The sequence below is a fragment of the Dysgonomonas termitidis genome (assembly GCF_042654545.1).
Taxonomy (GTDB): Bacteria; Bacteroidota; Bacteroidia; order Bacteroidales; family Dysgonomonadaceae; genus Dysgonomonas; species Dysgonomonas termitidis.
This window is the reverse complement of the sequence record NZ_JBHSGN010000084.1, coordinates 1-57,671: the sequence shown is the minus strand read 5'-3', so window position 1 is coordinate 57,671 and position 57,671 is coordinate 1. Positions and strand designations below refer to the sequence as shown.

General features: G+C 39.2%; 41 protein-coding genes, 1 tRNA gene and 1 pseudogene (1 of these 43 running past the window's edge). 29 read left to right on the top strand and 14 right to left on the bottom strand.

The window, feature by feature from the left end:
- The 4 genes from ACFO6W_RS14625 to ACFO6W_RS14610 all read right to left on the bottom strand — a co-directional run.
- A protein-coding gene (locus ACFO6W_RS14625; protein WP_379997675.1) for a glycoside hydrolase family 2 protein crosses the window boundary here: on the bottom strand, positions 1 to 1,151 show its 5' portion. 1,255 nt of this gene lie to the left of the window's left edge; only the first 1,151 of its 2,406 coding nucleotides appear in the window; the start codon lies at positions 1,149 to 1,151; its stop codon lies beyond the left edge, outside the window.
- A 13-nt stretch (positions 1,152 to 1,164) separates the two neighbouring features.
- Positions 1,165 to 2,847: a RagB/SusD family nutrient uptake outer membrane protein gene (locus ACFO6W_RS14620; protein ID WP_379997673.1), complete on the bottom strand. Its 1,683-nt coding sequence runs from the start codon at positions 2,845 to 2,847 to the stop codon at positions 1,165 to 1,167.
- 13 nt (positions 2,848 to 2,860) lie between these two features.
- Entirely contained in the window at positions 2,861 to 6,007 is a 3,147-nt protein-coding gene (locus ACFO6W_RS14615) for a SusC/RagA family TonB-linked outer membrane protein (protein WP_379997671.1), read from the bottom strand.
- 109 nt (positions 6,008 to 6,116) lie between these two features.
- Complete coding sequence (locus tag ACFO6W_RS14610) at positions 6,117 to 8,771, bottom strand: family 78 glycoside hydrolase catalytic domain (RefSeq protein ID WP_379997669.1); 2,655 nt, start codon at positions 8,769 to 8,771, stop codon at positions 6,117 to 6,119.
- A gap of 901 nt (positions 8,772 to 9,672) precedes the next feature.
- On the opposite strand from ACFO6W_RS14610, the gene ACFO6W_RS14605 reads away from it, so the two are divergent.
- The gene (locus tag ACFO6W_RS14605; RefSeq protein ID WP_379997667.1) at positions 9,673 to 10,695 is read left to right on the top strand and encodes a LacI family DNA-binding transcriptional regulator; all 1,023 of its coding nucleotides are present in this window, start codon (positions 9,673 to 9,675) and stop codon (positions 10,693 to 10,695) included.
- 156 nt (positions 10,696 to 10,851) lie between these two features.
- Here ACFO6W_RS14605 and ACFO6W_RS14600 read toward each other — a convergent pair whose 3' ends face one another.
- The 3 genes from ACFO6W_RS14600 to hisS all read right to left on the bottom strand — a co-directional run bounded on the left by ACFO6W_RS14600 (position 10,852) and on the right by hisS (position 14,798).
- Positions 10,852 to 11,982, bottom strand: a complete 1,131-nt coding sequence (locus tag ACFO6W_RS14600) for a fimbrial protein (RefSeq protein ID WP_379997665.1) — start codon at positions 11,980 to 11,982, stop codon at positions 10,852 to 10,854.
- A gap of 272 nt (positions 11,983 to 12,254) precedes the next feature.
- Positions 12,255 to 13,118 (bottom strand): helix-turn-helix domain-containing protein, encoded by an 864-nt coding sequence (locus ACFO6W_RS14595; protein ID WP_379997663.1) that lies wholly within the window; start codon positions 13,116 to 13,118, stop codon positions 12,255 to 12,257.
- 315 nt (positions 13,119 to 13,433) lie between these two features.
- Positions 13,434 to 14,798: a histidine--tRNA ligase gene (gene hisS / locus ACFO6W_RS14590; RefSeq protein ID WP_379997661.1), complete on the bottom strand. Its 1,365-nt coding sequence runs from the start codon at positions 14,796 to 14,798 to the stop codon at positions 13,434 to 13,436.
- A 483-nt stretch (positions 14,799 to 15,281) separates the two neighbouring features.
- On the opposite strand from hisS, the gene ACFO6W_RS14585 reads away from it, so the two are divergent.
- The 28 genes and pseudogenes from ACFO6W_RS14585 to ACFO6W_RS14450 all read left to right on the top strand — a co-directional run bounded on the left by ACFO6W_RS14585 (position 15,282) and on the right by ACFO6W_RS14450 (position 50,680).
- Complete coding sequence (locus tag ACFO6W_RS14585) at positions 15,282 to 18,356, top strand: glycoside hydrolase family 3 N-terminal domain-containing protein (RefSeq protein WP_379997659.1); 3,075 nt, start codon at positions 15,282 to 15,284, stop codon at positions 18,354 to 18,356.
- On the top strand, positions 18,328 to 19,182 hold the full coding sequence (locus ACFO6W_RS14580; RefSeq protein WP_379997657.1) for a hypothetical protein: 855 nt from the start codon (positions 18,328 to 18,330) through the stop codon (positions 19,180 to 19,182). Before ACFO6W_RS14585 ends, ACFO6W_RS14580 begins: the two co-directional genes overlap by 29 nt.
- Positions 19,172 to 19,849, top strand: coding sequence for a M15 family metallopeptidase (locus ACFO6W_RS14575; RefSeq protein WP_379997655.1), 678 nt, complete (start codon positions 19,172 to 19,174; stop codon positions 19,847 to 19,849). The genes ACFO6W_RS14580 and ACFO6W_RS14575 overlap by 11 nt, the downstream gene beginning before the upstream one ends.
- 5 nt (positions 19,850 to 19,854) lie before the next feature.
- The gene (locus ACFO6W_RS14570; RefSeq protein ID WP_379997653.1) at positions 19,855 to 20,571 is read left to right on the top strand and encodes a hypothetical protein; all 717 of its coding nucleotides are present in this window, start codon (positions 19,855 to 19,857) and stop codon (positions 20,569 to 20,571) included.
- Between the two features lie 157 nt (positions 20,572 to 20,728).
- On the top strand, positions 20,729 to 21,088 hold the full coding sequence (gene rplS / locus ACFO6W_RS14565) for a 50S ribosomal protein L19 (protein ID WP_379997651.1): 360 nt from the start codon (positions 20,729 to 20,731) through the stop codon (positions 21,086 to 21,088).
- Between the two features lie 272 nt (positions 21,089 to 21,360).
- Positions 21,361 to 22,587 carry a GTPase HflX gene (gene hflX / locus ACFO6W_RS14560; RefSeq protein ID WP_379997649.1) on the top strand — a complete coding sequence of 409 codons (1,227 nt, stop codon included), beginning with the start codon at positions 21,361 to 21,363 and terminating at the stop codon, positions 22,585 to 22,587.
- The gene (gene prmC, locus ACFO6W_RS14555) at positions 22,562 to 23,422 is read left to right on the top strand and encodes a peptide chain release factor N(5)-glutamine methyltransferase (protein ID WP_379997647.1); all 861 of its coding nucleotides are present in this window, start codon (positions 22,562 to 22,564) and stop codon (positions 23,420 to 23,422) included. Before hflX ends, prmC begins: the two co-directional genes overlap by 26 nt.
- A 69-nt stretch (positions 23,423 to 23,491) precedes the next feature.
- Positions 23,492 to 24,028, top strand: coding sequence for a regulatory protein RecX (locus ACFO6W_RS14550; RefSeq protein WP_379997645.1), 537 nt, complete (start codon positions 23,492 to 23,494; stop codon positions 24,026 to 24,028).
- Complete coding sequence (locus tag ACFO6W_RS14545) at positions 24,009 to 24,698, top strand: ComF family protein (protein WP_379997643.1); 690 nt, start codon at positions 24,009 to 24,011, stop codon at positions 24,696 to 24,698. The genes ACFO6W_RS14550 and ACFO6W_RS14545 overlap by 20 nt, the downstream gene beginning before the upstream one ends.
- A 225-nt stretch (positions 24,699 to 24,923) precedes the next feature.
- Positions 24,924 to 27,566: a glycoside hydrolase family 78 protein gene (locus ACFO6W_RS14540; protein ID WP_379997641.1), complete on the top strand. Its 2,643-nt coding sequence runs from the start codon at positions 24,924 to 24,926 to the stop codon at positions 27,564 to 27,566.
- Between the two features lie 288 nt (positions 27,567 to 27,854).
- On the top strand, positions 27,855 to 29,147 hold the full coding sequence (locus ACFO6W_RS14535) for a TolC family protein (RefSeq protein ID WP_379997639.1): 1,293 nt from the start codon (positions 27,855 to 27,857) through the stop codon (positions 29,145 to 29,147).
- 4 nt (positions 29,148 to 29,151) lie between these two features.
- The gene (locus ACFO6W_RS14530) at positions 29,152 to 30,240 is read left to right on the top strand and encodes an efflux RND transporter periplasmic adaptor subunit (protein ID WP_379997637.1); all 1,089 of its coding nucleotides are present in this window, start codon (positions 29,152 to 29,154) and stop codon (positions 30,238 to 30,240) included.
- A 3-nt stretch (positions 30,241 to 30,243) separates the two neighbouring features.
- Complete coding sequence (locus tag ACFO6W_RS14525; protein ID WP_379997635.1) at positions 30,244 to 33,339, top strand: efflux RND transporter permease subunit; 3,096 nt, start codon at positions 30,244 to 30,246, stop codon at positions 33,337 to 33,339.
- A gap of 416 nt (positions 33,340 to 33,755) precedes the next feature.
- The gene (locus ACFO6W_RS14520) at positions 33,756 to 35,447 is read left to right on the top strand and encodes an alpha-amylase family glycosyl hydrolase (protein ID WP_379997633.1); all 1,692 of its coding nucleotides are present in this window, start codon (positions 33,756 to 33,758) and stop codon (positions 35,445 to 35,447) included.
- Positions 35,448 to 35,576: 129 nt separating this feature from the next.
- Positions 35,577 to 36,515, top strand: coding sequence for a ribose-phosphate pyrophosphokinase (locus ACFO6W_RS14515; protein WP_379997631.1), 939 nt, complete (start codon positions 35,577 to 35,579; stop codon positions 36,513 to 36,515).
- A gap of 153 nt (positions 36,516 to 36,668) precedes the next feature.
- Positions 36,669 to 37,331 (top strand): phosphatidylserine decarboxylase family protein, encoded by a 663-nt coding sequence (locus tag ACFO6W_RS14510; protein WP_379997629.1) that lies wholly within the window; start codon positions 36,669 to 36,671, stop codon positions 37,329 to 37,331.
- Between the two features lie 8 nt (positions 37,332 to 37,339).
- Complete coding sequence (locus ACFO6W_RS14505) at positions 37,340 to 38,047, top strand: CDP-alcohol phosphatidyltransferase family protein (protein ID WP_379997627.1); 708 nt, start codon at positions 37,340 to 37,342, stop codon at positions 38,045 to 38,047.
- A gap of 115 nt (positions 38,048 to 38,162) precedes the next feature.
- A tRNA-Ile gene (locus ACFO6W_RS14500) sits at positions 38,163 to 38,236 on the top strand.
- Positions 38,237 to 38,671: 435 nt separating this feature from the next.
- Positions 38,672 to 39,388 carry a glycosyltransferase family 32 protein gene (locus ACFO6W_RS14495; protein ID WP_379997625.1) on the top strand — a complete coding sequence of 239 codons (717 nt, stop codon included), beginning with the start codon at positions 38,672 to 38,674 and terminating at the stop codon, positions 39,386 to 39,388.
- A gap of 292 nt (positions 39,389 to 39,680) precedes the next feature.
- Positions 39,681 to 41,249 (top strand): vitamin K epoxide reductase family protein, encoded by a 1,569-nt coding sequence (locus tag ACFO6W_RS14490; protein WP_379997623.1) that lies wholly within the window; start codon positions 39,681 to 39,683, stop codon positions 41,247 to 41,249.
- A gap of 101 nt (positions 41,250 to 41,350) precedes the next feature.
- A complete protein-coding gene (locus ACFO6W_RS14485; protein ID WP_379997621.1) occupies positions 41,351 to 41,539 on the top strand; it encodes a bacteriocin in 189 nt (62 codons plus the stop codon).
- A gap of 154 nt (positions 41,540 to 41,693) precedes the next feature.
- Complete coding sequence (locus tag ACFO6W_RS14480) at positions 41,694 to 42,869, top strand: redoxin family protein (protein WP_379997619.1); 1,176 nt, start codon at positions 41,694 to 41,696, stop codon at positions 42,867 to 42,869.
- A 46-nt stretch (positions 42,870 to 42,915) separates the two neighbouring features.
- On the top strand, positions 42,916 to 43,749 hold the full coding sequence (locus tag ACFO6W_RS14475; protein ID WP_379997617.1) for a DUF6625 family protein: 834 nt from the start codon (positions 42,916 to 42,918) through the stop codon (positions 43,747 to 43,749).
- Positions 43,749 to 45,980: a peptidase domain-containing ABC transporter gene (locus ACFO6W_RS14470; RefSeq protein ID WP_379997615.1), complete on the top strand. Its 2,232-nt coding sequence runs from the start codon at positions 43,749 to 43,751 to the stop codon at positions 45,978 to 45,980. The genes ACFO6W_RS14475 and ACFO6W_RS14470 overlap by 1 nt, the downstream gene beginning before the upstream one ends.
- Positions 45,981 to 45,986: 6 nt before the next feature.
- Positions 45,987 to 47,291, top strand: a complete 1,305-nt coding sequence (locus tag ACFO6W_RS14465) for an HlyD family secretion protein (RefSeq protein WP_379997613.1) — start codon at positions 45,987 to 45,989, stop codon at positions 47,289 to 47,291.
- Positions 47,292 to 47,463: 172 nt separating this feature from the next.
- On the top strand, positions 47,464 to 48,531 hold the full coding sequence (locus ACFO6W_RS14460; protein ID WP_379997611.1) for a lanthionine synthetase LanC family protein: 1,068 nt from the start codon (positions 47,464 to 47,466) through the stop codon (positions 48,529 to 48,531).
- Between the two features lies 1 nt (position 48,532).
- Positions 48,533 to 49,309 carry a galactosyltransferase-related protein gene (locus ACFO6W_RS14455; RefSeq protein ID WP_379997609.1) on the top strand — a complete coding sequence of 259 codons (777 nt, stop codon included), beginning with the start codon at positions 48,533 to 48,535 and terminating at the stop codon, positions 49,307 to 49,309.
- Between the two features lie 159 nt (positions 49,310 to 49,468).
- A pseudogene (locus ACFO6W_RS14450) lies at positions 49,469 to 50,680 on the top strand (IS256 family transposase).
- Between the two features lie 342 nt (positions 50,681 to 51,022).
- Here ACFO6W_RS14450 and ACFO6W_RS14445 read toward each other — a convergent pair.
- From ACFO6W_RS14445 to ACFO6W_RS14415, 7 genes are all read right to left on the bottom strand, one after another.
- Entirely contained in the window at positions 51,023 to 51,709 is a 687-nt protein-coding gene (locus tag ACFO6W_RS14445) for a hypothetical protein (protein WP_379997607.1), read from the bottom strand.
- 7 nt (positions 51,710 to 51,716) lie between these two features.
- Positions 51,717 to 52,667, bottom strand: coding sequence for a relaxase/mobilization nuclease domain-containing protein (locus ACFO6W_RS14440; RefSeq protein ID WP_379997605.1), 951 nt, complete (start codon positions 52,665 to 52,667; stop codon positions 51,717 to 51,719).
- Positions 52,633 to 53,013: a plasmid mobilization protein gene (locus ACFO6W_RS14435; RefSeq protein ID WP_379997603.1), complete on the bottom strand. Its 381-nt coding sequence runs from the start codon at positions 53,011 to 53,013 to the stop codon at positions 52,633 to 52,635. The genes ACFO6W_RS14440 and ACFO6W_RS14435 overlap by 35 nt, the downstream gene beginning before the upstream one ends.
- Positions 53,014 to 53,429: 416 nt before the next feature.
- Positions 53,430 to 53,768 (bottom strand): helix-turn-helix domain-containing protein, encoded by a 339-nt coding sequence (locus ACFO6W_RS14430; RefSeq protein WP_379997601.1) that lies wholly within the window; start codon positions 53,766 to 53,768, stop codon positions 53,430 to 53,432.
- Between the two features lie 311 nt (positions 53,769 to 54,079).
- On the bottom strand, positions 54,080 to 55,600 hold the full coding sequence (locus tag ACFO6W_RS14425; protein ID WP_379997599.1) for an RNA-binding domain-containing protein: 1,521 nt from the start codon (positions 55,598 to 55,600) through the stop codon (positions 54,080 to 54,082).
- A gap of 27 nt (positions 55,601 to 55,627) precedes the next feature.
- A complete protein-coding gene (locus ACFO6W_RS14420; RefSeq protein WP_379997597.1) occupies positions 55,628 to 56,431 on the bottom strand; it encodes a hypothetical protein in 804 nt (267 codons plus the stop codon).
- Positions 56,424 to 57,650, bottom strand: a complete 1,227-nt coding sequence (locus ACFO6W_RS14415; RefSeq protein ID WP_379997711.1) for a tyrosine-type recombinase/integrase — start codon at positions 57,648 to 57,650, stop codon at positions 56,424 to 56,426. Before ACFO6W_RS14415 ends, ACFO6W_RS14420 begins: the two co-directional genes overlap by 8 nt.
- Positions 57,651 to 57,671: the final 21 nt, after the last annotated feature.

Here is a 57,671-nt window from a genome sequence, read left to right as displayed (position 1 = left end):
ATCATATTCAAATGTAATTTGTCCCTGCTATGCAACGCGTCCATCGGTACCCAGTTGGTTCCGTGAATGAATATCGGTTCATTATTTACTATGAAACGGAATTGTCCGGGTTTACCGGGAAGATTGATATCGTCCATATCCAGTTTCACGGTGCGGATTCCGATTCTGCAATTATTAGTATCCAACTCTTTACCATCCGGACCGATCAACTGTACACTGGCATCGTAGAGGGCAGCTTCACCGTAACCTCTGGGCCACCAGAAATCGACATTATTCAGTTCGAATATGTGGCGGAAAGCCGGAGTACTTACTGTCTGCGAATTTTGATATACGACTTTCCCTTTACGGCGGAGAGTGAATTGAGCTTTGACTTTATCAAATTTGTCGAAGGGCATGATTAGTTGCACATCAGTGAAAATACGTGCAGTGTGGGCTACTGTATCTATGCTGATGGTCATCCAGTTCACATCTTTCAGGCGGGTAGGATTCAGTACCCGAAGCTCAACATCGCGCCACAATCCGGCACTGACCAGACGGGGCATAATATCCCATCCGTACATGTGCGGAGCCTTTCGGATATAAACAGCCTCCTCGGCAGGAAAATTGCCGATGCTGAATGTGCCTAGTGTATATTTCTGGGCTTCCATAACCGCCGACCTGATTATAACCTGCAGAGTGTTTTCTCCGCTTTTCAGATGGTCGGTTATATCGAATTTGTGTTCGATCAACATATTTGCAGCTTCTCCCACTTTTTCCCCGTTCAGCCATATATCGGCCAGACAGTCTATTCCTCCGAAGAACAGTTCGAGCCGTTGACCGTTTTGTATTGATGGCGCCCCGAATGTTTTTGTGTAACACCACTGATAGTTTTCATATTTTCGCAGGGCATTCACATTACTTCCTATCATCGGGTCGGGAATCAATCCGGCAGCCATCAGGTCCAGTTCTACATTTCCCGGAACAGTCGCTTCTATCGTTCCCACCTGCATATCATTGATAGTTTGCGGAGTAACAATTGCTTCGGCCGGCTGTTCCCAGTACGAAAGCTGCCATTTCCCATTCAAAGGAATGTTGCCTGAAGAGGCTGCCATATTTCCCAGATATAGGATTGCGGTTAATAGGGTTAATAATCTGTATTTAATTATAGTCATAATTATTTTTTTCTTATTCACCCGGCTGTAGCATGGCATCGTTGCTGTTCCACCCCGGTGTTTGAGTCAAGACTCCATTCGACAATGTTATTTCGGCTTCCGGAATGGGAAGGAATCCTCCTGTCTCCGGACGGAATTTTATTTTATATGTGGCATTCTGGCTATTATTTTTCAAGGTTATGCCATTCATATCGTTGACAATGGTTTCTACGTCTCCCCATCTCAATATGTCGAGCCAGCGTATGCCTTCGAATGCAAGTTCGTATTTACGTTCGTTTTTGATATTTTCCAATGTTGCCGGAACAGTTGGAAGGTCTACACGTCCACGCACACGGTCCATATATACCTGCGCTTTGGAACCACCGAGTTCCGCGCCCATTAACAGGAGATCGGCAAAACGGATTAGTACAATATCCTGAGTGCTGTTGAACTGCGGATCGTTTGGCATATTCCACAGGATAGAGCTGTAGGATACAATATTTCCTTTATCGTCGTATACATTGACCGGCATATATTTTTTTGACCAATAGCCCGTTTCATTCCATTGATATGCTTGTCCCCATTTATACTTAGTGGTGGAGCCTTCGCCTTCGTGTGTCGCGTCCGAAACATCCAGAACCGAGCCTCTTTTCCGCACATCGCCATTAGGCCATTCATTGTAGAATTTGCTGTTGACAGGCCCTTTACCCCAACCTGAGCCAAAAGGCAATAAATCTTGGTTCCCTCTGAATCCGAAGTGCAGATTTACAGTGTTCCGGCGGTCGTAATTATTGCCCTGAGCGGCGGTTGAGCATTTGATAGCAAAAATAGTTTCATAATTGTCTCCGTTCTCGCCTATCCACTTCAGGTTATTGTCCGCCGCATATTTGTAATCGGACCTTGTTTTACCGGACATTACTATCGAATATGGCCATAAGTTTCTGAAGTCGGGAAGCAGGTCATGCCCACTGTTGGCAATACAATCATCCACCCAGCCTATTACCTGATCTTTTGTTATATCTCCCATCCGGGGTTGTTTGTAGTAATTGGTGTAGAACAAGAAAATACGGGCCATCAGAGCCTGAGCGGCCCAGCGTGTGGCTAATCCGTTTTCGGTTTTAGGTATATCCTGAAATTTAGTGGCGGGTAATATCTCGATTGCACGTTTCAAATCAGCTCCCATCTGCGCATATATATCTTCAGCCGATGCCCTTGGAAAGTTCACAGGCTCGGGGCTTGTGACTAATTGTACCGGTCCGAACATGGAACACAGACGGAAGTAGGTGAAAGCACGTAAGAAGAGTACCTGACCCTCTATTTTGTTTCTGGATTCGGGAGTTGGCCATTCTATATTGTCCAGAGAACTGAGTAATAAATTTGCCCTGTAAACCGAACGCCATGTGCATTCCCAGAGGTCGGTGTACATTGTTCTGGATGTCAGTTTAAACAGGTCGATAGCATGGGCCGTAAGGTCGTCTTTTCCTCCTCCCCCCAGCATATCGTCGGCCATGAGGTTTAGAACAATGAAGGAATGCTCGGTCTCACCACCCCCCACACGGGACCCGAAAGCGTTGTAGACACCCATCAGCGCGGTATATGCCTCGTCCGGAGTTTGGGGATAGTTTGATGAGTCTTTCTGTGTTAATTGATCTGTGTCCAGGAAATCGGAACAGCTAACTATAAAAACAGAAATTAATATTATAATTATCTTTTTCATTTTGCCTTAGATTTTAAAATTTGAGATTAAGACCAAATAAGAATGTACGGGAGTTCGGGTAGAATCCATGATCTATACCGCTCATCCATCCTGTAGGGCCGGCGCCTATTTCCGGGTCGAGCCCTGTATATTTTGTCCATGTAAACAGGTTTTGCCCTGTAAGATAAAGCCGTACTTGAGAAAAGATATTTTGTTTCTTTAGTAAGGTTGCGAAATCATAACCAATGGTAAGGTCGTTCAACCGTATATAATCCCCATCGTATAAATGAAGGTCGGAAACGATATTGGTATATGCCGATTGTCCCAGTCTTGGCCATTTGTTGGAAGTGCCTTCACCATGCCAGCGGTCCAGCGGGTCATGCTGACCTCCGTATATCTGGTTACCGTACACTCCTGAAAATGATGCCCGGAAATCGAATCCCCTCCATGCACCGCCGAATGAGAAAGAGAATATCCCGTCGGGGTTAGGGTCACCGATCAATACACGGTCTTCTTCGTTGATTTCGCCATCGTCATTCTGATTCACATATCTGACGTCACCCGGTACGGCATTCGGCATAACTAACTCTCCTTTCGAATTGCGATAAGCGTCGATCTCATCCTGATTCTGGAATATACCATCGGTTTTCAGTCCCCAGAAGTAGCCGATAGGATAACCTACCTGTGCCCGATAGAATTCGGGGCTCCACGTGCCGACAGTCCGTGCACTGCCGTGAATGATTCCTTCCTCGTTAGCAATGCGGGTTACCCGGTTTTTGTTATACGCCCAGTTGACGTTTATATCATAGCTGAAATCACTGATCTGATCTCTCCATACTACAGCTAATTCTACTCCTGTATTTCTTATATCTCCACCGTTTATATCGGGCGCATTGGCTCCGTATGAACCAAGTACAGGCGCTGCTACCAGCCAGTCTTTTGTCGTCTTGCGATACCAATCGAAGTTGAATGATAATCTGTTTTTCAGTAATAAGGCATCAAAGCCGATATTTAGCTGTTCCGAGGTTTCCCATGTAATATCGGGGTTGGGCAGATTGATAGGGTATGAAGCAATCGTATAACTGTTTTTATCCACTCCCGGATAATAATAGCTGTACTCTACACTTGAATAGTCACCTGTGTTTTGTCCGCCTACCCGCATTTTTGCTACATATTGGAATGGGGAGATTGCTTGATTTCCGTTCTGCCCCCAACTTGCTCTGAGTTTGAACATATTAAGATGCTTCTTAAATGGTTCCATGAACTTCTCGTTGCTTATAACCCAGCCGGCTGAAACTGAAGGGAAAAATCCCCAGCGTTTTCCCGGAGCGAAGTTTGAAGAACCATCCGAACGTGCAATAAGGGACAGCATATAGGTCTCTTTGAAGTCGTAATTGATACGTCCGAAATATGAAAGTAATGCCGACCTACTCCAAGGCGAACCGCCCAGACGTGTCGAGGTTTCGCTTACTTTAGGTGTGTTTACAAGATAGGCATATTTGAATCCTTCGAAAATGGAGTTGGTATTAAATCCGGAAACACTTGTTCCCAACCCTCCTTTTTCTGCGCTCGTACCAGCTAATACATCGAAGTTATGTTTGTTTTCATCCAGTGAGAATTTATAGTTCAGGGTATTCTCGAACGTCATGCGGCTAAAACCCAGTGATATATCCTGACTTACTTTTGTTTCCTGGCTTGTATATTCGGGAGCCAGATTATATTGAGGTATATAAGACCGGCTTTCTTCACCATCCATCGTTAAACCGAAATTTGAGCGGAATACTAGATTCTTAATTGGTTCGATTGTTATAAATGCATTTGTATTTAACTGGTAATTCTTTTTGGTATTGTTACTGTTATAAACCAGATATGCAATCGGGTTAGGAGCATATGGGGCATATGCGATAGGTCCATGATAATTTCCATTGTCGTCATATATAGGCATAAAGGGGCTTCCTCCCATTATCATACCCAACGCGCCCAATCCTTCGGTAGATCTTCCGCTTAACGACCCGTCTTTGTTGGCATACACAAAATTGATTGTTTCTCCCATGCGTACGATGTCCCGTCCGTTTGCGGAAAAAAGAGTCTGGTCTGCATTCAGGCGAAAAGTATATCTATCCTGTTTTGTTTGTACAGGCTTGCCAAGAGTACCTTCCTGTGATGAATATGAGAAGCTGGTAAAATAGGACGATTTTTTACTTCCTCCCGATATTGTTATAGAGTGGTTTTGCGAGAATGCATTTTTGTTCTTTATCTCTTTGTACCAGTTGGTACCTTTCCATTCCCCCGATAGTATTTTGTCCCAGTGGGGAACCATCTGGGAAAAATTGATTCCGTACCCGTAAGTGTTTTTCGAATACTCATCATCCAGCATTGCCTGTGTGGTGGCATCGCTGTACCATTTATAGTCAGGAGCATTCGAAAAGCCCAGATATGTATCGTAAGCGATGCGCACTTTGTCTTCGCCTTCTCCGCGGTGTGTGGTTATCAGTACTACACCATTGGCTGCACGCGCTCCATAGATTGCAGCGGATGCCGCGTCTTTCAATACATCTATAGATTTGATATCCGCAGGATTTATATTTGATATATTTCCGGGTACACCATCTACGATGTAGAGCGGATCGGCGTTTCCGATTGTTCCCATCCCCCGGATATAAACTTTGTATGAAGATCCGGGTTCTCCGGATGTCTTGGTTATCTGCATACCCGGAGACATACTTTGCAAGGCTGTCAGTGGATTAGGCGTATGCAATTCTTTTATTCTGTTCCCGTCTACCTGTAATGTCGCACCTGTTACCAGTTTCTTCTTTTGGGTCGCATATCCGATAACAACGACTTCATCCAGCAGCGAGGTATTTTCTTCTAAAACTATTTGATATTCTTTTTCAGTTCCAATCCGTACTGTCTTGGAATTGAAACCTATATAAGATATAGTGAGCGTTTCACCTGGTTGTGCGGCAATAGTAAACAGTCCATCAAGGTCTGTAACGGTCCCTGCCTTTGTTATACTGTTTATTATTGTTGCACCAATAATAGGTTCCCCTTTTTTGTCAAAAACGGAACCTTTTATATTGCCATTTGTCGATATATTTTGAGCATGTACAATGTTTATAAACAAAAGGGACATAAACATTACCAAAAATACCTTTCGATAACAATTAAGCTTGTTTTTCATTGATGAAGATTATTTAATTTATTTTTTACTGATGTAAATTGCCTTTAATATTTTTGCATTCAGGTTACTTATACTTTCATATCCTTACCTCCTTTCATTTATTTATTTCTTAAAATTTGAACGTATGTTTGCCTCCTTCAACAGAAATCTTCTTATCCATGACTTCGATTGTGGCAGTAGTGTTGATAGGAATCTCTACTTCAAGCCGGACTTTACTTCCCTCCCGTTTCCATTCGGACCGGATAAGTCCTTTGACGGAATTATATTCTCCTTTCACCCAGTCCAACCCTTCGACAAAGTGAGGCCGGATAAGTATGTGTTTGAATCCGGGGCTGTCCGGGTCATAGTTTATGCCTGCCAATACATTGTACATCCAGGCATTAATATCTCCCAAAAACATATGGTTGATAGACGCGTCCCTGAATTCGGGGGACAGAGTCCATGTCTCGGGCATTGTATTGAATCCTTTTTTTATCCAGGCTCCCCATGATGGTTCATCTTCTTTAGAAGCCATTTGGCAGGCCATATCCGCATATCCGTATTTTGATAGCATTCTCAGTACGGTTTTGCTTCCTAATACACCGAAGTCGAGATATCCGTTGTTTTCTTTTACTATCCTGTACAAGTTGTCCGCTACGTTCTGTTCCAGTCCATCGGGTACTATTCCCAGATAAAGGGCTACAGCCAGCGACGTCTGTGATCCGTTGGCATAGATGTTTTTCTGCGAATCGAAGTATTTCTTGTTTATCAATTGTTTCAGCCTATCGGCTTTTTCTTTATAGGCCGACCCGTCACGTCCCAGTATATCAGCAAATCTGGACATATAAAGATTATCCAGGTAATAGTAACACGATGTCGTATATTCAGTCGGCGTTTGGGTTTTGTATGGTACCCAGTCTCCGATTCCATAAGTGACACAGCCGTCTTTGTCTTCACGGGCTGCCAGATATGCCAGATACTTCTGGCATGTGTCATATACTCTGCTTATACTTTGTTTGTCTCCGTAATAGTCGTATAGAGCCATTGGGACAATGAACATGGCCGCGTCCCACACCGGGCCGATCCAGTCGTCATATCCCCAACCTGAGCTTGGGATAATTCCGGAGATGCGTCCTTCCGGAGTCTGATTGTCTATTAAATCTTCGATCCATTTTTCATAAAAACGGATACCGTCGAAATTCAATAATCCGAGATCCATTGTGATATGGGCATCTGCTGTCCACCCGTTCTTCTCCCGTTGAGGACAATCTGTCGGGATACTCATTATATTTGATAAATACGACCTGTTTGCAGCTTCCCATATCCGGTTCAGTAAGTCGTTGGAGCAGCTGAAGTGTCCGGCTTTTTTCAGGTCGGAATGGAAGTTAAGCGCTGTTATATTCGTTTTATCGAGTTTTACCGGACGGTCTGAACGTACCTCCACATACTGAAATCCTTTGTATGAGAACTTAGGAGTGAAAACATGCTCCCTGCCATCAAGAATAAGGACATCTGTCTGGAAAGCCAGTCCCGGAAGCGGTTTGTAGTAGATGTCGAGATTCCGCATTTCTATACGCCCGTCAGGCTTCAGGAGTTCACCATATTGCAATTCAATTCTTGTATCTTTCTCCCCTTCTACTTTCAGTTGGCATACACCTGTCATATTCACTCCAAAATCATACACAAACACAGTGTCGCCAAAAGACTTTACCGATATTGGTTGTATATCCTTTACTTTTCTTATTACGGGTTCTGTTTCAGCAACCAGGCGCTCTGACGGAGCCTTCATTATTTTTGCCTGTGGCCACGCAGAGTCGTTGAATACAGGTTTGTCCCATCCGTCGATCTCTTTATTTGCGTCGTAGGTGTCTCCGCTATAAATATTGTTTTGCATATAAGGTCCTGACGGGGAAACTTTCCATGTGGAGTCAGATACTATGACATCTTTTGTATTGTCTGTATAAGTAATATGTAATTCACAGATCATGGAAGCGCGATTGCGCCAACGCGCTTGTTCGAAACTCCATGTTGCAACCGGGGCAAACGCATTGTAGAATCCATTGCCCAGAACGCATGTTATGGCGTTCTTGTCGGATTGTAGCAGTGAGGTTACATCATAAGTGTTGTACAGGTTGCGTTTGTTATAATGCGTGTACCCCGGTGCCAGAAATACGGATGTATCGACAGGCTTTCCATTGATCGATACGTCATAGTATCCTGCTGCACTAATATATAATCCGGCCTTTTCTATTTGTTTATTGATGTTTGCCTCAAAAGATTTCCGCAACATGGGCGCCCGCGGGTTATCTATAGCTTCGTTGTCCGATATCCATTTTGCCTGCCAGTCTGAAGACTGCATGAAGGCTGTTTCAAACTGAGCTATAGGTGATATTATTTCCTCTTTGTTTTCCTTGTCCCATGCTATAACTTTCCAGTAATAAGTGGTACTTGGTTCGAGCCTGCAACCGGAGTCTGTAGTGATAAAAGATTCTCCGGTACTGACTACTTCCGAACGCCATACGTTACCGGAAGCCTTGTCAGAAAGGGCATCCGGACTTTTAGAAACAAGGAGTCGTATGCTTCCCTGCTTGAAATCGTGGCCGGAAATTGTTTTGTAGTTCCATGTAAATCGAGGGGCAGCGGCGTCAATCCCTATAGGGTTGTACATATATTCACACCTTAAATTGTCTATTTCTACCTTTTTGCTTTGGCATGATTGTAGAGCAAGAATTAAAAGGAGACTTGCCGGCAATAAAACTGCTGCGGTTGATTTGGGTTTAAACATAGTCATTGTTATTTTATAGATTATCAACTTTAACGGTTCAGTAATAAGATCAAAAAAAGAAAGTTTCATTTTCTAATTGTCCGCAAAAGTGAGGAATCCTGACTAAGAAACTGTTTCAATGTTATTAAATTATGGTTTTATCGTGCTTTCACGTGTATTATACTTTTGGCATCTTTAGATTATATAATTAAAATATTCAGTTATGCCCCCCCTCCTTAACATTGCTTGCCACGAGTGGATTGCACTTTTTCTTTCTTTCTCAAATGAATTTTTCTATATAAATAGTCAGCATATGGCTTTATACCTTTATTCCACATGCTTTAAATGTAACTTAAACGGTTAAATAATGCAAATTTAATTCTTATTTTAATAAATCCAATAGTAAGGTTGAATTTCTTTTATAATTAACTTTTGTTAAAAATAAAACAGTCTCTTTGTATAAATCTAAAATTAGCTATAAGTATTTGATATACATATTATATGGCTAAGTAAAATGTAAGATGCGTTTGTATTGATAAGCACCGGACTCGAGTCAATCATCTCTTGTAATAGAAAAAATGGAGAATTTAATTTTAACGAGAAAGTAAAATAATCTACATTTGCAGAAATATAAATCGAATATTATATTTGTAATAACGAAAATAGAATTAATATTCTGTTATATGCCTTGAAGAAGGGCTGGAAATATTGATAACTATATGCAGGAAGAATTTAAGGTAAAGAATCGGTCGAGGCTACTATGTCTGCAAACTTGATAAAAAAGAACCGGATGATGGAGACCAGGCGGGTAATAATGATAACTCATTGCTATATTTAAATATCTAATTTACTTGCATATCGTTTGAAATAATCCAATATTTAATCGTTTAATAAAATAAAAATATTTATTTGGGTATAGGATATGAAAACCAGGGCATCCCTCAAGGATATAGCAGAAAAACTGAATTTGTCTAAAACCACAGTTTCATGGGTGTTAAACGGGCAAGCAGAAAAGAAAGGCATCAGTAAAAATACGCAAGAGGTCGTACTGAACTGCGCTAAAGAGATGAATTATCAGCCGAACTTAATTGCCCGGAGCCTCAACTTGGGTCAGACTAAGACTATTGGTCTTATTCTTCCTTCTATATCGGATTTCTTCTATTCTTCTGTAGCCAGAGAAATAGAAAATCAGGCCAACCAACATGGATATTCTCTTATGATAGCGAGTTCTGAATCTGATTTTAATAAAGAAGAGCTTGTAATACAGATGTTTAAGTCTAAAGGGGTAGATGGGATTATCATAGCTCCGACAAAACGGTCGAAGGTTGAGATTGAGCGCCTTGTATCGGAGAAATTCCCTTTGGTTACATTCGACCGCTATTTTCCTGAATTACAAACAAGTTATATTATCATTGATAATAAAGAAAGCAGCTATAAATTAACTAAGCATCTTATAAGCAAAGGTTGTAAAAATATTGCGCTTATTACAACCAACCCGCACCTTACCACAATGGGCGAAAGGAATGAGGGGTATAAACAAGCGTTGTTAGATTCCGGGATCAAGTTTAATTCTACATTGGTAGGAAATGTGGAGTACGAAGATTACGAGAATAAGATTGTAAAGATATTGGATAATATGTTTGAAAAAGTACCGGATATAGATGGCTTTTTCTTTACCACACATATTCTAGCATTGGAAGCTTTTCTTTATTTTAATAATAGGGGGATTGATTTTAACCGGCAATTTCAACTGGCGTGTATTCATGGAGTATCTTTATTTAAAATATTGGCTCCCAAGATCAATATTGCAAAAATGCCGGTTGCCGATATCGGTAAGAATGCGGTGGATATCTTACTCGGAGAGATTCGTTTGAGAAATAAACAGTTGGGAGAAAAAGGACAATACAAGATCGTTTTACCTTGCACTCTTTATTTAAATAATTAGGTTAATTGATATTATAGACGGAACTGAATTCTTTTTTTGGAGTCCGATGCTATCGGACTATTACAATCTATACATTCTTGTGTCTATTATAAAATGAATACTAACCCAATACAAGCCGGCATTGAGTTAGTATCTGATATTGGATGAGTAAATATTTTATTCAAATACTCTGGTCTGTGAGATAGTCAATGCCCAGGGTGCGACTGTAACCTGCACATTTAGGGATGAAGGCGCGTCGGAACTGAAAGGATTGCTTGTGCCTAAGCCTTTTACAATAGTTTTGATATTGTATGTATTGTTCCGTTTTACATACTGGTGGTGGTCCGAGGCACCGGATATAGTGGAATTAGTCCCTTCCAGGTTTATAATTACCGGAAAGTATGTGTATCCGTTAGCATCTACACGTCCAGGTATATTATTGATGTATTTGTTGCTTTGCTTAACTTTGGCTCTCAATACGATCATTGTAGGATATATTTTGCTTTCTACCGGTTGATTTTCGTAAAGATAGAAGTATGTACTATTATTTGATGCAGGTGAAGTTAAGAAGTTCTCAGCACCGGATAATATTGTGCTTGTTGAAGGGTATAAGTCTCCATTTCCCGAAAATCCCTGATAGTAATCGACAGGTGAAGATGATAATAGGGGATTGGTAACATTTGAATTTCGAACCGCATTCAGGATGAAAGCTGTAGGCTCTTCAAAAGTATATTCGGAACTTTGCCACTGCATATCCTCTATTTTCACCCTTGCAGCCAATCTGCTAAGGACGAATGTATGAGGTTCCAGAGAAGTTCCATCGGATGGGCTTGTAGAATAACCGATGTAATTTTTACCCGGAAGAACGGAGATTTCAATCACATCTGTTGACATTGTCAGTTGGCCGTTTTCTTTCTCATTTTTAAGATCTGATGTTATTTTCTGCAGTTCGCCAAGAGTCTTTACTGATGATACATCTCCCGCGTAGTTAGCCAGAACGAATACTTTCTTGGACCCACTTGTTACAGCGATGTTGTCCAGCTTGGTTATACTGTTGCTTTGGCTTGTAAGGCTTTTCAGAGCTTCTAGTGTCCCGTCGGCATTAAAGACGAATGCATCCAGTTTGAGTACTTTATCTTCTTGAGTAGGATTGCCTGAAGCTTTTGTTTGTGGTGTTCCTGAAATTTGTAAACTTATACTTGCTTTTTGTCCTGCGACTACAGGTACATCGCTTTTTTCTATTTTATCGCATGACACAGTGAATAGTGCAATAATAATTGCAAATAGGAATAGTCTTTTTGAATTCATTTTTAGTAGGTTTAATAGATACTTTTTTGATTTTCCTTGTGAGTTTTGAGACAATGACTTTCCAGAGATGAATGGCCGGTTCTTCTCTATTCCTTTTATTAACGGATTCGGAAAATGTTCTCTTTTATGATTTGTAAAGAGGGTTACAGTTTGTCCGCAAAAATCAATACGCTTACATTTACATTACGTCACAAAAGTAATGCGAATACTTATGCCCCATAATAAGAAAAAGGGACAAAATATCTATTAAAAGGGACAAAGATGAAAAATATCTATTTGCTTAGTAACTTTGTCATTAAGTTATGCTTGTCGCAGAACTGGAGAAGCTCTGCCATATTGGAGAAATGGAATTCAGACAGAATATTGTCTATCGATACGGTTTGATGGGCCAGGTAATATTCCAGTCCTTTCACTTTCTGAAGGACAATCCATTTATGAGGCGTGGTCCCGAATTCTGACTTGAATTTTCTCGTAAATGTTTTGGTAGTCATAAAGCAATTCTTAGCCAGGCTTTTTACCGTGCTGTTATGTGTGTAATTAGTTAGTACGCCTATCCTGAAATGATTCTGGCTAAGCAGCACCGGGGAGAAGAATGCCGCAAGAGTCTGCTTGTCATATAATGTACGCATCAGGAAGACGAACTCTTTTTTCTTGATATCATATACATACTTTGAGAATATCTTATTTCGTCTGTAATAGATAATTCCAGACAAGAAATAACGTAAGGTCTTTTTTATAAGTAATTTATTTAATTCTACCGGGTCCGGGGCGTATAGTGATACGATCTGATTCAGTAAAACCTGATCGATAAACGGCAGAAGGTTATCGGACTTTAACTCTATATATATGGTGCTTTCTTTGGTCGTACTTTTATACGGGCCGAATACTTTGGATATGAAGAACATGCTGTTATCATCGAATAGCTTATGCTCAGAATCGTCTTTTTGAATCAGTATCTTACCTTTCATAACGAAGATGATACTGTTTTCCCCGGGTATGCCTATCGTAAATTCCGTGCCATTATCTATATAGTGTACCTTAAATGAGTCGTCTTTTTCTAAAGGTAAAATATAATTTTGCTGAGAATTCTCATATTCGGTCAAGGCCTTTTCAATATTAGGAGTTCGTATGGTCATATATGTAAATTGAACGTATTTATTTCTTTAACAATCAATAAATATGGAATGTTCTGGCCCGGGAATGGGTTCGCAGGTAATTTCTGCCTTATTTGTGATATGTGTAGTGGGTTATGTGCTGATTATTAGTGATATATGAGTTTGTGCCGCCTCTTGTTCAGGCTTGTCTGTTATCTCCCATATCTTTAAATCTGGCACTGAAACTCTTTTCCTTTCGATAGTGAGACCAGTGGAGGAATAGACAAAATTATCCGGATTCTTAATTTAAAAATCCGGATAACTATCTAAATCGTAAATTTTACCGTCAACTTTTTCTTATATCCGGGATATGCTTAATATACATTCCTCAAGGCTCAATGAATCTTGTTCTCCGGTCATCATATTTTTGAGCGTTATTTTGCCTTCGTTCATTTCGTTTTCCCCGATAATGGCTACATAAGGGATTTTATTGGAATCGGCGTACGACATCTGCTTCTTCATCTTGGACTGCTCCGGATAAATCTCTGTAGATATATTTGCCCTGCGCATTTTAGTGATAAGAGGCAATATATAAGCTTCCTCCTTTTCCCCGAAGTTAACAAAGAGTACCTGCGTATTTTGGATTGAATCTTTCGGATACAGATCCAGTTGGTTCAATACATCGAAGATGCGGTCTGCGCCGAAAGAAAAACCTACGCCGGATACACCGGGCAGTCCGAATATACCGGTCAGGTTGTCGTAACGTCCTCCGCCTGTGATGCTTCCTATCTGTACATCCAGCGCCTTTACTTCTATGATCGCACCCGTATAATAATTTAATCCGCGGGCAAGGGTCAGGTCCAGTTCCAACTGGGAGCGGGTTCCTACGACCTTTAGCTTATTCAGGATAAATCCGAGTTCTTCGACACCTTTTATGCCTGTCTCTGAATCCTTGAGTACTGTTTTTAGTGTGTCAAGTTTTTCTTCATTACTACCCTGCAGCAAGATAATCGGTTGAAGCTGCTCGATGGCTTTTTGTGGGATGCCTTTCGATGCCAGTTCTTCATTTACCTTTTCCAGACCGATTTTGTCCAGTTTATCTATGGCAACTGTAATATCTGTGATCTTATCCGACTCACCTATTATTTCGGCTATGCCCGACAGTATTTTGCGGTTATTCAACTTTATACATACCCTGATGCCAAAGCGGTTGAATACTTCATCTATAATTTGTATCAGCTCCACTTCATTGATAAGCGAATCAGAACCGATAATGTCGGCATCGCACTGGAAAAATTCGCGGTAACGCCCTTTTTGCGGCCGGTCGGCGCGCCATACAGGCTGTATCTGATAACGCCTGAAAGGAAAAGTTATCTCGTTGCGGTGCATAACCACATAGCGGGCAAAGGGTACGGTAAGGTCGTAACGGAGTCCTTTCTCACTCAGTCTGGTTGCAAGACGGTTTACGTTTCTTTCCGACAATTCTTCGTCAGAAATATCTTTCAGGTAATCGCCGGAGTTCAGTATCTTAAACAAAAGCTTGTCGCCCTCTTCACCATATTTACCCAGTAATGTAGACAGGTTCTCCATTGCCGGGGTTTCTATCTGACGGAAACCATATAGTTTAAATACTTCGCGGATGGTATCGAAGATATAGTTGCGTTTCGCCATTTCTTCCGGCGAAAAATCTCTTGTTCCTTTTGGAATAGAAGGTTGTGACATAGCTTTATTGTTGATATGTATTATTAGGTTGCAAAGATAGGATTTTTTTAGTAATCAGTCATGCATCAGGATAAACGGGATTTTGTTTTTTCGAAAGAAGTTTATCTATATAATAAGCTGTTAGCTCTTTGACGTATTGATTAAAGCGGTTACGAGTTTGCCTCGCCTTCGCTTCGGCGAATGTTATTTCTGCGCCCTGCGGGCAGTTACGAGTTACAAGTTGTTAACTACTCTCTGACGAGATGCTTCGTTTCTCTCAGCATGACAAACCACGATACTGTTTACTGTTAACTGACGCAAGTGTTACCTTTTTTCCTATTGAGTGTAGATTTAGAATTTTTCTTTGTCAATCATTGTCCGGTAATATTCTACTTGTTAATCTATGTTTAATTAATGGGGTTAAATCTTTCCGTAAAGCATATTCGTTATATTTTTGTATATAGGTTGCGGTTACCTGCAAAATACCTTTAGACGAGAAAAAGAATGAAAGTCAAATACATAACAGCACTGGCTGTATCATTTACAGTTTTTTGCTCATTCGGACCGGTCACCGAAAATAAAAAAAAGACCCCGACACTTTACAAAACAGCCGACACTGTAAAGATGAACAGGTGGGTAGATTCTGTATATAACCAAATGTCGCAGGAAGAGCGTGTAGGGCAATTGTTCATGCCCGTCGTTGCAGGCGATAATACTGATGCAAACAGGAGTAGGATGCTCTCATTGGTGAACGACCAGCATGTGGGAGGCATTCTCTTTTCGAAAGGTACTCCCGTCAATCAGGCGGAGTTGACCAATCAGGCACAAGGTAGTGCGAGAATCCCCCTTATGATTTCTCTCGACGGAGAATGGGGATTATCCATGCGCTTGTCCAATACAACCCGTTTTCCCCGGAATATGATGCTGGGTGCTATACAAAACGATTCCCTGCTTTACTATTACGGGTTGGAAGTTGCCCGTCAGTGCAGATTGATGGGTATTCATGTGAATTTTGCTCCGGCTATGGATGTAAACAGTAATCCGGCAAATCCGGTTATAGGCAATCGCTCGTTTGGGGAAGATCCAGCCAATGTATCTAAACTTGGAGTGATGTATGCTAAAGGATTGGAGGCCGGAGGAGTAATGGCGGTAGCGAAGCACTTTCCGGGGCATGGCGATACCTCCACCGATTCTCATAAAGTGCTGCCTTTGATAACACATGACAAAGATCGGCTGGAAGATGTAGAATTTAAGCCGTTCAGGGAGTATATACGGAACGGCCTTTCGGGAATGATGATTGCCCACCTGAATATTCCGGCTCTGGATGACAGGAAGCAGCCGAGTTCTTTGTCGGAATCGATAGTTACCGGCCTGCTTCAGGATGAACTCGGTTTCACCGGACTAATATTTACCGACGGGTTACAGATGAAAGGGGTTTCCGGCGAAGAAAATTACTGTGTAAGGGCATTGCAGGCAGGAAATGATATATTAGTAGGGCCGCTGAACCCGGTAAAGGATTATGAATCCGTAAAAAAAGCCGTGGAAGATAAAGTTCTCAGTGAGGATCTAATAGCAGCCAGGTGTAAAAAGGTTTTGGCCTATAAATATATTTTAGGTGTGAAAGATACCAGGCCTATAGATACAAACGGTCTGGTGCAACATTTGAATACATCTCATGGCGAATGGATCAACCGGGAGTTGCACAAGGGTGCTGTTACATTGTTGAGAGATGATCGGAAGATCATCCCCCTGAAAGAACTGGATAAGCGAAAGATTGCGGCTGTTTCGATCGGGGAACGGGCGGATAATACCTTTCACAATACATTGAAGCTATACGCGGATGTAACTTGTTTTAGTGTAGCCAATGGTGACGAGCTATTAAGGCTGAAGGATAAATTAGCGTCATTCAATACACTTATCGTGTCCGTTTATAATAACAGGGGGAACGCTAATGCTGCGATCCAGTCTGTGGGCCAGGGAAAAGAGACGATTATGGCTTTCTTTGTCGTGCCTTACCGTATGTCTTCTTATACTGCCTCAGTCAAAGCCGCCGATGGAGTTGTCCTTGCTTATGAAAACTCTGATCTGGCTCAGGATTATACAGCCCAGGCGATATTTGGCGGGAATAAAGTCGATGGTAAAATACCTGTCACGGTAAAAGGACTGTTTAAAGAAGGGAAGGGTATCGATATAAAAAAGACCAGGCTTAGTTATGATATGCCTGAAGCTGCCGGGATCTCTTCCGGGCGTTTTAATAAAATAGATACAATAGTACAGGAAGGGATAAAGGCGCAGGCCTACCCCGGTTGTCAGATACTGATAGTTAAAGACGGTATCGTGATATATAGCCGCTCGTTCGGTTCGTTTGAATATAACGGTAACCGGAAGGTGACAAATGATGATATTTACGATTTGGCATCTATGACCAAGGCGACAGCTACGGTTCCGGCTATTATGAAACTATATGACGAATCGAAGATAAAGCTGAGTACGCCGGTCAGTACCTATGTGCCTGCGCTGAAAGGGACGGATAAATCACAGATAACCATTCGTCAGGCTTTGTTGCACGAGACAGGTCTTACTTCTTTCATTCCGTACTATATGGATGCCATCGACCAATCGAGTTACGATGGTAAGTTGTTCAACAGAAGTGAGACCAGGCTTTATTCCGCGTTGTTCGATACCAATACATGGGCGCGTACAGATTATAAATATAAACCGAACCTGGTATCCACATCCGAAAAAGCAGGCTTTGTCCCTCTGGCAGACGGATTGTTTATAAATAAGGCTTATAACGATACGATTATAGCGGCTATAGCCGCCTCTAAATTAAGGCCGAGGAAAACCTATTTGTATAGCTGCCTCAATTTTATGTTATTGAAGGAAGTGGTGGAAAAAGTGTCGAAGGAAGACTTGGATTCTTTTGTTCAGGATAATTTTTTTAGCAGGCTGGGGGCTGTTACATCGACCTACATTCCCCTCTGGAAATTCGACAAGAGCCGTATTGTCCCTACCGAACAAGATGATTTTCTTCGTAAGCAGTTAATTCAGGGGTATGTACACGATGAGGGAGCTGCTTTTATGGGAGGTATTTCGGGAAATGCAGGACTGTTTTCCAATGCAAATGATCTGGCTAAGTTATATCAGATGTGGCTCAATAAGGGAGAATATGGCGGGGAAGAATATTTATCGGAAAAAACCTGGCAGCTATTCACCAGGACCAAAAGTGCTACTTCGCGCCGGGGATTAGGCTTTGATAAGCCCGAAATGCGGACAAACAAATCGAGTCCTGCATCGGCAAGTGCGCCGGCAAGTGTATATGGACATACGGGATTCACGGGAACTTGTTTCTGGATAGACCCCGATAATGATTTAATTTTCATATTTTTGTCTAACAGAATAAATGACAAGCGTACACATAAACAGCTTATGAGCATGAATATCCGCCAACACATACAGGAGGAGATGTACAGGGCAATAAGGAAAGTCGGTAGCTTGTCCGAACTGACGGAATCAACTAACATAAATACTAATACTAATATTGACACTGATGACGATGACCAGACTGACGCTGAATGATGAGGTAAAACCTTTTTTCGAAACGGATGATAAAGAAATATGGGACTTAATCATTGAAAATAGAATTGATGATTTATTAGCCGCCTTACCCCGTGAAGAGGATAATGAATTAGACACGATAATAAAAGAATTATTACCGGCAGGCAAAAGTGAAACGTTAGAAACATATGACTTTATAAAAATAGGAGAAGGTAAGAACGCTCTTTTCAGGGATTTGGTACGCTTGGTGTTTGCTTTGGATATAAACGGGAACTTCGAAGAAGTCCGTCTTGGGCTGGTTGACAGGATGTTTGATGTTATACCCGCTATGGTTGAGCAGATTCAGAAGGAGTCGGCCGGATATCCAATGAGGAGGGTAGATGAAACCATTCTGGTAGAAGGTTCCACATTGCGGGCTGCCCTGATGAGTTTTGTTTACTATTATCGGCAGAAGGATGATACGGAAGCCCTGCATTTTGTAATCGTAATGCGTTCCAAAATCACGCTGGCCATTATGAGCAACTACAAAAATGTGCTGGGGCATGACATGATTGAATCGGCGCAAATAAAGGAGAAAGTAGGCGAGCGGGACGCAGCACTGAGTTTTTATAATCTGGTGAAGGAGAATCTTAAAGGAGAATTGCACTGGTTTGTAGAAAGTCCCGAAATGGGTGCCAACGAAGACGATACTGTCATGTTGCGCTCTCTACGCGAGGCGTATGCCTCTATCGACAAATTGAAGGGGACATCTGAATTTGAAAAAGTATGTGCTGTGATAGATGAAGTATTGAGCAGGGAATACGAGGAATTCGATTTTGACGATGAAGAAGAGGAGGATGACGAATAGGATAATATATCTCCTTTTATTCCTTTGCCCGCTATGGCTCTATGCACAAGGGCAAAGGGGTGTTTCCGTACTCGAAAAATATTTACAGACAAAAGAACTTGTAAATATTCACACGTTGGATACTTCAATCCGTGCGGACCTAAAGTATGCGACAACAGATAACTTTACAAAAACAATTCTCTACGATACCTTGTTTAATGTGTATGTGCATCCCGTTGCGGCAGCCAAATTGGTTAAAGCGCAGAAGTACCTGAAGGTGCTTCGTCCCGGTTTAAGTTTATTGGTTTATGATGCCGTCCGCCCATTAAGTGTACAGAAGAAAATGTACAAAGTTGTACAAGGTACGAAGTATGCTGCTTATGTGGCGAATCCGACACGCACAGGATTACATAACTACGGAATGGCTGTAGACCTGACTATCTGTGACAAAAACGGTAAACCTCTCGATATGGGAACTCCTTTCGATTTTTTCGGGCGTGCTGCCGGAATAAATAAGGAAACAGAACTGGTAGAACAGGGTGTATTGACCGGGCAGCAGGTAGAAAACAGAAAGTTGCTGCGCAAGGTAATGACACAAGCGGGTTTTTTGACTATAAGGGGCGAGTGGTGGCATTTCAATGCCGTATCGCTTGCCGAAGCCAAGCAATTATACAACGTAATAGAATAGCGGTTATGAAAAAAACTTACACAATTTTACTCATGTTATTTTTCCTGAGTGTTTTTGCATATGATGCATCCGCACAGTTTGTGGTGGCTCAGGATACGATCAGGGGGAGGATCGATTTCAGTCCTCGTTTGGGAGATCTGAATAATACGACAATCGTACCTAACGATTCCGTGTTCTACATGTTTCCTCCTGTTCCGGAGGCGGACCCATGGCGTTATGTAGATTATTACCTGCCGTCGAGGGATACTAAAAGGGGCTATATACAAGGGACTAAACTGATGCGTGTAGATGATTATGATATCGTAGAAGTGGAAAGGCTTTCTTCTCATGGAACGATCTCTTTCAAGAATGATGAGGTACGGGTTCATATTGCGGTGGTAAATGTAACGCCAAAAGACACTTTTATAAAGTCCGGCAACAATGGAGGTTATACCGTAAATGGTAAACCCGCTAAAGGAACCTCGAAGTGGGCCGCACCGAAATTGCGTTACCAGTCTATATCGGTAATGATAAAAGGGAAGAATATCGTTTTTCCTAAAAAAGTTTACGGGCATCTGTTCGAACCTGAAATTGATAATATGGTGGTATATTACAATGAGCAGAAAGATATTGTATATATCGTTGCAAATAACGGAGGAGGAAGTAATTACTATCAGGCTATGTGGCAGGTATCACCGAAAGGAGTGGGCGATGTGTATATATATGATCCCTCGTTAAAATAGGTATTTGTCATATGTTGATGCATTTATACTAAAATAAAGGAAGTAAGACCTTTGCATATTTGCAAAATATATTTATCTTTGCATCCGCTTTGCGTAATCTCTGACGGGAGAGGCTCGTGTATATTGCGTATATTAACAAGAAAACCATCATATAATCATGGATTTAATTAAAGTTGCTGAAGAAGCATTTGCTACAGGAAAAGAGCATCCTAAATTCAAAAGCGGGGATACAGTAACCGTTGCTTACCGTATTAAAGAAGGTAACAAAGAACGTGTTCAGCAGTATCGCGGTGTAGTTATCAAAATCTCGGGACACGGTGAGAAAAAACGTTTCACTGTTCGCAAGATGTCTGATAACGTTGGTGTAGAAAGAATCTTCCCTCTCGAATCTCCATTTATTGACAGCATCACTGTAAATAAAATTGGTAAAGTTCGTCGTGCTAAATTGTATTACCTGCGTGGTCTTACAGGTAAAAAAGCCAGGATCAAAGAAAAAAGAGTTGCAAAGCAAGCTTAATTTCTTATTCTGCCGGTTGCACGGAAAAAGATATAGGAGAGTCTGTCTACAAACAGGCTCTTTTTTTTGTATAGGAATATCCTGATTGTATAAAAAAGTAAACCAATGAAAATATTTAATTATTTCCCTTAATCAAGTTACCGGAGGATAGTTTTCAGATTATTATTCTTTATAGAAGTAATATCTGCTCCTTATCCTAAATTATTTTTATCTTTAATTTTTGTACCGGGTTTTACCGGCTCAGTGCAAATATCATTTTCTAAACAGACTATATGAGAGATTTTATCATATCGGAATCAAAAAATAAAGAGGCCGTACTTGTAGGCCTTATTACACAATACCAGACCGAAGAACAGGTAAACGAATACCTTGACGAGCTGGCATTCCTTGCCGAAACAGCTGGGATTATTCCTGTAAAAAACTTTACCCAGAAACTGGAACATTCCAATCCCGTCACGTTTGTGGGAACCGGAAAGCTACAGGAGATAAAGCAATATATGGAAGATAACGAAATAGACCTCGTAATCTTTGACGATGAACTGTCCCCAAAGCAGATCCGCAATATAGAAAAGGAATTGCAGGTAAAGATCCTGGACCGTACCAGCCTTATTCTGGATATTTTTGCTATGCGCGCACAGACCGCTTATGCAAAGACACAGGTAGAACTGGCGCAATATCAATACCTGTTGCCCCGGCTTACCCGTATGTGGACCCATCTCGACCGTCAGCGGGGCGGAGGGGTGATGATGCGTGGTGTGGGTGAAACCCAGCTGGAAACTGACCGCCGTATCATTCTCAACAAGATCGCTTTACTGAAAGAAGAGTTGAAGAATATCGACAAACAGATGGCATCTCAGCGCAAGAACAGAGGTAAAATGGTGCGCGTAGCCCTTGTGGGATATACCAACGTGGGTAAATCTACCTTGATGAACCTGTTGAGCAAGTCTGATGTTTTTGCAGAGAATAAATTGTTTGCCACGTTGGATACCACGGTGCGCAAAGTGATAATCGACAATCTGCCGTTTCTGTTATCAGATACCGTAGGATTTATCCGTAAGTTGCCGACTCATCTGGTCGAGTCTTTCAAATCGACACTCGATGAAGTCCGTGAAGCAGACCTGCTGGTTCATGTAGTGGATATTTCCCATCCGAACTTTGAGGAGCAGATTGAGGTGGTTAATAAAACGCTTTTGGAGATAGATAAGGAGGAAAAGCCTACTATCCTGGTGTTTAATAAAGTGGATGCTTTTACTTACACACCGAAAGATGAGGATGATCTGACGCCTGCCACAAAAGAGAATATATCACTGGAAGAACTGGAGAAATCATGGATGCACAAGTTGCACGATGATTGCATCTTTATCTCGGCAAAACAAAAGATCAATATCGATGAATTGAAAAAGAAAGTTTACGAACGGGTAAAAGCTATTCATATAGAGCGCTATCCGTATAATGATTTCCTTTTTCAGAAATATGACGATGAAACTAACGATGCGTAAGGTAGTTCCGCACATAAAAGAATCATTGAAAGCGTATTATCCCGAAAGTGAAATTTCGGGATTTACGCGTATTATAACAGAGTATATTACAAAGAAGCCTTATCCGCAGGTATGTGTAGATCCGCCTGTTTTTACACCCGAATTACACGCCCGGATAGATATTATCCTGAACCGGCTGAAGAAATATGAACCGGTACAATATATTATAGAAGAAACGGAATTTTTCGGATTACTGTTTTTTGTTAATCAAAGTGTACTTATTCCCCGTCCTGAAACAGAGGAGCTTGTAGAGCTTATTCTTAATGAAAATAAAGAATCAGGGTTGAGCTTATTGGATATCGGAACAGGCAGTGGGGCTATTGCGGTTGCTTTAGCGAAAAATATGGCTGGAGCTTCGGTTTCGGCATGGGACATTTCGTCTAAAGCATTGGATGTGGCCGTACTTAATTCTAAAGCAAACTCAGCGGATATTTCGTTCAACAGGGTAGATGTGCTGGGTGATTATCCCACAGATAAGAAATATGATATTATTGTCAGCAATCCACCTTATGTATTGGAAAGCGAAAAGGAGCAAATGGAACAGAATGTGCTGGAATATGAACCTCATACAGCTCTCTTTGTGCCCGACAATAACGCACTCTTGTTCTATGAGCGGATAGCTTATATAGCGCTGAATTTATTAACTCCGGACGGAAGGCTTTATTTTGAGATCAATCAGGCAAAAGGTGCAGAGACTGTAAAAATGCTTGAAGAAAAAGGCTTTACAGAGGTTACCTTGTTTCAGGATTTAAGTAAGAAAGACCGGATAGTAAGAGCAAATGTGCCAATGTGTTGATTTGCCTATATACCAATATGGAAATAATGATGAAGTAATGTTCCATCAATTTGTAAATGATAAAAATTCATGAAATCCGATAATCAGGGGAAGAACTCCTCCCCTAAGGAGAGGCCGGGAGGGGTTGTTTCCGAGCCTCAAGCCCTCAATCGTGCAGCAGCTTATTGTTCCAAAGCGGAACGATGCGAGTTCGATGTACGTAAGAAGCTCGTGGCATGGGAATTACCGGATGAAGCTGTTAAACGGATACTTGACCGTCTGAAGAAGGAGCGCTATCTTGATGACGCCCGTTTTGCAGGCAGCTTCATTAATGATAAGCTGAAATTCAATAGATGGGGAAAGACGAAGATCGTTTATGAACTGAGAAAGCGGAATATCCCCGAATCGGTCTACAATCCGATACTGGAAGACCTGTCCGGCGATGAATACGAAAAACAGCTGATGCATATTCTATCCATAAAGGTAAAATCGGTAAAAGCGAAGACAGAATACGATAGAAAGACAAGGCTGATCCGTTTTGCTCTTGGACGGGGATTCTCTATGGATTTGGCAATAAGATGTGTGGACAAATTGCTCGGAGGTGATTATGAGGAATTTATTCCGTGATTTTCTTAATCTCTTTTTCCCTGATCTTTGTGTAGTTTGTAATCAAAGATTAAGTGAAGGTGAAGAACATATCTGTACCGATTGTTTGCTATTATTGCCCAAAACGAATTTTCATTTGCAGCCCGGTAACCGTCTTGAACAATTCTTTGCCGGACGGATACCATTCCGGCAAATAGCAGCCTTCGCTTACTTTATTAAAGGAGGAAGTATTCAAAGCATAATTCATGAACTAAAATATAAGCGTAATCCGGAAATAGGGCGTTTTATCGGTGCATTGTGCGGAGAGAATATCAAAGACAGCGCTTTTATAGCGGATATAGACTATCTGGTTCCGGTTCCCCTGCATCCTAAACGTCAGAAAGAAAGAGGGTACAATCAGTCTCTGGAGATCTGTAAAGGCATATCCGGCATAACAGGCATTCCGGTAGATGATAAAACTCTTATCCGGAAAGTAAATAATAAGTCTCAGACAAAGAATGCCCGGTTCGACAGATGGAAAAATGTAGAAGATATCTTCAGCTTGTCTGAAACTGAAAATTTTGAAGGAAAACATATTTTGCTGGTCGATGATGTAATTACCACGGGTTCTACCCTCGAATCGTGTGCGAAAGAAGTACTGAAATGCAAAGATTGCAGGATTAGTATTTATGCTGTGGGAACAGCAGGCTGACTATTATTATCTATGATTTAGGATGTATTCCTGCCATATTAGTATCTTAATGTGACAGAGAAGGCTTAAGCCCGAAAAGATTTAACATGTATCCTCTATGAAAATATTTTTTCACTTATCTTTAAAGAAAATAGTGTTATGGCGATACGGACATAATATATTGACCGAGACAAAACAAAATCTGATATATACCGGAATATAACCTAAACGATAAAATAAGTAAGAATGAAAACACTCCTATTAGTATTCTCTTTGTTATTCTCATTGCCTGCTCTTTACGCCCGGAAGAGTGATTGCATACCTGAAAACCTTAAATGTGAACATTTAATTAATCCGATCGGCATCGATAGCCAAAGGCCCCGCTTGTCCTGGATGATCAACGATGAACGCCCGGGAGCCATACAGACTGCCTGTCAAATCATTGTAGGAACCGATTCTATTCGTGTTGTAGGTGGATCGGGTGATAGCTGGAACTCTGAAAAGGTGATTTCGCAGAATATATTATTGACCTATTCGGGCAAAGAACTAAAACCTTTTACCCGCTATTATTGGAAAGTCAATATATGGGATAAGGATGGAGTGCAAGCCTCCTCTGCTGTTAGCTGCTTCGAAACCGGTATGATGAATATTTCTAACTGGCAGGGAGCATGGATCGGCGATGGCAGGGATATTAACTATAAGCCCGCTCCCTATTTCCGCAAAGTATTTGAGGCTAAGAAAAATATAAAATCCGCAAGGGCATATATTGCCGTGGCCGGATTATACGAATTATATATCAATGGGGAAAAAATAGGGAATCATAGGTTGGATCCACTCTATACCCGTTTCGACAGACGGAATTTTTATGTTACTTATGATGTGACCAGCCAACTACAGAGCGGAAAAAATGCAATCGGCGTATTGCTTGGCAACGGATGGTACAATCATCAGTCGATGGGCGTATGGGATTTCCACCGGGCTCCGTGGCGTAACAGGCCAGCATTCTGTATGGATCTGCGCATAACATACGAAGACGGTACAGTTGAAACCATCCCGTCTGAAAGGGATTGGAAAACTTCGTCGGGTGCCCTTGTTTTTAATAGTATCTATACAGCCGAGCATTATGATGCCCGTTTGGAACAAAAGGGTTGGAATACTATAGACTTTGATGATTCCGGATGGCATGGCGTAGGTTACAGGGGTGCCCCGTCCCAGAATATAGTATCACAGCAGGTAGAGCCGATCAGAAATGTGGAAACGATACCTGCACAAAGTTTAAACAGGATAAACGATTCTGTTTATGTATTTGACTTTGCCCGGAATATGTCGGGTGTTACCCGGATAAAAATATCGGGAGAAGAGGGGACGATAGTAAGGTTGAAGCACGGGGAACGATTATATGAAAACGGACACGTCGATCTATCGAACATAGATGTCTATCACCGTCCGGTAGATGATTCCGATCCTTTCCAGACGGATATTCTCATATTAAGTGGAAAAGGAGAAGATGAATTTATGGCGAGATTCAACTATAAAGGGTTCCGGTATGTGGAAGTTACCGGAAGTAAACCGATAAAACTCGATCAGCAGAGCCTTACCGCTTACTTTATGCACAGCGATGTTTCGCCAGCGGGAGAAATTAAGACATCGAACGACCTTGTGAACAGGTTGTGGTGGGCAACAAATAATGCATACCTCTCGAACCTGATGGGATATCCTACCGATTGCCCTCAACGGGAGAAAAACGGATGGACGGGCGACGGGCATTTTGCTGTTGAAACGGCTCTGTATAATTATGACGGTATTACGGTTTATGAAAAATGGCTGGCTGACCATCGTGACGAGCAGCAGCCCAACGGCGTATTACCGGATATCATCCCTACTGGAGGCTGGGGATACGGAACCGATAATGGCACTGACTGGACGAGCACGATTGCCATAATTCCATGGAATATTTATTTGTTTTATGGAGACAGTAAGCTGTTAGCCGACTGCTATGAAAATATAAAACGGTATGTGGATTATATAGAACGTACGAGCCCTGAAGGCCTTACATCGTGGGGGAGGGGAGACTGGGTACCTGTTAAGTCCCGCTCATCGAAAGAACTGACATCCTCGGTATATTATTATGTAGATACTAAAATACTGGCCGATGCCGCCCGGCTATTCAATAAACAGGAAGACTATAAATACTATTCTGCGCTGGCCGGAAAAATAAAAGATGCCATCAATACTAAATACCTGAACCGCGAAACAGGCATCTATGCCAGTGGAACTCAGACGGAACAGAGTGTGCCGTTGCAGTGGCGGGTTGTTCCGGATGATATGATAGGAAAGGTGGCTGACAATCTCGCTAAAAAGGTGGCGGAAGCAGGTTTCCATCTGGATGTAGGAGTATTAGGCGCTAAAGCCATCCTGAATGCTTTAAGTGAGAACGGCCATGCCGAAACCGCATACAAAGTAGCAGCGCAGGATACCTACCCTTCGTGGGGCTGGTGGATTGTAAACGGGGCTACGACTTTACTCGAAAACTGGGACCTGAAAGCCAAACGGGATATCTCCGATAATCATATGATGTTTGGGGAAATAGGAGGCTGGTTCTATAAAGGGCTTGGAGGGATATTCCCTGACCCGCAACAGCCCGGATTTAAACATATCGTCCTGCGTCCTAATTTTGTAAGCGGGTTGAACCAATTTGAAGCGAAACATAATTCCCCTTATGGACTGATTGTTTCCAAGTGGGAGCGGAAGAAAAAAAATATAATCTGCAATATGGAAATTCCCGCGAATAGCAGCGCTACTCTTTATCTGCCCGGCAATGTAAAAGGTGAGCGTATTATGAAACTCGGTGCAGGGAAACATTCTTTAAATCTGGAGATGATAAAATAGGTAGTTGAAATATTCACGTACAGGCGCTAAAACGCAAAGAAAAGGCTTCCACTAAAGAGGAATGATATTGAGCGTGGGCAAAACGAATCATAATTCCATCTTTTCTTTTATTCAGAAGTATTCTTTGCGTCTTAGCGCCTTTGTGTGAAGTTCTTTCAAATAATAAAAAGATCATACAATACTTTCTAATCTATTTCTAATGTACCTGTAATCTATATCTAATATACCTCAAAGATGCGTCTAATCTTGGAGGTATATCTTTGCAGCAAAGAATACCAGTTTCACCTAATGAAGAAATATTTATATCTATTGCTGCTTATTTTCAGTGAATTAAACCTTTTTGCCCAAGAGGAGAAGTCAATAAAATTGACTGCCGGGGAGGTTGAGTCATTATTCCTGTCCAACAACCTGCAACTGATTGCAACCCGTTTCGATGTCGACATTGCAGATGCCGCTATAGCACAGGCCAAATTGTGGGACAATCCCAATTTATCTGTCAGTGATGTGAACTTATGGTCTACCAGATCGCAACGGGATGGTGAAAGCGAAGTTATACCCCCGTTGTTCGGTTCGTTTGCAAAAAATACGGAATTCAGCATCGAACTCAGCCAATTGATCCGGACGGCAAATAAAAGAGGAAAACTTGTAAATAGAGAAAAGGTTTCGAAGGAGATAGCATTGCAGGAATTTGAAGAGGTATTGCGCGGACTTAAAGTAGAACTGCGCAAGTCTGTTTACGAAATACAATATTCGCAAGCGTACCTGGCTATATTGATAAATCAGCGGGAATCATTATCCCGGCTTATCGGATCACATAAGAAGCAGGTATCTCAGGGAAATATTGCCAAAAACGAATTACTCCGGCTACAGTCTTCCTTCCTTGAACTGGAGAATGAAATAAACGAAGTCCGCTCTGATCTGAACGGACTGCAAAAAACGCTTAAAGTATTATTGAATGTAGATCCGTTTACAGATATTGAAATAGAAGAAAATAGGAACCCTGAAAAAAGTCCCGACTCTATTTTATTAGCCCGTTTGATCGAGTTGGCCGATGAATCGCGTCCCGATATGAAATTGCATAAACTCCAAACACAATACCACGAAAAATCACTTGCATATGAAAAATCATTAAGAGTTCCCGATTTGACGATCAGCGCGAACTATGACCGGTATGGCGGAGTATGGAAAGATTTTATCGGTTTTGGTGTCAGTATAGACCTGCCTTTTTTCAACCGTAATCAGGGGAATGTCAGAGCTGCGCGTCTAAGCAGGGATCAAAGCCTGTATCTGGCCCGGCAACAACAGAATATTATACAGCACGAAGTCGCTGCATCCTACAACAACTATGTTTATGCTTACGCCTTCTATAAAAAGATAAACGATGACAGTCTGCTCCCTGAGCTGGACAATATGCTCGATACATACACGAAGAACTTACAGAACAGAAACATAAGTATGCTCGAATATATAGACTTTATGGATGCATACAGAGCAAATAAACAAACGGTGCTTACAGCAAAGAAAAAAGTAAGTATGCAGTTTGAGGAGCTACAATATACTGTTGGTACAGAAATAAGATAAAGCTATGATAAAGAAGCAAATAAATAAAGGACTGGGAATATTTTGTATCGTCTTATTATTCTCTTGTTCCGGAAAGACCGGAAGTGAGACAACTCCGGACAAGATAAATAAGGCCTTTTTGCAAAACGTAAAAACAGTAAAGGCCGGATTAAGCAATCAGAACGAAGAACTGGTATTAACCGGGAAAGTAGAATACAATCCTGATAAGGTAATTAACTATGTGTCGCTTGTGAGTGGAATTGCAGACCGCACCTACTTTTCACTGGGTGATAAAGTACAGAAGGGACAGACACTGTTAGATATAAGGAGTTCCGAGCTCAGTTCATTACAGTCAGAATCCATTGTTTCGGAATCGGATGTGAAAATAGCTCAACGGGAACTCCAGACAGCCCGGTCGCTGTATGAAGACAGTATGCTGTCGGAAAAAGAACTACTGGAGGCGCAGGCTAAGCTGAAGCAGGCGCAGGCAGCGTATAACAAAACCCGGAGTGATATTGCTGTACATGGTATAAATAAAGGAAATGGTACTTTTTCTATTAAGGCGCCGATGACCGGCTATATAGTAAATAAGAATGTATCGTCTGGCAGTACGGTGTCGACAGACAGCGAACCCCTGTTTACGGTAGCCGATCTCGGCACGGTATGGATAACGGCCAATGTATATGCCGGCAACCTCCTTTTTGTGAAAGAAGGGATGGATGTAGCTATAACTACACTTTCTTATCCGGGAGAGGTATTCTCCGGGAAGATAAATCAATTGTCGCAGGTTTTTGACCCGGAAGAGAAAGTGTTGAAGGCAAGGATTATCATGTCTAATAAAGAAATGAAGTTCAAACCTGAAATGTCGGTCGTGATTAAATTGAAAAATGAGGCGCATGAGCAGTTTGTGTATGTTCCTTCCGACGCTTTGGTATTTGATGACGACCGCCACTTCGTGGTAGTGGAAGAATCTCCGGATAGCTTTAAAATAAGAGAAGTAAGCCTCCGCGGGCACAATAACAAGACGACATACATTGCATCCGGATTATCGGAAGGCGAGAATGTTGTCGTGAAAAATCAACTGCTGATATATTCAGGCCTTAAAGAGAATTAAATCATGCATAAGTTTGTAGAAAATATCATCGCATTTGCGCTCCGCAATCATATACTCATACTTTTCTTAACTACACTTTTATTTGTCGCGGGCATTGTTTGTTATATACATACCCCTATAGAAGCCTACCCCGATGTAACAAACACCCGCGTACGGATAATTACGCAATGGCCGGGAAGAAGCGCCGAAGAAGTGGAGAAGTTCGTAACTCTTCCTATTATGAAGGAAATGAACACTATTCCCCGCAAAACGGATGTACGCTCCACATCTTTATTCGGCCTGTCGGTAGTCACTGTTATTTTCGAAGACGGGGTGGATGATTTCTTTGCCCAGCAGTATTCATCCAACAGGATGCAGGATCTGGATCTGCCGGAGGGGGCGGACCCATCGATAGAGCCGCCATCCGGTGCCACGGGGGAAATATACAGGTATGTGCTAAAAAGCGACCTGCCTATCCGGGAAGTAGCTGCCATAAACGAGTGGGTAGTGGAACGGGAACTGCTTTCGGTACCCGGAGTAGCCAGTATAGCCAGTTTTGGCGGAGAGGAAAAAATGTTTGAGATAAAGGTAAATCCGGCAGAACTGAATAATTATAACCTGTCTCCCCTTGAGGTTTACGAAGCCGTTTCGAAGAGTAACATCAATGTCGGCGGAGACATTATTCAAAAAGGGAGTCAGGCTTATGTGGTCAGGGGGATAGGTTTGCTGGAGAGTGTGGACGATATTGAAAATATACTGATTGAGGTAAAGGGTGGAACCCCTATCCGGGTGAAGCAGGTGGCAACAGTAGATGTTTCCTCCAAACCGAGGCTGGGACAGGTAGGTCTGGATGACGATGATGATGTGGTACAGGGTATTGTAATAATGCTCAGGGGACAAAATCCAGGTGAAGTGATCGGGCATCTGAAAGAGAAGATTACCGAGTTGAATGACCGCATATTACCTGAGAATGTGAAAATAGAGCCTTTCCTCGACCGTACTACTTTAGTGGATTCTACAGTGCATACAGTTATGAGAAATTTGCTGGAAGGAATTATCTTAGTTTCCATAGTTGTATTTGTATTTCTTTTCAACTGGCGTACAACTGTAATTGTAGCCACTGTGATTCCGTTATCGTTTTTGTTTGCTATCATTATGTTGCGGATACAGGGGTTACCTGCTAACCTGATCTCGATGGGAGCGCTCGATTTTGGTTTATTGCTGGAGGGAACGCTCGTTATCGTAGAAATCATATTTGTAGCGATGGAGAAACGGTCGAAAGAGCTAGGGCAGCGCTTCACTAAAATATCGAAAAGCGGACTTATAAAGAAAAGCGCGGGGAGTGTGGCGTCCCACATCTTTTTTGCACAGGTTATCCTTGTAGTAGCATTATTCCCTATATTTTCGTTTCAGAAAGTAGAAGGCAAGATGTTCTCTCCATTGGCTTTCACGCTCGGGTATGCTCTATTGGGCTCTCTGATTCTTTCGCTTACTTATGTGCCGGTCATGTGTAAGATATTATTGAATAAACCAGTTGAGGAGAAAACGAATTTTATCAGCAGGTTTTTCACATCTGCCTTACATAAAGTGTATTTGTTCAGTTCCCGGTACCGCAAAGGCGCAATTATAACTTTCTGCCTGCTGCTAACAGTTTGTGTCGTTCGCATGTGTTTCTGGGGCACCGAGTTTATACCCAGTATGAACGAGGGAGCGATCTATATACGTGCAACATTGCCAAATAGTGTAAATCTTGATGAATCGGTGCGGACAACCAAAGAAATGAAGCAAAAACTCCGCCGGTTTGATGAAATAGAATTTATCTTGTCGCAGACCGGCCGGCCTAACGACGGAACAGATGCTACCGGTTTTTTTAATATAGAATTCCATGCGCAACTTAAACCTGAAAAAGAATGGAAGAGAAAAATCAAAAAGGATGAGCTGTTGGCTGAGATCAAGGATTCACTCGATATATATCCGGGCATCATACTGGCATTCAGCCAGCCGATCCAGGACAATGTAGAAGAATATGTGGCCGGCGTGAAAAGCTCTCTGGTAATCAAAATATTCGGTTCCGATCTTTCCCAGATGGAAGGCCTGGCCGACCAGACTGCCGCTGCCATAAAAAATGTGAGGGGAGTGGAGGATGTAAATGTTTTCAGGAGTGTAGGATTACCCGAGCTACAGATAAAGCTCGAAGAATCGCGGATGGCCCGTTATGCGGTATCTATGGCTGATGCGCAGGCCGTAGTGGAAATGGCTATCGGGGGGAAAGCCGCTACAACGTTTTATGAAGGCGAGCGCACATTCGATGTCCGGATACGTTTTCAGAAAGAATACAGGGATAATGAAGATAAAATAGGGAATATTCTTATCCCGACAATGGATGGCAAATATGTCCCCTTAAAAGAGATAGCCGATATCCGGTTTATTACAGGCCCGACGTTTATCTACCGTGAAGGCAGCAGCCGGTATGTGGGTATAGGATTCAGTATCCGCGACCGCGATTTAGGGTCTGCCATTGCCGAAGCTCAGAAAAAAGTAAGTGAAAGTGTAACGCTTAAGACTGAAAACAAAATGGTCTGGGCCGGAGAATTTGAAAGCCAGCAACGGGCTACGGCAAGATTGGCGGTTATCATTCCTGCCGTGTTGCTTCTTATCCTTTTCTTGCTCTACCTTAACTTTGGGACGGTCAAGGACACGCTTATCGCGGCAAGCGCCATACCTTACGCCTTTATCGGAGGATTCATTTCTTTGTGGGTTACAGGCACGGTATTCGGTATATCGGCAGGGATAGGGTTTATTATCCTGTTTGGTATCACGGCTATAGATAGTATATTATTGATTACCCTGATGAAAACCCGTATGCAGCGTACCCGGAACCTGCGGTTGGCAATCGACGATGCTGTGAAAAGCCGTATCAGGCCTGTACTGATGATTGCGCTGATGGGCTCGATGGGGTTATTCCCTGCCGCGCTATCTCAGGGTATGGGCTCCGAGATTCAAAGACCGCTGGCAATAATGATAGTAGGAGGGATTCTTATTTGTATGATTTTATCTTTTACGGTGTTGCCGCAGGTATTTTATTTCGCATACAGGAGGGATAAGCGATTGAAGGATTGATAATGAGTGTGAATAATTTCCGGAAACTTTATCTATATAATTAGAGCTAATAGCCTTTGGCTGTTAGCTTATAGTTCTTTGAAGTGCTGATTAAAGTAGTTACGAGTTACTTCGCCCTGCGGGCAGTTACGAGTTACAAGTAAACAAGATACAAGTTGTTAACTGATGACTGTTTACTGTTAACTGATATACCTTTTACCTTTTAGCTATTAATGGTTAACAAAAGTAAAATCGATAGAATAAAAACAGTGAAAAATGTGTCAGAAGTGTCAGGTTTTAACATTATGCAGTTAACAAATGTGAAGTTGAATGATAATTATTGCTGCCAATTTTCGTGCGTTTACAATACCAATTTGCTGTAAACATGATATTATTCGAGAAATATTTCGGATATTTGTATTTCAAAATACACATAAATGAAGGAAAAACTATTTATTTATCAGGTACTTCCCAGACTATTCGGCAATAATAACAACTTAAATAAAGAGAATGGAACTCTGGAAGAAAACGGAGCCGGCAAACTTTCCGCCTTCGACAATAAGGCGCTGAAAGAAATAAAAAAAATGGGATTTACCCATATATGGTACACAGGAATACTGGAACATGCCTCTAAAACTGATTACTCCGCATACAATATCCCTAAAGACAATCCCGACGTAGTAAAAGGTAATGCCGGGTCTCCTTATGCAATACGCGACTATTATGATGTGTCGCCCGATCTTGCAGATGTGGTTGAAAACAGGGTAGCAGAGTTTGAAGAACTGGTAGACAGAACTCACGGGAACGGGATGAGGGTAATAATAGATTTTGTACCCAACCATGTTGCGCGCCAATACCATTCGGATGCCAAGCCGAATAAAGTAAAGGACTTCGGAGAGGACGACGATCCAACAATCGCATTCGACCCTGACAATAACTTTTACTATATACCAAATCAAAAACTGGAATTGCAGTTCCCTGTCCAGCAGGGCGACGCCGCTTATATCGAATATCCGGCAAAAGCCACGGGAAACGACTGTTTTACAAATAAACCCGGGATAAACGACTGGTATGAAACCGTAAAACTGAATTACGGAGTGGATTATAATCATGGCAAAACGAACTGTTTTATGCCAGTGCCTGACACATGGCTGAAGATGCGGGATATACTATTGTACTGGACATCGAAAGGTATCGACGGGTTCCGCTGCGATATGGCCGAAATGGTACCTGTAGAATTCTGGAACTGGGTGATACCTAAAGTCAAGGCTAAGAACAAATCGCTTATATTCATTGCCGAGGTGTACAATCCTGCGCAGTATCACAATTATGTGCACTGGGGATTATTCGACTACCTGTACGATAAAGTTGACTTGTACGACACGCTTCGCGATATCACATGCGGATATAAACCGGCGTCCGAAATTACTTTCTGCTGGCAACGTATCGGGGAATTACAGCCCAAAATGCTGAACTTCCTGGAAAACCACGATGAGCAGCGCATAGCATCTGATTTTTTTGCCGGAGACGCATTTAAAGCTATTCCGGGAATGATCACGGCAGCTACAATGCATACCAATCCGGTAATGATATATTTCGGGCAAGAGTTAGGTGAGCGTGGAATGGATAAAGAGGGTTTCAGCGGAATAGACGGGCGAACCACCATCTTCGATTACTGGTCGGTAGATTCTGTGCGGACCTGGAGAAATAACGGCTCCTTTGGAAATGAAAACCTGACACAGGAACAGATAAAGTTACGCAAGTTCTATCTTCAGCTGATACAAATAGCGAAAGAAGAAGAGAGTATCAATTCCGGTAAATTCTTCGACCTGATGTATCATAACTATGAAAATCCGGGATTTGATTCCGCCAAGCAATATGCGTTCCTTCGTTCGGGTAAAAAAGAATTTATACTGGTAGTCGCTAATTTTGCGCCGTATGCATCGGAAGTATCGGTACATATTCCATTAGATGCGTTCGACTATATAGGCATTGAACCACAGAGAATAAAAAGCGCAAAGGAGCTATTCTCAAAGAAGAATATACCCTTAAGTTCCCGCTGGGATAAAGCCTTGTATATTAATATGGAAGCCTATTCCGGGAAAATAATCAGGTTCTCTGCAGGATAATAAGTAACTGTAAGATCTGTTTTCGGCAAAATTTAAACAATTACTAATCGCTAGAGTGATTTGTTTTTGCTAATTTTACAGCCTATAACAAAACAATAACCTATAATTATCAAAAAGATTAACGAAACAATGGAAAGTAGTGTGCCTTTCAAGATTTTCTCGGGAACAAAATCCCGTTATTTAGCTGAAAAAATATGTACAAGCCTGGGTTGCCCTCTTGGCAAAATGAATATCGAACGCTTCGCTGACGGCGAATTTTCTGTCTCTTATGAGGAGTCGATCAGGGGTTGTCAGGTATTTCTTGTACAATCCACATTTCCATCTTCGGATAATCTTATGGAGTTGTTATTGATGATAGATGCGGCCAAAAGAGCTTCTGCGCATTCTATTATCGCGGTTATTCCTTATTTCGGATGGGCAAGGCAAGACCGTAAAGACAAGCCCCGCGTATCCATAGGGGCCAAGCTTATTGCCGACATGCTTGCCGCGTCAGGCATAAACAGACTGATTACTATGGATTTGCACGCAGACCAGATTCAGGGATTTTTCAATGTACCTGTCGACCACTTATACGCCTCGGCCATATTTGTAGATTACATCAAAACATTGGACCGCGAAAACCTTGTTATTGCGACTCCCGATGTAGGAGGTACTAAGCGTGCCAGTTCATATGCCAAATATTTCGGCATGCCTATGGTTATTTGCTATAAACTGCGTAAAAAGGCGAATGAAATATCGGAAATGCAGATCATCGGAGATGTTGCAGGCATGGATGTCTTGCTTGTGGACGATATTGTGGATACAGCGGGAACGATTACCAAAGCCGCAGATATTATGATAGCCAGCGGAGCGCGTTCGGTACGTGCCATAGCCAGCCATGCCGTAATGTCAGATCCTGCATCGGAACGTGTCGACCTGTCCGGACTTACCGAAATGGTATTCACCGATAGTATCCCTTATTCCAAGAAATGCGAAAAAGTTGTTATCTTATCAGTGGCAGATGTCTTCGCTAATGCTATACGGCGTGTGCTCTCGAACGAGTCTATCAGTTCCTTATATGTGTTATAATCACCTTAAGGCTGATTAATAAATCTTAAAAGAAAGAGAGATTGCCTGATCTCTCTTTTTGTTTGCCCCAAAATTCGGATAGCAAATTTGTATATATCATCAAATAAAGATACTTTTGCAACTTACAATAAAATTGTTTTACAAAATACAGTAATGAAAGTTCATCACGAAGGGCGCGGCGTTTTAACAACATACCTTATCATACTGGTTCTGCTAAATGGAGCTTTGTGGTATTTTTTTCATCATTCCGTTCTATCTTATCTTGTGGGGGGGGTATCTCTCGTTCTCTTCCTTATTGTATTAAACTTTTACAGGAGCCCATACCGCCGCTTTTCCGGCAATACGGATGATATTGTCGTCGCTTCGGCCGACGGGAAGATTGTCGCTATAGAAGAGGTGTATGAAGGTGAATTTTTCAAAGACAAGCGAATTATTGTTTCCATATTCATGTCACCGTTCAATGTTCATGCAAACTGGTATCCGATAAATGGAAAAGTACTGATGTCCAAGCACCATGACGGACGCTTTATGGCTGCCTATCTCCCAAAATCGAGTACGGAAAATGAACGCTCGACTGTAGTAATGGAAACCGAAGACGGGCGTCACCAGATACTTCTGCGCCAAGTTGCCGGAGCTATGGCCCGACGCATTGTTACATATGCCCAGGTCGGAGAAGTGGCCCATATCGACGAGCATTTAGGCTTCATTAAGCTAGGCTCCCGAGTGGATGTATATCTGCCTTTAGGGGCAGAAATATTAGTAGAAATGGATCAGAAGGTAACAGGTAATCAGACAGTTATAGCTAAATTCAAATAATAGCACATATGAAAAGACATATACCTAATGTATTTACTTCCTTCAATTTATTTTCCGGTTGTATTGCCACAGTGATGGCCTTCCAGGGAGAATACACATGGGTTGTTGTATGGGTTATAATCGCGGCTTTCTTCGATTTCTGCGACGGTTTTTCAGCCCGCTTATTGAAAGCTTATTCTCCGATGGGCAAGGAGTTGGATTCACTTGCCGATATGGTGAGTTTCGGGGTAGCGCCAAGTATGGCTGTATTTCATTTTTTATCTCAGAATACGATCCGCATTTCACAGAATCCGGCCATTATAGAATATTTGCCATATATAGCGTTTTTACTGGCCGTCTTCTCCGGTTTGAGGTTAGCCAAATTTAATATAGACAAGCGTCAGTCAGACTCTTTTATCGGCCTGAATACGCCCGCAAATGCCATGTTCTGGGTCAGCTTCTGTTATGGCCTGACACACGATGCCCCAATGGTAACAGCCTTGTTGATGTACACAGTCCTGGCAGCTATATTGGTTTTCTCCTCATTGATGGTATCAGAAATCCCGATGTTTTCACTGAAAGTAAAGAGTATAAAGTTTAAGGGAAATGAGTACCGCTACTTTCTTATAATATTTATGATCGCTCTGGTCGCGTATATCGGAATATTAGGAATTGCGGGAGGGATATTGTTATATATAGCTATGTCAATCATTAACAGCCGGAAACAAGCGGAATAAGGCTGTGGCATTTATCTTAGATGTATTTTTCATCGCATTTTTTGCTGAAAAGTTTGCTGGTTTCAGCAAAAAGCAGTAATATTGCAACCGATTTCGGGATAACCGCCGAAAATCAGGTCCTATAGCTCAGTTGGTTAGAGCATCTGACTCATAATCAGGGGGTCCCTGGTTCAAGCCCAGGTGGGACCACTTAAAAATAAAGCAGTTAAGTATATTTTACTTAGCTGCTTTTTTTATTTGCACCACAAATTTGCACCACAGTTTTAAAAGTGCATTATTTGGAGATGGTGGTATTCCTTTCCTGTTTCTAAAAGATATGAGGGCAGGAGATGTAATCGTTAAAAAAAGCTATACTGTTAATTTTATTTGGATTTTCTGTAAATATTATATAAATAATACATAAATTAGCAACTGAATTTTTGAAAATAATAGGGATATATTTTCAAAAACGTAAAAATATATGCTGGGATAAGAATCCTGAAAATTTAGATAATCAATAAATTGCTTTTACTACTCAATAATGTTTAATATTTAGAGAGTATTATGCATGTCAATATTATATTATCCATATTCTTAAATGAGATATTTTATGTAAATAATCATAAAATTAATTTAATTAAAAAAATGAAAATACCAAAAGTGATACATCAAATATGGGGTGGAAGTAAGCCTTTACCTAGTTATTTTAAAGATTTTAGTAGAACTTGGCAGGAAATGAATCCCTCATGGAAATATGAATTTTGGGATGATGATCGAATCATTTCTCTTGTAGAGGAAAAGTATCCAAAGTATTTGCAAATGTTTAAGTCTTTTCCGTACAATATGCAGCGTTGGGATACTGTACGTTATTTTATATTAGATCAGATCGGTGGATTATATGCAGACTTCGATTCTGAATGTTTAATGCCAATTGATGATTTGTTAATAGACAAAACATTTTGCGCTTCGTTAGAACCGGAAGAGTATGCTATAAGAAATGGAAAAGAGGTTTATCTGAGTACTGCTATAATGGGTTCAGTACCTCACCACCCTTTCGTCCAACTAATGATTGAAAATATTTTCAAACTTTCTTTCGAAAATGGGTTATTTAAGGCGAATTTAAATGATAAAACTATGGATGTTGTTAATTCCACAGGACCATTAATGTTGACTGCAACATATGAACAATATCAAGATAAATGTTCTGTTCACTTAATTTCAATGGATTACATTGCAGCCTATACAAACGACGAGACTCGGGCAATGTTATACGGGTTTGAATCTGAAATCCTTGAAAGAAGGATAGAAAAAGCATATGCTGTTCATTATTTTTTTAATAATTGGATGACAGGAGACGACTAAAAGAATCAACATTTTAAAAGTAATAACTATTTAATATCATTTCCAGGAATGAGTATCCATCTGATTGACTGTAAATTATATCACCACTCTAAAGATGGATGAATTATATAAAAATATGTATAAATTGTATCTAATTTATTATCCGTATTTTTCTAAATCTATCAAAATAACATTCGTATGCTGAGAATAATTTATTTAACGAAGCAATTGTATTGTTAATTTAAATATTAAGTTTGCTATTTTTTAAGTTTAATGACTATCACAAATAAGCTAATTACAATTAAATACTACTATGAATCTACTAAATAAAAAAAAACAGAATGTTTTTGTATCATTTCTTGAATTGTTGAAAGTCAAACACACGAAAAACTTTTCCAATAAATATTTTAATGAGCACCCTCATAAATATAACTTATTCGGACTATCTAAAATGTTATCTGATTATGGGGTAGAAAATGCTGCTACAAAAATCGAGGATAAAGAAAATAATATTCAAAACATTGAAACCCCGTTTATTGCATATACAGGGAGTGACTTTATTCCGGTATATAAAATAACCCATGACAGTGTGTCTTATATATCAAAAAATGGAAACGTATCCATTCCTACTAAAGATTTCTGCGAATTTTGGACAGGCATAACCTTGTTCGCTGAGCCTAGTAGTACATCGGCAGAGCCCAATTATAAGGAAAATAGAAGAAAAGAATTGTTCGGATTTATTCAAAAGATATTTCTTTTATCTTCTATTTTCATAATATTTCTATTGACATATATCTCAAAATCATTTTATTCTAATTTAGGATTGACAATAGGATTATTCGTTAATTTTTCAGGAATATATATAGGTTATCTATTAGTTCAAAAACAAATGCATATTCATAGTGAATATGCGGATAAAATATGTTCACTCTTCAAGCAAAGCGATTGTAATGATGTGTTGGAGTCTAAAGCGGCTAAACTTTTCGGACTGATTGGGTGGAGTGAGATCGGGTTAGGGTATTTCATATCCAACACCCTTATATTATTATTCCTTTCTCAATTCATATCTTATTTGGCTCTCATAAATATATGTGCTTTACCATATAGTCTTTGGAGTATATGGTATCAAAAAAATAAAGCAAAACAGTGGTGCCCATTATGTCTGATTGTACAGGGATTGCTGTGGGCGATATTTATTGTTAACTTAACGTTTGGATTTATTCAAATGCCGATTCTTAATACAACAAATATACTAATTGTTGCTTGCCTGTATCTTATACCATTATTGGCGATTAATATACTCATCCCTCAATTGAGTGGGGAAGGGAAAATGGAGCAAATAATACAAGAAATAAATAGTATAAAAGCAAATGAAGATATTTTTCTCACATTATTAAACAAACAATCCTATTACGATGTCGATAAATCAATTTCAAATATCATTCTAGGCAATCCCAATGGTAATATTTTAATTACAGTTTTCACAAACCCGCATTGTAACCCTTGTGCTGAAATGCATAGCCGGATAGAAAAAATTCTAAAACAAACAGATCAGTTGTGCATACAATATATATTTTCCTCATTCGATAAAAGCCTTGATTTGAGCAATAAATTTCTTATGGCAGTTTACCTAAACAATAGTCAAGAAAAAGCAAGAAAAATATATTCGGAATGGTTTTCCAAAGGGAAATTTGCAAAAGAGAGTTTCTTTCAAGTGTATGAAATGAATATTTTCGATGAGAAAGTAGAAATGGAGTTTCAAAAACATGAGGCGTGGAAAAAGCAGACAGGACTGCGGGCTACGCCAACCATTCTTGTAAACGGGTACAGGTTACCCGATAATTATAAAATAGAAGATATCCGATTTTTCTCAGAACTTTAGATGTTAACTCTAAATATCTATTGCCAAGTTGTAGGGTAATAGGCGATAGACTGATCATTTATTGTAATCTTTCTACAGCATTAATTCTAATTTCATTTATTATGAAAAAAATCAGTTTAAAAGGAATTTCCTCAATTCTTAGCGATAAAGAGTTAAAGAATATAATGGGGGGAAGTGGTCAAAGTTGCGGTGTTACAATCTGCAAATCTGCATCTGATTGTTGGAGTGGATGTTCCGTTTGTAAAGATCTTCCTAACTGGGGTGGAACAAAAACATGTTATAATTATTAAAGTACGGAACGTGTATAGTTCATTATCAAAAGTAAAATTAAGTTTCAGTGAATTGAATATTTGAAATTACTTTCGATACAGATAAAACCCAAAAAAGGAGCTGTCTCACTTTTGGAGACAGCTTCATTCTATATCTTTAACTTATAATGTTAATATGAAAACTTATTATTTTACAGTTCTGTTATTAATCTTTTTCCCTCTAGTTTGTCTCAAATCTCAAAATAGAAACTTATTTACCATTAATGGAGAAATTAAAGATAAAAATAAGGGTGAGGTTGTTTTATCATATCGTGTTTTTGCCAATAATAAATATGAAACAATAAGCGACACAACACAGCTTATGAATGGACTTTTTTCTATGATTGGCAATATATCTGAACCTGTAAAGGCTGACTTAATTATAGACAATACAAGTTTTTCATTCTATATTGATCCTGTCAAAATGAATTTAGTCATAGATAGTAATAAAATAACTATTGTCGGAGGGAAAACTCAGGATAACTATGAGTCATTGAATAAGGTTATTGAAAACATTCTCAGGAAAGAGGCTTGTTTAGAGAAACAATTTTCAATGTTAGAGAAATTATCAGAAAAAATATCAGATTCAGATAGTATTAATATCGAAAAAGACAAAATAAGGAGCATAAAAGATTCTTTAAACAACGAAAAAGGCAAGCAATATATTTTATTTATGAATTCTAACAAGGACTCCTATATTTGCTTAGATTTGCTTGTAGACGTATATCAAAGAGATTTGCTCACACTCAATGAAGCACGTGATCTTTTCAATTCACTTTCAATTCAAATCAGAAATACTGCATTAGGCAATAAAGTAAATAAGCATTTGAGTAAATACGAAAACACTTCTTTAGGTGCAACAGCACCGGACTTTAGTGCTAAAGACATAAATAACAAAAATATAACATTGTCTCAATTTCGAGGAAATAAGTTTGTCCTATTGGATTTCTGGGCTACATGGTGCGGTCCATGTATACAGGGAATCCCTGCCCTTAGAAATATTAACAAAATGTATAGTGACAAAGGATTAGTGATAATATCTATTTCATGTGATTTTGATAAAGGTGCTTGGTTGTCCGGTGTCGAAAAATTTAAGTTAAATGATTGGATTAATCTTTTTCATGTTTGCGATTTAGATTCTTGGATGCAAGGTAAAATCAATGATGAAGATATTGCAGAGAAATATCCTACGATGGGTATCCCTCGATATTATTTGATTGATAAGAAAGGAAAAATTGTTGGAAGATGGCTAGGATATAGTGAAGAAAATGAAAAAGAATTACAAATGTTGCTTCATAAAGTTGTTCTTTGAAATAAAAATAGATTTTAATTCTAAATGTGATCTAACGTATAGAAAGATGAAAAATAATAGTATTGCTTTCCTTATTCTATATATTGGAGATTATCCTTGGTACTTCTCCTATTTTTTGCACTCATGTAAATATAATCCCAATATTGATTTTTATATCTATACGGATAATCCGATAATTGAATCTAGTACTCCAGAAAATGTCAAACTTATTCCTTATAGTCTAAATGAGTTCAATAAGGATGCAGCAAAGGCATTGGGTTTTCCTGTCAATATTGAACATGGTTATAAATTATGTGATTTTAAACCGGCTTATGGGTATATATTTGCGGATTTAGTTAAGAATTATGATTTTTGGGGACATTGTGATATTGATATTATATTTGGCAATATACGTAACTTTGTGACAGATGCGGTTTTGAGTAAATATGATGTGATAAGTGCCAGACATGATTACTTGACGGGCAGTTTTGCTCTATATAGAAATGGTTTATTTAATAATGCTTTATTCAAGCAAAGTAAGGACTATATAAAGGTATTTACAAGCTCTGAAAATTTCTGTTTTGATGAAACAAACTATGCGTTTAAGGCTTTTGAAATAGGATTGCATCGCAGTGAAATCAAAACAGAGGTAGAAAGCATGACTCATGTTGTAAAACGATTAGAAGAAAAGAGAAAGCTTAAACCTTATTTCGAATTCCAAATATTGGAAGGACTTGCGGGGAATATGCTTTGGGATAATGGTACGTTGACCTATAGAAAAGAATTTGAAGTAATGTATTACCATCTGATCAAGTTGAAAACTGTATATTCAGAAAAGAATATACAAAATAGGGTAGTTCCCAATAAATTCCGAATAGGTAAAAAGAAAATATATTATTGATGAAGAAAAGATTTCCATATTATCAACAACTGGATAGTATGGACTGTGGTCCTACTTGTATCCGTATGGTTGCCAAATACTATGGTCGTAGTTATAGTGTACAGCACTTGCGAGAAAACTCATTTATCACTCGTGAAGGAGTTTCCATGTTAGGAATTAGTGATGCCGCAGAAAAAATCGGATTTAGAACTACAGGTGTCAGATTATCCTTTGATCGGCTTGTTGAAGACATGACTTTTCCCTGTATCTTACATTGGGAACAATATCATTTTGTAGTATGTTATGGTATTAAAAAAAAAGGATGCTTTTGGAGAAAGACTAAAAATGAAGAATATCAAATGATGATTGCTGATCCTGCTCGTGGTCAGTACATTTTAACCAAGGATGAATTTCTAAGAAAATGGATCAGTTCAAAATCGGAAGGATATGATACAGGAATTGCCTTGATGCTTAAACCAACCCCTGAATTCTATGAACACGAAGATGAGAAAAGAAAAGAGGAAAGAAATTTAAGATACTTTCTCCGTTACTTAACCCCGTATAAAACACAATTATTGCAATTAGTTGTAGGGATGCTTATTGGAAGTGTTCTGCAACTGATATTCCCCTTTTTGACACAAGCTGTGGTGGACCAAGGAATAGGGAATAACAACCTGAGTTTTATAACACTTATTCTTATCGCGCAATTAGTTTTATTTGTGACACAACTGGCCGTAGAATTCATTCGTAACTGGATTACGTTACACATGAATACTCGGATTAATATAGCCTTAATTTCCGATTTCCTGATAAAATTAATGAAACTTCCTCTTCGTTTCTTCGATACCAAAAATATTGGGGACATTATGCAACGAATAGGAGACCATAATCGGATAGAATCATTCCTGACAGGTTCGACATTGTCAACATTATTTTCGTTTGGAAACTTCGTAATATTTGCATTTATTTTAGGCTATTACAACCTTACTATATTAGGTGTCTTCTTGCTAGGGAATACACTTTATGTAATGTGGATATTGTTTTTTATGAAATATCGCCGGAATCTCGATTATAAAAGATTCTCTCAAGCTTCTGCCGAACAAGGCAATCTTGTCCACATGGTTACAGGAATGCAAGAGATCAAATTAAATAACATAGAAAAGCAATACCGTTGGAAATGGGAACGAATACAGGTAAAACTATTTAAAATAAACATTAAGGGGCTGGCATTAGGGCAGTATCAACAATTGGGTTCTGTTTTCTTTAGTCAGACAACATCATTATTTATTTCATTTCTTGCAGCTAAACTTGTTATAGACGGAGATATCACGCTGGGTATGATGATGTCTATCAGTTATATAATAGGTCAGCTATCCGCACCTATCGGGCAGGTAATCGGTTTCGCACAGTCATTTCAAGATGCTAAAATCAGCTTGGAAAGATTAAACGAAATACACAATAAAGAAGATGAAGAGCAAACTTTAGCTTTAAAGATTAATTATATTCCCGATAATAAGTCCATATCCATCGAAGATGTTTCTTTCAGCTATGACGGATCCGACAGGGAATATGTTCTTGACAATATTAACCTTATTATACCTCAGAATAAAGTAACGGCAATTGTAGGAGCGAGTGGAAGCGGTAAAACGACTTTGATAAAACTTTTACTGGGTTTTTATACCCCTAATAAGGGAAATATAAAAATAGATCAAACCCCACTCCAAGAAATTAATCCACACCTATGGAGACAAAAAAACGGAGCCGTTTTACAGGACGGTTTTATATTTTCAGATACAATAGCAAATAATATCGCTGTAGGCGAAGAAGTTGTAGATAAAACGAAACTGGCCCATGCTGTCAATGTTGCCAATATAAAAGAATTTATCGAATCCTTACCTTTAAAATACAACACGAAGATAGGAATGGAAGGAAACGGTATCAGCCAAGGACAACGCCAAAGGCTTTTAATTGCCCGTGCTGTATACAAGAGTCCTGACTTTATCTTCTTAGATGAAGCCACAAACGCATTGGATGCAAATAACGAACGTGTAATATTAGATAATCTGGATACATTTTATAAGGGTAAGACAGTGATAATAGTTGCCCATAGGTTAAGCACGGTACAGCATGCAAATAATATCATTGTTCTTGATAAAGGTAAGATTATAGAAGAAGGAACTCATCAGGAACTGACGACTAAAAAAGGAGCGTATTATACACTGGTAAAGAATCAATTGGAATTAGGACTGTAATTACATATGGCTGAGGGAAAAGAAAAAGAGGTTGAATTAAGAAGCGAGGAATTTCAAGAGGTATTAGGAGATATTCCACCTTGGATTTTACGATGGGGTATAACGATGTTAGCAACAATTATTATAATTATCTTAGTCGGAAGCTCTATTTTTAAATATCCGGATATTATAAGTTCTACTATGACGTTAACAGGAACCACTCCTCCGGCAGCCATAGTCGCAAAGGTCTCAGGTAAATTAACAGAATTGAATATCAAGGATAATCAAATTGTTAAAGCAGGGGATTATTTAGCTGTTATTGAAAACCCAGCAAATACTAAGGATATACTTTCACTCAAAAAATATTTAATTGGGATTGATAAAGGTCTTGATACAATAAACACATTACCCCCTAAAGAAATGAATTTAGGCAGTGTACAAGGCATATATTCTTCTTTTTACATAATAATATCCGATTATATCCAATTTAAGCAACAAGATTATTATCTGAAAAAGATAGATTTGATGGGAGACCGCATAAAGCGGAACGAAGTATATTACACCAATATGTTACGACAAAAAAGTATAATAGAAGAACAGTTGAAATTAATAAAACTACAGTATGCTAGAGATTCGACATTAAATAAAAAAGGCGTTCTATCTAATGAAGAATTTGAAAAATCTCAAAATCAATCTCTACAAGGACGTCTTTCTTTAGAAAATATGTCTTCAACCCTAGAGAATATGCAAATACAAATAGCACAAATGCATGAAGATCTTTTAGATACTGAAAATCAATACATAGAAAAGAAAAACACCTTAGAAACGCAGATAAAGACATATCTGACACAGCTATTGACTGAAATCCAAACATGGGAAATAAATAATGTACTTATAGCCCCAGTTAATGGAAAGGTCACATTTACAACTTACTGGGTCGCAAATCAAAACATAACAGTTGGAGATGAAATATTCAATATCATACCTACAGATAAAGGAGAGATCATCGGGAAAGCGTCTCTACCTATCGCTCGGTCGGGGAAAGTGAAAATTGGGCAGAAGGTTAATATCCGATTTGAGAATTTTCCTGATAATGAATTTGGCATTGTACGTGGCATTGTTCAGAATATATCGTTAGTGCCCTCTAAAGGTAAAGATGGAAATAACTATATTGTTGAGATAAAGTTACCCGAAGGTTTATTGACTACTTATAACAAAGAATTGCCTTATCTACCGGAGATGCAAGCCCAGGGGGATATTATAACGGAGGATATATCTTTACTAGAACGTTTCTTTATGCCAATAAGGAGAGTGTTTAAAGAAAATATATGAAAACTTAATAACAAAAATATCTAGTTTTTGCTATGATAAAAATGCCTAAAATAATCCATCAGATCTAGTCAGGAATTGATGAGCCTTTACCAGAACTAGCTGAAACATGGAGAAGAAATTATCCAAATTGGGCAAACATCTTTAATTTTAAAACAAATAAACTTTAGTAATAATGAATATAACTTTTTCTTCGGCTACTGAAACTATATATAAAAAGCTTCATGAAGAACTTTTAGAATCGTTTAAGTTCAATCCTAGTCTGGGGTTAGCCCATGGAAAGATGGGTATCTGCATATATTTTTATATTCTAAGCAGGCAACAGAATAAAATGGAATATCGGCAGATTGCAAAGCAGATATTAGAAGAAATCAATGACAATCTGAATCAAGGTATGAATATTGATTTAGAAAGTGGTCTAGCTGGAATAGCCCTCGGAATTAGATATCTAATTTTAGAGGGATATGAACCCGGAGATGTAAACGACATATTGGAGGAGATTGATGATCAGATATATAAAAGTTTATCTAATATATTATTAGATGTTCAAACCATGCCTTATCTGAATGGATCTACCAATATTCAACTTTTATATTATCTTTATTTGCGCCTTGTTGATCTAAAACCCGATTCTGACAACACGTTTTTGTTTGAGCGGCTAATTATTAAATTAATCAACCTTTTGGGTGATGAAATCTCTGATGATTTTTTTAAAGAGGCCCCGGGCTATTCCTTGTACCACTATCATTTACCTTTTTTACTATATACATTTAATAATTTATTAAAATTGAACATCTATAATAGTAAAATAAATACTTTGCTATCTGCAACAATTAATAAGATTCTATCACATAGGCCGGTATTACATTCAAACAAACTATATCTTTTGTGGGGAGCACTCTCTATAAGATCCCATATCAATTCAATTGAATGGGATAATTACTTTCTTGATTTAGGACATCAGATTGATATTGAATATTTAATAACTAAAGAATTAAAAGACAAGGATATTTTTTTTAGTAATGGAATCGCAAGTATCTATGCTCTTTTAATAAAAATCAATGAGATGAAATCCTTGATGCAAATTCAATTTGATGTAAATTCTTTTCAAAATAAAATTACAAAATCTGAAGCTTGGAAATCGTTGCTAGAGAAACCAGCTTTTTTCAAAATTCATAAGGGTCTATTCAATGGTTTCCCCGGGACTATTTTAATGTTACATTCAATAAATAATTCATTATAAAATGAAGACAGACTTATTAGATACAACTTTTATTATACCTATACGACTTGATTCTATCATAAGATTAGAAAACCTATTATTAACTGTTGAGTCTTTATTTCAAGCATTCGAAACTAATATTTTACTACTAGAAGCTTCATCATATAACAATAATCTGATTACTCATTTGTTGAAGGATGAAATACAGTACTATTTTATAGAAGATAAAGATCCCATTTTTTTCAGGACGAAGTATCTTAATATGATGACTGAAAAAGTACGAACTCCATTTCTTGCCATTTGGGATGCTGACATAATTATCAATAAAGACCAAACAATCGATGCCGTAAATCAACTGAGAGTTGGTAAATCTGATATTGCTTTTCCCTATGATGGCAAATTTTATGATGTCTCTGAGATCATTCGAGAGCATTATATAAACCATAGGGATATTGACTTTTTTAGGCGAAATGAAAGTAAAATGAATTTGATCTATGGTGATCAAATGGTTGGGGGAGCTATCATTGTTAATAAGGAAAAATATATTTATGCCGGAATGGAAAATCTTAATTTTTATGGTTGGGGACCGGAGGATTCTGAAAGATACCAAAGATGGCTTGTCTTTGAATATAATATATATCGCAGCAAAGGACCTCTGTATCATTTGACACACCCTAGAGATATAAATGGAAAATCAAGATCCGAAAGTCATTTTGAGAGATTAACTTTTACAACAACTTCAGTTGCAAACAGCACAAAAGAAGAATTATTGAATATGCGGAAAATAAGTTCTAAGTAATATTTATTTTATTTACACATTAAATTCAGTAACTAATCATATAACTGTAATTAACCATTTAATAGATTCGGTATATTATAGTTTCAGAAAAAGTGAGACTGTAAAGTAAACTGTGTCAAGCAAGAATAAAATATTATTTTTACTAACACAGTTTTTATTATGGAAAAAAAGTTTGATTTTGAAAGTATTAAGAAGAAAGCCCTGGAGCAACTTAAATCAGGCAAGTCTTTATTAGGCAGGGATGGCGCTTTTGCCCCGTTATTGGAAAATATCCTAAATGCTGCATTGGAAGGAGAAATGGATGTTCATTTAGATGAACAGGAACGCCAGTCGGGAAATCGACGTAATGGCCATACCCCTAAACAGGTTCAAACCCCTCTGGGTGAAGTCACCGTGCATACCCCTCGAGACCGAGAATCTACATTTGAGCCTGAATTTATCAAAAAACGCGAACGTATTTTAGCAGATGGTGTTGCAGATCGCATTATCGGTTTATATGCTATAGGTAACAGTACCCGCCAGATCAGCGATTGGATGGAAGAGAGTCTGGGCAACCGTGTATCGGCTGAAACTATTAGTTCCATCACAGACCGGGTTCTCCCCGAGATCCAGGCCTGGCGTAGCCGTCCTTTGTATAATGTTTATGCTATCGTTTGGATGAATGCCATTCATTACAAAGTTATGTACGATAAGAACCGACCGGTAGCTATCTATAACGTTTTGGGTATAGACAAAGAGGGTTACAAAGACTTGTTAGGCATGTATATTGCTAAAAGTGAAGGAGCCAACTTCTGACTGTCCTGCTTATCGGATCTACAAAGCCGGGGAGTGGAAGATAACCTGATTGCCTGTACCGACAATCTGACCGGCTTTGCCGATGCCATCAAAAGTATTTTCCCTGATACTACTGTTCAAACCTGTATTGTCCATCAGATATGGAACTCTATCAAGTATGTAGCCAGTAAAAACCAGAAAGAGTTTATGCGTGATTTTAAACTGGTTTACCGTGCTGTCAGCAAAGAACAAGCGGAAGTAGAACTGGACAATCTGGAACTTAAATGGGCAGAAGATTACCTCATCATTATAAAATCATGGCGCAATAACTGGGACCGGCTCTCGGCTTACTTCCAATATCCTGAAGGAATAAGACGGATGATATACACCACCAACACAGTCGAGGGATATCACCGTCAAATCAGAAAAGTAACCAAAAATAAAGGAGTTTTCACTAATGATACAGCTTTAGAGAAGCTCGTTTACCTAGCTTACCGTAATATCAAAAAGAAGTGGACGATGCCGCTCTTGGAGTGGAGTAAAACGGCTCAGCAACTGGCTATTATATATCCAGATAGATTTAAATTACTGGATTAATAACAATATATCCAATATTTTATTAGTTTTGTAAAACCAACAAAGCGATGGTGACACTTTATACCATTGTAACGCAAAAACGATTAGGGGATCGACCCCTACCGTTTTTACCAACAAAGCTCCGGATAGACATTACCCATTGTAAAAAATCAATGTAAATAAAACCGAAGTTATAGAGATGAAAAATTATTTGACACAGTTAAATTTACACGCCCGAAAAAGTAGTTTTCAACTTCCTTCCTACTCCTTGAAAATAAAAGAAACGAAAACAGAAACATGTTTTTATCTTTTCAAGTAATATCAAAATAAAGGCAAAGCTCTTGTCTTTGCCTTTATTTCAATTTATTCCACATTCAGTTCTTGAATTTCGCTATCCAGCCGTTTAATATTTTCTTCATTCTGTTTCTTTTGTTCTTGCTTCCGAGCCTGCTCTTGCAAGCGATGCTCATAATCAATCACACTTTTACGGATATTCTTAACAATAGAAGCACTATCCGGATAATAGAAAAAGTTCTCTAAACGTGTAATCTCATTCGATAAGATACCATTCTTCATTTTCACAAACCTATATTTCAGATCATTATCGGTCAACCTGCTATTTTCCTGATACTGATTGTAATTTCCAAACAAAGAACAAAACAGACCGAGTGAAAGAAAAATAATAGCAATAACAGTCTTACTCGACTTAAAATCAATTGTATATTGATTTTTTACAAGGCTCGGTTGTTTAGCTACTGTTTCCAATTGAGCTATTTTTTCATTGAGGAACTCTGAAAAGGAATTATTAGCTTCATCCTGTAACTGTCGCATCGTCGCAATCATTGCTGCTGTGTATGCCTTTAACTCTTCCCCAGTAACACCTTTCTTGGCCTCGTCAATAGTTTGTACTATTTTATTTAGTAAATCAATCTTTAGTGCAGATTCTCCATCATCTGCTTTTTTCAAAGAACGAATCTCAATCATAATCTCGGACAGTATTTCTGAAAAACCGTCCATTGTTATCTGGATATTGTCTATTTTATCATTCATAATTCAATTAATTTAATCTGGGTCGTTTATTATTTTTTCTGTTTATTTTCTTTTGGAAGCGTTCCATCTCATTTTGAAAGCGTTCTTCCTGCTGATCTTCACCATGAGTCTGGAATACCGACATTGAGTCTAAACCCTCGATCAGTGAACCGACAATACCGGCTCCCTGACTTTGAGAGTTATTCTCTTTGGCAAAAGATTGTCCTGTGGTTTTACTCTGAATACAATCCTGAGCATTGTCTTTCAGTTGCTTGTCAAGTTTTAAGTAACTGAAATTACGGTCTACCTCAGAGCCTTTGAAAGTCACATCGCCGATGGTAAAGGAAATACCTTGTACCTCATGGGTCTGTCCTTTATATTTGAAGGAAATGCTTATGCCTTTTTCTTTCAACAGCTTTTCAAGGTCAGTCCAATCGGTTGCTTTTTTCAAAGCTTCCTTTATTCCATCATGCACCTGATATTTGGTCTTATCCTTACCTCTTAGCTTATGCTGCTTGACTTTATCCTTTCCTTTACCATAAGACAATCCGTATTTATTCTTTATTTTCTTACAGACAGCCTCATTGCGGTAACGGTCATTTTTATCGCTTATCACCTTGCCGTTATTATCAATGCGGTTATAGACGATATGTACATGGGGATTTCCGTTGTCATAATGGCGTACTATGATATACTGGGTATCGGTTATATTCATCTCCTGCATATATTCCTTAGCCAATGTTACCATAGCCCCGTTAGTAAGCCTGTCAGTATCATCAGGCAGATAGCTTAACGATATATGCCCAACGGGATGCTTGATATTCGGTTTCATCAGGCGTTGGGTGTTAAAGCTCCTGATGATACTATCCATATTGGATAGAAGCACCCCGTCGGCAGCTATCATCTTTGCATCCTGCTTATTCATAACATAGCGGACACATCCTTTAAAAGCGGCTCTTTGCATAATTTTTCCAATCATCTGATAAATGGTTAATAATACTTACAATTATGTTTCGCAGGCTTGTTATCTCTATTGCTACACTTGTAAAGCCATCCTTGTTGGCTGACCTTGCTAATTGGTTCAGGTTATTGGCTTCTCCCGATAGTTTGCGAAGCGTATCTGCATCGTCTTTGCCTATACGCTGGACTACTTTAGCTGAGAGCAATGAAGAACGGGCGAAACTGCTTAAACTCAGACCTGCATCCCGGGCTCTTTTTTTCAGGGCTAGATATTCCATTGTTGTAACCCTTACACTAATGACTTTCTCTTTCAACCGTGCAGAGACTCTATTTTTTGATACGTTATTTTTTATATTATCATGCATAATATTCAGCTTGTTTTAATTAAGATAAATGCTTATTTCTTTAATGCCGTCCACATAAAACTGCGACCAACGGGAGCGGTTTTCCCCTCCGCCAAAGGCGGAGCAAGGTAGGAAATGTATACATTTCCATAACCTTGCCATGCGCCTCAACTTGGGAGGATAGCTGCTAACCGGAGTAGTGCAATCCCGAAGGACAGCCTGATAATTTAGCTGGACTTTGGGCGATCAGGCACACTGTATAAACTCAGCGAGCTAAACACACCAGACTTCAAAATCTGACAGGTGTTAGTCAGATGAGCGAATGCCCAAAATTCAGCCGGAACAAAACACCAATAACTCATCGGTGGGGGATCGCCCGGCGGCAAGGGGGGAGACCACTCCTCCCGACGAGTGTAAAACGGATACTGTAAGGATCATTATTGTGTATCCTCCTTTAACTTTTTTAATCCCAGATCGACAATCTTAGGTTTGCCTGCTCGCATCCATGCGTCCAGTTCCTCCAAGTCGAACCGCAATGATTTACGAACTCGTATAAACGGAATAGCATTTTGATTTACGAGGTTGTAGATGTACTTTTTCTCAAAACCTGTGAATTCACTGGCTTCTTTCAGCTTGACTAATTTCTTAGGATTTTCTTCTTTCTCTTTTTCTCTGAGAAAAGGCAATACTTTGGGTATAAGCTTTTCATCAATAACTTCACTTACCCATTTCTTAATGAGCTGTTCCAACGATTTTTTATTAAACAATTCTTCCATAAAACAAATAATTTTGGTGATACAAAAAATTTCTATGGAGCAAATATCTTAATAGTCAAAAAGTTATGGAATTAGAAGTATTTATATATGTAATGCGATGTAATACAGTGAATTATCACATACTGAAATGGTGTAGTATTTCCTATATTATTCATAGTATTTGATTTTAGAATACTATTGTTCAGTTTCGACCTAAAATAACCAATTTGAAGCATGAAAAATTGCGTGTTTTGCTCAGTATTAATAGAAAAAGCCCCCCTATAATGGAAAGTTTCCATTATAGGGGGGCTTTTATTCGAGAAAAAAATATATTATTTCTTTTCTTGATCTAAAATTTTCAGGAAGGTGTTTCCTCTTTCTGTTATTTGAAATCTTTGAGATGGATGATTTATGTTATTGGGGATGGTATGCTCAATAAGTTTGTCCTCAATAAGTTTTGAGATTATTTTATTAAGCTGTCCTGAAACTTGTTTCTGCCCAAGTTCTACCGATAATTCCTTTCTCGATAAAGTCTTGTTTGTAAGTATTAATAGAATTTCCGCATACAATGATTTGTTTTGTAACTCTTGCTGTAGCTCTTGCTCCAACTCTTGCTCCAACTCTTGCTGTAACTCTTGCTGTAACTCTTGCTGTAACTCTTGCTGTAACTCTTGCTGCAACTCTTGCTGCTTAACAAATTCCTTTTTTATAAACTGAACCTGAAACGATAGTCCTGTTTCCCTCCACTTAAATTCTATATCGGGATATTCTTTCAATTCGTCAGCAATCATCTTTAGTCCATTTCCCCACTGGTCGATAATGCCTAGACGCTTAAAAACAGGTGCTATTATTTTATTCTTTGCATCAGACTGACGGCTTTCCATTGCCGAATAGTCAATAGATGGAGGAAGTAGTCCGGGGCTCGTAATCTCAATCATATCATCATAGATGGCGACTTTTATATCTTTCCCTGTCAATGAATAATCACGATGGACGACCGCATTCCGTAAAGCTTCTCGAATGGCTTTAAGCGGATATTCCCAGCGAGATATAGTGTAAACGCCTTCTACTGTAGCCCCTTTATTAATGTGGCGAAGAACAAAGTTATATGCTTCTTCGGCTTGCATCGAAATGTCTGTGCTTATCGTTTTCTGATCTATAAACGTTTCGGACTTAGTGCCTTTAAAACGTGCACATTCGATTTTGGCAAAGTGAAACAAAGAATTACGCAAATTATCATCCGAAAATAATATAAGTGCCTGAGTTGGATATAGTACCCCCTCAACGTCTTTTACAAGTTCTAACTTTTTCAGTGCTTGGAGGTCTAAATCTTCACTTGTCTTATCCTTATATATTTGCTTGAAGCTGTCATATTTAAGTGCACTCAAAGGTTTATCAAGTACAATCTCACTATCAAAAGACAGATTTCGCTTTCGTCTTTCAAGTTCGCCAATAATATTTTCGTCCGCCTGACGATTGGTTGAGCCGACACGTATAAAAGTACCGTGCAACTTCCCTAAATCCTTCACATAATAAGGAGGGGTATTTCCTCTGTATATAGTTACTCGTATCAGATGCTTGTCTCCTTCGGACAAGAATGTTATATCAGGAATTATTGTCGGGTAACATTTGGTATAAATAATATTACTTATCTGCTCCTCGATGGAGGTCAAATCATCTTCGGGCAGACCGACCACTTCATGAGGATTGTCTTTTATCCCTATGAAAAGTTCGCCACCTGCGTCATTTGAAAATGCCACAATTGTTTTCGCTAAATCCGAAGTTTTAGGTAATTGCTCCTTAAACTCTAATCGGCGACCTTCTGGTTGAGATAATATTTCTTTAAAATTCATCTGTTGTGTATATCTAAATTCTATGGTCTAATCAAAAACGAAAAACTCTTTTATCCTGTCTTTCGGCTTTATTTTGAGAAATTCATTTTGTGCGGTTTTTATTCTTTCACTCGTGTAATGCTCCAGTTTCTGATTCGGTATATTGGGATTTGGGCGAAAGTTGGAAGTAATATATTCCATTATAAATTGATCTTTGCCATCAAAGCCCTGACGATATATTTTACCTATTTCAATTCCCTCTTCAACAAATTGAACCAATTTTATCAACCCTTTACTCCAGATAAGTTTATTGACTGGAGTAGCCCCCATCATTATTAAAACAAAATCACTTTTATATTCAAAAACAACACATTTATATGCTAATAGGTTTTCCCAGACTCTTGTAATCCATTCGGGTTGCCTTCTTGAAATATGGGGTATTCCTGTTTCTTCTTTTTTTTGTGCTCTGTATTTCGTAAATAGGTAGTCTAAAGATTTCTCTGCTTTTGATTGCTTTTCCTTAGCTATAACATTCCTATATATGTATTCTTTCAATTTTATTTCTTGTTCGGTCAAAAATTTAATGGCTTCATTAGCCGTAAATCCTCTTGCCTGTATTTGAAAATCCATGTAATGAGCATCAAAAGCAAAGTCGTTAAATTTCCATGAAAGATATTCCACATACAGACAGATACCAAAAAAGCTTTTTATGAAAAATGTAATTATTTTCCAACCGTACCTGATAAGAAAGTTTTTATCAGCTACATTTTCATTATTCCGATTGAAGTAGTCATTCAGCCGAGAAAGTTTCTTCCTTAAAAGTATTTTTCTATATGTTGCTAATTCATCCATTTGCGAGTTTAGTTAGTATTTCTGCAACATCTTTTTTCTGGTCTTGCGTAAAACCTCCCAAATATTGCTCTGTGGTAGCAAAAGAAGCATGCCCGAATCCTTTTGAAATATATGCTGTTGATACCCCATTTCGTAAAAGTGTTGTCGCCCACGAATGGCGTGCTACATACGTTGTGACTTTAGCATCTATGCCCAAACGTTTAGCTATCCGCTTCATATAAGCATTAATACTGCGGATGGTTATATGAGTTGTATGATAGATATCATCGGGTGTCATAGTACTATTTATTACATCAAATATATGATTTTTATTTAGACGTTCTTTATTTCCCCATCGTTTAATTATAGCTGCTACTGGTTCGGATATAAATATTTCGAGAGGCTCTTGTATTTTTCGGGTTCGGATAGTTTTCTTACGATGAAAATAAATAAAATTACCATCTATATTTTCATATTTCAAAGCAAATATATCAGCCATATTCATTCCGTTGCAATAGAAGCTGAAAAGCCATAAATCACGAGCTTTGGCTTCTTCCTCTGTTAAAGGTTCGTACTTAACTATTTCGGTAATCGCAGATTCTTCTAACGCTTTTTTGATATTGTTTGCTTTAGGAATTTCATATTTGCGATGGCTTTTCATACCGAAGGGATATTGATCTTCACTGATTATTTTATCGGCTTTAGCTATATTTATGATAGCTCTTAATGATCGCAGATAAATTCCAATAGTTGTAACCGACCTTCCATTCTCTAACATATGTCGTTCATAAGAATTGAGAAAGTCTACCGTCACATTCTTAAATTCCAGTTTAGGAGAAAAGGAACGTAAAGATTTTAAAGCATCAATATAGGATCTGGCTGTGCCAATTCGTTTTTCATCTTCTAGTTTTCCAATATACACTTCAAAGCTGCTATAAACATCCTGTTTGTCTGCCCTTTGTTTTATTTGCTTATCATAGAACAGTATTTCAAAAGTTTCAAAAGAAAACGTGTCGCCTAACAATTCAACAGTTTTGGTTGCTCTGACTTTTAGAGCATCCATATCAGACTTCAACTTCTTCAATACCTTATCTTTCAATTGAACAGAATTTAGCCTATCCCAATCTTCAACCGAGAGTGAAAAATCCGTATTATATCTTTTCTTCTGCTTATTATAATAAATTACAAGTTTAACAGGACACCTGGAAAATCCAGTGAGCGTTGCCCCCTCGTGCCAAATCTAAATTGACCCCTGAAAAAA

Bases quoted from the DNA above. Each gene is read 5' to 3' on its own strand.
- ACFO6W_RS14540 (WP_379997641.1), top strand. From the start codon at position 24,924: ATGAAAACACTCCTATTAGTATTCTCTTTGTTATTCTCATTGCCTGCT.
- hisS (WP_379997661.1), bottom strand. From the start codon at position 14,798: ATGTCACAACCTTCTATTCCAAAAGGAACAAGAGATTTTTCGCCGGAA.
- ACFO6W_RS14580 (WP_379997657.1), top strand. From the start codon at position 18,328: ATGACGATGACCAGACTGACGCTGAATGATGAGGTAAAACCTTTTTTC.
- hflX (WP_379997649.1), top strand. From the start codon at position 21,361: ATGAGAGATTTTATCATATCGGAATCAAAAAATAAAGAGGCCGTACTT.
- ACFO6W_RS14475 (WP_379997617.1), top strand. From the start codon at position 42,916: ATGAAAAATAATAGTATTGCTTTCCTTATTCTATATATTGGAGATTAT.
- ACFO6W_RS14440 (WP_379997605.1), bottom strand. From the start codon at position 52,667: ATGATTGGAAAAATTATGCAAAGAGCCGCTTTTAAAGGATGTGTCCGC.
- ACFO6W_RS14455 (WP_379997609.1), top strand. From the start codon at position 48,533: ATGAAGACAGACTTATTAGATACAACTTTTATTATACCTATACGACTT.
- ACFO6W_RS14490 (WP_379997623.1), top strand. From the start codon at position 39,681: ATGAATCTACTAAATAAAAAAAAACAGAATGTTTTTGTATCATTTCTT.
- ACFO6W_RS14550 (WP_379997645.1), top strand. From the start codon at position 23,492: ATGAAATCCGATAATCAGGGGAAGAACTCCTCCCCTAAGGAGAGGCCG.
- ACFO6W_RS14430 (WP_379997601.1), bottom strand. From the start codon at position 53,768: ATGGAAGAATTGTTTAATAAAAAATCGTTGGAACAGCTCATTAAGAAA.
- rplS (WP_379997651.1), top strand. From the start codon at position 20,729: ATGGATTTAATTAAAGTTGCTGAAGAAGCATTTGCTACAGGAAAAGAG.
- ACFO6W_RS14515 (WP_379997631.1), top strand. From the start codon at position 35,577: ATGGAAAGTAGTGTGCCTTTCAAGATTTTCTCGGGAACAAAATCCCGT.
- ACFO6W_RS14620 (WP_379997673.1), bottom strand. From the start codon at position 2,847: ATGAAAAAGATAATTATAATATTAATTTCTGTTTTTATAGTTAGCTGT.
- ACFO6W_RS14615 (WP_379997671.1), bottom strand. From the start codon at position 6,007: ATGAAAAACAAGCTTAATTGTTATCGAAAGGTATTTTTGGTAATGTTT.
- ACFO6W_RS14520 (WP_379997633.1), top strand. From the start codon at position 33,756: ATGAAGGAAAAACTATTTATTTATCAGGTACTTCCCAGACTATTCGGC.
- ACFO6W_RS14495 (WP_379997625.1), top strand. From the start codon at position 38,672: ATGAAAATACCAAAAGTGATACATCAAATATGGGGTGGAAGTAAGCCT.
- ACFO6W_RS14445 (WP_379997607.1), bottom strand. From the start codon at position 51,709: ATGAATGATAAAATAGACAATATCCAGATAACAATGGACGGTTTTTCA.
- ACFO6W_RS14545 (WP_379997643.1), top strand. From the start codon at position 24,009: ATGAGGAATTTATTCCGTGATTTTCTTAATCTCTTTTTCCCTGATCTT.
- ACFO6W_RS14420 (WP_379997597.1), bottom strand. From the start codon at position 56,431: ATGGATGAATTAGCAACATATAGAAAAATACTTTTAAGGAAGAAACTT.
- ACFO6W_RS14435 (WP_379997603.1), bottom strand. From the start codon at position 53,013: ATGCATGATAATATAAAAAATAACGTATCAAAAAATAGAGTCTCTGCA.
- ACFO6W_RS14610 (WP_379997669.1), bottom strand. From the start codon at position 8,771: ATGTTTAAACCCAAATCAACCGCAGCAGTTTTATTGCCGGCAAGTCTC.
- ACFO6W_RS14600 (WP_379997665.1), bottom strand. From the start codon at position 11,982: ATGAATTCAAAAAGACTATTCCTATTTGCAATTATTATTGCACTATTC.
- ACFO6W_RS14535 (WP_379997639.1), top strand. From the start codon at position 27,855: ATGAAGAAATATTTATATCTATTGCTGCTTATTTTCAGTGAATTAAAC.
- ACFO6W_RS14525 (WP_379997635.1), top strand. From the start codon at position 30,244: ATGCATAAGTTTGTAGAAAATATCATCGCATTTGCGCTCCGCAATCAT.
- prmC (WP_379997647.1), top strand. From the start codon at position 22,562: ATGACGATGAAACTAACGATGCGTAAGGTAGTTCCGCACATAAAAGAA.
- ACFO6W_RS14595 (WP_379997663.1), bottom strand. From the start codon at position 13,118: ATGACCATACGAACTCCTAATATTGAAAAGGCCTTGACCGAATATGAG.
- ACFO6W_RS14505 (WP_379997627.1), top strand. From the start codon at position 37,340: ATGAAAAGACATATACCTAATGTATTTACTTCCTTCAATTTATTTTCC.
- ACFO6W_RS14585 (WP_379997659.1), top strand. From the start codon at position 15,282: ATGAAAGTCAAATACATAACAGCACTGGCTGTATCATTTACAGTTTTT.
- ACFO6W_RS14575 (WP_379997655.1), top strand. From the start codon at position 19,172: ATGACGAATAGGATAATATATCTCCTTTTATTCCTTTGCCCGCTATGG.
- ACFO6W_RS14510 (WP_379997629.1), top strand. From the start codon at position 36,669: ATGAAAGTTCATCACGAAGGGCGCGGCGTTTTAACAACATACCTTATC.
- ACFO6W_RS14460 (WP_379997611.1), top strand. From the start codon at position 47,464: ATGAATATAACTTTTTCTTCGGCTACTGAAACTATATATAAAAAGCTT.
- ACFO6W_RS14470 (WP_379997615.1), top strand. From the start codon at position 43,749: ATGAAGAAAAGATTTCCATATTATCAACAACTGGATAGTATGGACTGT.
- ACFO6W_RS14530 (WP_379997637.1), top strand. From the start codon at position 29,152: ATGATAAAGAAGCAAATAAATAAAGGACTGGGAATATTTTGTATCGTC.
- ACFO6W_RS14480 (WP_379997619.1), top strand. From the start codon at position 41,694: ATGAAAACTTATTATTTTACAGTTCTGTTATTAATCTTTTTCCCTCTA.
- ACFO6W_RS14570 (WP_379997653.1), top strand. From the start codon at position 19,855: ATGAAAAAAACTTACACAATTTTACTCATGTTATTTTTCCTGAGTGTT.
- ACFO6W_RS14425 (WP_379997599.1), bottom strand. From the start codon at position 55,600: ATGAATTTTAAAGAAATATTATCTCAACCAGAAGGTCGCCGATTAGAG.
- ACFO6W_RS14605 (WP_379997667.1), top strand. From the start codon at position 9,673: ATGAAAACCAGGGCATCCCTCAAGGATATAGCAGAAAAACTGAATTTG.
- ACFO6W_RS14465 (WP_379997613.1), top strand. From the start codon at position 45,987: ATGGCTGAGGGAAAAGAAAAAGAGGTTGAATTAAGAAGCGAGGAATTT.
- ACFO6W_RS14485 (WP_379997621.1), top strand. From the start codon at position 41,351: ATGAAAAAAATCAGTTTAAAAGGAATTTCCTCAATTCTTAGCGATAAA.